The following is a 41,206-nucleotide window of genomic DNA, read 5'->3' on the forward strand; positions in this document are numbered from 1 at the left end:
ATGATGCGGTCGGAGAAGCATTCGACAAAGTCGCTAAAATTATCGGACTCCCCTATCCTGGCGGGCCCTCTATAGCTAAAGCAGCACTTAGCGGAGATCCCCATAAGTATTCGCTACCTAAGGCCAAGCTACAAAACACATACGACTTTAGCTTTTCAGGCCTTAAGACAGCCCTTCTAAGGTCCGTTCAGCATGAAACCGGTCATGATTACACGTTTCCTTCACATGCACTTCACATGCTCTTAGACGATGCCATGCGAGCAGATTTTGCTGCCAGCTTCCAGCAAATTGCCGTTGAGACGTTGGTTGATAAGACCGAACGGGCATTTAATGACCACTCCCCTGCCAGTGTTGTCATAGCAGGCGGTGTCGCCGCAAACCAGGAACTCCGCCGCCAACTGCAAGAACGATTACCGTTAAAAATTGAATACGCCCCCATGCAGGTTTGTACTGATAATGGCGCCATGATCGCAACACTCGCCTACTACTATTCACAGACTATGCCCGCGGCTGATCCCTTCGACTTAGAGGTAATACCAAGTCTTTCAATGTCTAAAACTGCCTGGGCAAATTAAATAGGCCGCCTCGTGTTTAGAGGCGACCTTAGTCAACGTAGTTAGAACCCTTAGCTCATATCCCACGCTTCGACGTATAGCATCTCGTCTTGGGTTATGTCATTAGTATTAACGAATTTACATTCCCCATGGATTTCTAGGGGTAAAATGGCACTCGCTAAAATCTCGTAAGAAACCGGATATCCACTTTTACACAGTGCCGAACCGTGCCCATCTCTTACTGCACGATCAAATTGTTGCGTTCCTCTGATACAGTGTTTACCCCAGGAGTTGCTCCATCTGGCAACGATTGTCGTCCTGTCTGCGCGGAAAACCGTGATTTCAAATCCCAACGCCATAATAGCTCTCAATTCTATTGTCGAAGTACTGGTAAACCTCTGTTTACAGTAGAAATACTTTACTATGTATTTTTGGTTTTTGCAAATCTTATCGCTTTAGCGCACGGACTACTTTTTTACCATAAGGTAATAGTGTGTTCCACATTACATACAGAGGTGAGAGCGGCTTATCATATGTCCCTACGAGCGTATCCTCGTGATCTGCAAAGCCACGTTTGAAATTGCTCACCCCGTCACTAACTAATCCGTTCATGTCATAACGCTCCACACCCCACTCTTTCATCTTGCATATCGCATGCCACTTGAGTGCATAGTTAGCGCGTAATTCCTGACCATCGTCATTCATGCCGCCATAAAGTTCAAAGGCCGTATGAGCACTGATAGCAAGCCACAAAAATGCGATAGGCCATCCGTTCCGATATGCCGCAAACACCGGCGAAGCGTCACCAAGATTTTCAAATACATCGTAATAATATTGGTCGTCATGAAGCGCAAAACCCGCACGCTCAGCTGTCAGTCGGTAAATCTGCATACACTTTTCAAGCTCTTCTCTATCTTTAACTTGGCGTAACTCAACACCTTCCTCGCCACCCGACTTACGAATATATTGTCGTGTTTTTTTATTCATCGGAGCCAACAATTCGTCCTCGGACATACTGAGGTCAAGAATTAATGTTTGTGGTATCAATATCGTGTTGCTACTTTTACGCCACCCTTTTAATAATGCGGGAAGTTCAGACCAATCCGGTTCAATCGTCAGCACCACTGCCCCGTATTGAGAACGGGCGTGATTTGTAAGTGCCCCTAGTACATCCCCTACTCCACTACCAGAGACAACAGGGCCCCTGGGTATGTAGGCAACAGAGTTAAATGGCCAAGGAAGTCTCCTTCGTAATACTTGCGCCGCCCCTACAATATGTTCGTCCATATCATAGGCAAACAATCGCTCAACTTTCCAGCCATGCGCAGCCTTTGTTTCTCCCCAACCCCAGAGCTGCAGTGGATGACCGTCATTTTCTAATACGAATTCATCCCACTCTTCTCTGTTTTCACACACTTTCAAAGAAATCATGCTTGTATTATACATGTTCTTTCGGTGTGGTATAATTGATGTTGAAAATAAGTTCGGGATGTGGCGCACTAACATAAATTTCACGTGAAATGTTGAAAGACAGATTATCTTTGCACGTGAAAATTGTTACGCTTGAGCACCCCTTAAACAAACCGGAGTTAGTAACCTTCATGAAATTGGCAAAGGCCTACAACCCACAAGAATTCGAACCGACGATTTATCAGATGTGGGAAAACTCGGGCTCATTCAAACCCGGTAACGGGGGAGAGCCCTACAGCATAGTCATGCCACCGGCAAATGCAAACGGTAATCTTCATATTGGTCATGCACTAACCATTGGTTTAGAGGATATTCTCGCCCGTTACTACCGCATGAAGGGCAGGGATGTCATATATGTGCCCGGGGAAGACCATGCAGGCCTGGAAACCTGGGTTGTTTATGAACGTGAACTCGAAAAAGAAGGCCGATCACGCCACGAATTTAGTCGCGAGGAAAACTTCACGAAAGTAAGCGAATTTGTTAATGCCCACAGAGGTAATACAGAACAGCAAGTGCGAGCACTCGGAGCGAGCGTATCATGGGACGATCTCACGTACACACTCGATGAAAAGGTAGTAAAACGCTCGTATAAAACCTTTAAAAAAATGTGGGACGAAGGCCTTATTTACAGGGGCGAACGCATCGTTAACTACAGCACGAAATACCAGACTGGTTATGCTGATATTGAGGTGAACCACAAAGTAGAGAAGGGGACGCTCTGGAAAATCGCATACCCTGTCATAGACCATGTTGCCGAAATTATCGTTGCAACCACAAGACCAGAAACCCTCCTGGGGGACACGGCGATTGCCGTACACCCAGACGACGAACGCTATAAGCACCTTGTAGGCTCACACGTTTTAGTACCGTTAACGCAGCGAGAGATTCCTGTCATTGCCGATGAACATGTCGATCCAAGTTTTGGTACCGGCGCAGTCAAAGTAACCCCTGCACACGATCCAAACGACTTCGAAATAGGGGAGCGTCACAAGTTACCGCGCATCCAGGTTATTGGCTATGACGGGAAGATGATAAATGTACCCGCACAATTCATGGGTCTCGACGTAGATAAAGCACGAAAAGAAGTACTTGAATCACTAAAAACCGAATCAATGCTAAGAGGTAAAGACGAAATTGAACACTCTGTTGGCTATGATTACAAGAGCGGCATACCGATTCAGCCACTCATAAAAGAGCAGTGGTTTATCAACATGAAACCTCTAGCCGAGCGAGCTCTTACTATTCTCCGTGCTGACGAAATCAAATTCTATCCCGCTAGCAAAAAAACAGCACTGATCAATTACCTAGAGAATATCCGCGACTGGAACCTTAGTCGGCAGATACCATGGGGCATTCCAATACCCGCATTTCAAAGCACTAAGAACAGTGAAGATTGGATATTCGACGAAAGAGTAGACCAAAAGACTATTGTTGTAGATGGTACAACATACAAAAGAGAAGAAGACACATTCGACACATGGTTTAGTAGCGGTCAATGGCCCTACGTCACAACAGATTTCCTGGAAGATGGTGAACTCGCAAGATTCTATCCATTAAATGTCATGGAAACTGGCTATGACATCCTGTATCCGTGGGTTGGACGCATGATAATGCTCGGTCTATACGCAACTGACCAAGTACCCTTCAAGGAAGTCTATCTACACGGGCTTGTACTAGACGAAAAGGGTCAAAAAATGAGCAAAAGTAAAGGAAATGTGGTCAACCCAATAGATCTCGTTGAAGAATATGGCTCAGATGCACTTCGGCTTGGTCTTACGGCTAGTCGTAGCGCCGGGCAAAACCAAGCTTTTGGTACCGATCGTGTCGTAACTGGTCGCAATTTCTGCAATAAGTTATGGAACGTTGCCCGATATATTGAAGGTACGTTACCTGACGATTTCAAACTTGAGGACGCAACACCTCAAAGTCCGACAGATCACTGGATCGTACGACAGCTAAACGAAGCAGCCTCAACAGTTTCAGAACAGATTGAAAATTATCGTTTTGCCGAGGCGCGCGAAACTATTTATCATGTTATCTGGAATGACGTTGCTGACTGGTATATAGAGGCGAGCAAAAAGCAGCCGAACCTTCAGCTGTTGGCATGGGTACTCGATACCGTTTTGCGTCTCGCTCATCCATTTGCGCCATTTGTAACTGAAACGATCTGGCAAACACTTGACTGGCACAATGAGTTGCTTATCGTAAGCACATGGCCAGAGCCTTTGGCCTACGACGACATTGCAGCCGGAGAGTTTGAACAGTTAAGGGCACTAGTTATCGAAACACGTTACGTCGTTAGTGAGTTACCTGCTGGCAAAAAATATACGATGCTCTACTACCAAGATAGTCTTATAGAAGATAACGGGGAACTCATTACTTGGCTAGCACGTTTGGGCGAAGTAGCACACACTGAACAACCAAAAGGATTACGCCTAGCGATCCCAGGTCGTGAAGCATGGCTGAAGATAGATGAAAACACTCTCTATGAGCATCAGACCCGACTCGAAGTACGCCTAAAAGAAACGCGAGAGTTGAAGTATATGCTACAGAATCGACTTGATAATCCAAAATATGTACATCAGGCACCTAAGCACCTCGTAGAGGAAACGCGCGAACAGTTGGCTGAAAAACTGGCGCTCATAGAACGTCTTGAACACGAGCTTGAAGTTCTAAAGTAGGCTTTTATACACTCGGCCAAAGTATGCCGTTTGAACCAAAGAATGAGTTACGGCTGGAGTGCTTAGAAATTATATATCGGCGGTGATCGTCACGAGCTTGAATTCGCGGGTTTCCACTAAATGGCTGTGTAATAGACGCCCTCTCAACGTGTGTGTGCGCACTGTCTCCTGAATCAAGTGCATGAAGGCCAATTCCTATAGTGATAGTACCAACTGGAACCGCTAATGCGACAGCTTCATCAAATTTGGTATCATGAACCAAAATTCCAAATGCAGTCACGATGGCGAGACTGATAATTATGCGTTGTAGTAGAGAAGTAATGAGCATGTTGGTGTTTAATGTTTACACCAGCATATTAGCATAAGTTGTATGACTTGTCAATTATGTGTCGAGCCTAGACGTGGTGATAGGGATGTCCAGCTATTATCTGCTGTGCACGGTAAAGTTGCTCGATAAGAATCAGACGAACCAGCTGATGTGGGAATACAAGAGGGGAGAGCGACCAGACATCATCTGCCCGTTGGTGCACTCGATCATCTACGCCATACGCGCCACCAATCACAATCGTAATCTGTCTACTTGCTGTAAATTTACTCTCGAGCATACGTGCGAACCTCGGTGAATCAAACTCATCTCCTCGTTCGTCTAGCAACATCACATATGCTTGGTCATCAAGACGTGAAAGTATACGCTCAGACTCGTCCTGACGCGCTGCAGAGTCGCTTAGTGCACTGTGTGGTAAAAGTACCCACTCTACGTCAAACGGCTTTTTCAGGCGATCCTGGTAGTGCTTAACGCCTCCTTCGATCCAAGACTCGTGTTTTTTACCGACAGCGATAATTTTAATTGCCATCTATATCGCAACTTTGGCTGCAATTGCCGCAAGTTCATCATGGTTCGGCTCGGCACTCATATCTGCCTGACCACGGTACTCGCTAACATTAGTAAATGGAATTAGCTGCACATGTGCATGTGGCACGTCTACACCGATAACTTGCACGCCAACATAGGGAACGTTCATCGCTTCGCGCAACCTTGTAGCAACCTTTTTTACAGTAGCCATCAATTGCTGATAGTCTCCGTCTTCGAGATCCCATAAAAACTCAACCTGTTTTTTCGGAACAACTAACGTATGACCCGCAACAAGAGGATGTATATCTAAAAACGCATAGGAATTGTCGTCTTCATACACCTTATGACTTGGTAGTTCGCCTTTGATAATTTTCGTAAAGATTGAATCTTGCATATTCTCATTATACCAACCTGGGTGTATGATGTGGTCAGCTTCGTTCACATATTCATAACCAGAACGGAAAAAATGCCTGAGCAACATGTCGATTACAGAGATTTGGCTCGAGAAAAGAAACTCGAGGTCTTAGATAGCCTAGCTCACATGGCCATAAATATCGTTGCACGACACCCGGACATACTCGAGAACTCACTGCTTCAAGCGATGGCACACAAGCACAACTATGGCTACGTTGCCTGCCTTGGACTGTTCCATGCAATCAAACAAGGTAAAATCATCCGGCGAGATGATGGCTATCATGCTCTGTTGAGAGTCGCACAGGAAGACATATAGTAAGCCAATCGTCTAATCTGTTAAAATATTTGGAGCAACTTGTTGCAATCCATCTAAGGAGAGGTGCAGGAGTGGTTGAACTGGCCGCTCTCGAAAAGCGGTATGGGGCAACTCATCGAGGGTTCGAATCCCTCTCTCTCCGCCATGAGAAAATGACTGGGCCTGGCGTCTAGTCTTTTTCTCATACTTGGGGTTTGAACCATCGGCGGTTCTCACAAATCTGTTAATCCATTGTCTGCTGCGAATTGTTCACCCTCAAGAATGCGCGTCTCTGCTTCTATTTCTTTAAAATAAGTATCTTTTACATCTTGGCTCAAATCTTCCATAATCATGCCTAATCCCGCTAGCCTATCATGCGCGTCGTTACAATCAGCCAAATACTCATTGTCATATGATTCTCGTTTATCATGATTCGCGATATGCTGTAATCGCGCCTCTGCAATTGCGACGTCCTTTATCGCGTGCATGTCCATGGCCGTACGCACAAGACCAAGGTAGTCTTTGTCTTCATACAGTCCAAGGGCTACATAGACAAGACCGTCTGCTATAGAAATGTCACTTTCGCCATTAGAAAAGAGTTCTTTGAGTTCATGTACCGTTGGAGTTGGCACCTCATGTTTTGACATGGAAATATTTTATCATACAAATATAATTTGTCAAGAGAGCTAACTTTAGCATTATTGCATCTTCAAAAGAAAAGACCCATCGAAATGAGTCTCTTTTTTTGGTACACCCGATACGGTATCGGCTAAAGCCTCCTCCGCTCGTTTGCTCAAGAAAATGCCACGCGCTTTCTTTCGCTTCACTCGCTACGCCGAACGTACTTTTGCTACGCAAAAGCTATGTTCAAATACGCAAGCAAATTAACCAAGTAAAAACGGCCATAGAAATGACCGTCTTTACTTGGTACACCCGATACGATTCGAACGTACGACCTTTGGCTCCGCAAGCCAACGCTCTATCCAGCTGAGCTACGGGTGCATACAGGCCTAAGGCCTATTGAACTTACCAAGTTTACCATAAATCTACAGAGGTGGCAAGGAGCAGTGTATTCCTTTTACAGTCGGAGCATGCGTACTATGCGATCTATCATGTCCAAGTGCAGCTCTTTCATAGGTAGGCGAGAACCAAGCATGTCTACAATTGCCTCACCAGATTCCTCGGGGAAATAAACTGTTATACCTGGTTGAAAACGTTGGGTTGGAATCAACATAACCGAAAATTCCTCGCCGTCACGTATAATTCCAAATGATTTGAAGTTGTCAAAATTATGCAGTGTACTGTCTATAGTTAGACCATCGTCGTCAATGGTATACGTCAGTTCATGCGGTGGGCGTCGTGAATAAACGACAATGACAAATGCAATAACGACAATCAGTACAGTAAACGACCATGCTTGGGTCCACACTGAAATCCCGCCCAAAATCACGATTACAGCGGCGAATAATGAAAACCATCCCGCACCTTTTTCATGATGAATATACTCCTGCGCAGTCCATGTAACGGGTTCGCTTGATGGCTCTTCTTCGTCATAATACTCATCATCATCTTCTGGGTCGGAATCTGGATTCGGCTGAGATTCGACAGTTGGTAGTGAGGGTGGAGCGCTTTGATTAACAGATGGCTCGTCTAGAGCAGCCTGCAAGGCAGCCGGGTCCACAATGGATGACTGCACGTTACCATCAACTTGCGGTAAAGATGTCGGTTGCCCAGGTTGATCCTGATCGGGTTGATAAAACCCCTGTTGATCGTTCGGTTGCATGGTTACAGTATAGCATGAGCAAGATAAATTTCACTGTCTCTGTGGCTATTGAGGCCTTCCGTAACTTTTGCCAAATGAAAAAGAGATGCAGCCGCATCTCTTTTTCATTTGGCGGAGGAGGGAAGATGTCGGCTCAAGCCCCCATGTTCACTTGTTCAAAAAAGTAACCCCGTTACTTCCTTCGCTTCGTTCACTACATCAAATTCCTACTTCACCCCACTTGTGGTATGTTCTGTGAGCTCCAACAACTCCCAAAGCCATTAACTATCTCTATACCAAATATTACATTCAATATACAGTACAATAATTGCATGGAAGCAATAAAAAGTCTCAATATAGCCATCAGATTTTTGCTAGAAATCTGCCTGTTGATTTCTGCTGGGTACATCGGCTACAAATTAACTAATATACCTTACGTAAAATATGGCTTAGCAATCTCTATTCCCATATTAGTAGCCTGCATTTGGGGAATATTCATTGCACCAAAAGCGAGTTATCTACTTAACGTGCCGTACAGGATCTTCGTCGAAATCGTTTTGTTTGGACTAACGTGCGTTCTTCTAGCACTATATGGAAAGATTGGACCTGCAATAGCCCTGGGGTTGGCTTTCAGCGTAAATGAAATGTTATTACTATACTGGAAACAATAAATGGAATTGCCTGAAAACGCTCCTGTACGGCGCAGACAAAGCATCGAGGTGTATGCCTCGGTGCATCTTGTGTGGTCCCTAATGTCAGAAATTGAACAGTGGCCCAAGTGGAATACCGACATAAAATCGGCGCGTCTACTAGGTAATCTGCGACCTGGAACAACGTTCAAATGGAAGGCAGGTCCTGGAACTATCACATCTACAATTGAAGCGGTAGAACCGGAAAAGATGATTGGTTGGTCTGGAAAACTTCCGGGTATTTTAGCCGTGCATATTTGGCGAATTGAAGGTAACAACAAGAAAGTTGTTGTTACGACCGAGGAATCATGGAGCGGAATCGTCCCAAAGTTATTCAGAAAATACAGCGAACAGACGCTTGAAAAAGCGATTAACGACGGGTTATTGCTACTGAAACACGCTGCAGAGAATCAATATCATAGTCATTCATAAATATTCGAAGCTAGAAGTGTGACCGCTCCTCATTACGTACACCCGTTGTCCTGTTTTATCGAATAAATCTCAGCGCAGGAATTATTAAAAGCCAGCTAAATTTTGCTATATCAGCATTAAATAGAGCAATCACTATCGAGATCAAAAATATAGCACCCATCGCTAAAGAACTGAATAGGCCGTTACGTATAGTCTGCTCTGCAATATTCGCACTAAGAAACTTCTTTTTTACGGCATATTGCCAACTCACAAAAGAAATCAATTCAATAACAACGAACGTTGACGCATACAATATCGTGGCCACTTTAGTGTCTGATTCACTCAATAGAGCTGTTGGGAACGGAATAAATGCGACAAAAAGCAATAAGACAAGATTCGACATCATAAAAACTCGGTCATATTGCACAAGAGCACGGTATTTTCTTACGTGTACCGACCAGATTGCACCAATGACAAGAAAGCTCAATACATAGGAAAAGAAACTGGGGATTATCGCTATAAGACCGCTCAGCACTGATGATTCAGAACTAAGGTCAACGTTTTCGGGTAAATGAATTTCAAGCGCAAGCAAGGTGATTGCGATTGCAAATACGGCATCACTGAAGAATACGAATCTATCCACCCCTATTCTTGTCTGTTCCTCTGCAGATAACGACATCGACATTAAGCAGCACTCCGGTACGTCAATTCTCGGTCTTTCATAACGGATTTATTAAATGCGCTCGTTCGTATAACGCTCAGAGCGACAACGACTTGAATCAAAACGAATAACCAAAATAGCGTTTTGTCACCGGACATAACGCCCGTATATGCAATCGATACGTCTGTAACAGCGTGAAATATAGCAACTAATAGAACGCTGCCTCGAGAATTATTAAACACCCACGACGTAAGTATAGATGTCGCAATAGCGGAAATAAGAAAGCCCACAAATGGTAGATTTGCCTGAAACGAGTCCGCAATCATAAACAATGGTATGTGCCAAAGGCCCCAGAGCAGCCCTAAAATCAAACTTGCGTTTAATGGAGTAAACTTTTTTTGCAACCGTGGTAACGCAAAACCACGCCAAGCCGTTTCTTCTGTAATAAGAAACAACCACCATTCAATTAAGAAAACAAGAAGGAGGCTCGAAGTGGTAATATCTGTGGCAAAATGTTTATTTTCACCGCCAAACAGATAATATATGAGCAAAGCGACAATAGAAATTATCGGAACCACCACCAAAGAAATGACATACCAAACTGGTTTTACTCTGAATCGCACAAGTCGTTTCAATAAATCAATGACAGCCACCTTTCCTCCACTTAATGCCGCGACGCCATATGTCGCTATTGTTAAGCCGAACCAAAAGGCAAGTGACTGTGGAATGTGCCATGTCAATAACTTGTTTTGTTGCGCTACACTCGTGCCCCACACAAGCCATGGAAGCAAATAAGCCATCCCGAAAAAAATAATAAGTGGGTGTTTTTTTATTATGTTCATTCTTGATTTCCCTTATGTTACAACATTAGTATACACAAGTTTAAAATATGGGCTCAAGGCGGCTTGCTGGAGTTTAATCTGTCCGATTCGCCAAACAGAAAAGAGATGCAGCCGCATCTCTTTTTCATTTGGCGGAGGAGGGGAGATTCGAACTCCCGCTACAGGTCTCCCCGTACTAACGATTTAGCAAACCGTCCCCTTCAGCCACTTGGGTACTCCTCCGTATTTGGCTTGAAATATTGCTCTCGCAATTCCTTGGGACTCGATAGATTATAGCATAGTGTAAGGGGTCGGACTAGCCCTTGTGTGTTCTACGTCTATTGACTTTATGCTTATTTATTGGTATAGTATTAATATGAAGACAAAGGTTTTCTTGGGAGTACCAATCATTGCTACTATTTTGGTGGCTAGCTTAGTATTTACCCAAGATACTCATGCAGTTAGCCTCAGTATATCTGCCGGCGCCAGTGCTGCAAAGGGTACGGATCAAGCAGCTAATTTATTCGGTCAGACAGGTATGTTTCGTACTATAACCAACGTACTGCTATATCTCATTGGTGCCATAAGCGTCATTATGCTTATCATAGGTGGACTACGATACGTTGTGTCTGGTGGAGACAGTACTGCCGTACAAAATGCGAAAAATACGATTCTTTACGCCATTGTCGGTATCGTCGTTGCAATTTTGGCATATGCTATCGTCAGTTTTGTTATTTCATCGTTCACAGGAGTAGGTGGCGGAGCTGGTGGTGGTGGAGTTGCGCCGACTAATACGTAATTATTTAAGTAATGTATGTAAACTTTTCCAGCATTTCGCTACACTGCGCCGAAAACTCATAGTTGCATCGGCTAAAGCCGCTGCCCGCAAGCTCTAATCAAGCCCGAACAGACAAGAAAATAGACCAGGCATTTGCCTGGTCTATTTTCTTGGCGGAGAGGGCGAGATTCGAACTCGCGGTACCTTTCGGCACGCCGGTTTTCAAGACCGGTACCATCAACCACTCGGTCACCTCTCCTTGTTAAAATGTGCTTCAGCAATAATAGCAGATTTACCCCTGTTAGTCGAGAGTTTGACGACTAATTGAGGCAACCCAAACCTTACCAGCACCAGCATCAAGTAAAGTCTGGGCTGCGTATTTCACGGTCGCCCCAGTTGTAATGACATCATCTATAAGTAGATATGTTGCATTTGGATCTAACTTTTTACGGCAGACAAATGCAGACTTTGCTTGTGACACACGCTCCCGCACTCCCATGCCGCGCTGTGTTGTATTTGTAGCACGACTCAGCGACAAATCGACAGACAGCTTTCGTAAGCCACTAAACTTTCGCGCTACTAATAGCATGTGGTCGTAACCCCTTTGGCGAATATGAGAACCAACTGTAGGTACGGGAACAATAATTGTATTTTTCGGTAATTCAGGCAAATGGGAATGAAGTAGGTCAGCGAGCGGGCCATGTGCTGCTCGCGTGTTACTAAACTTGAAGTCATTTATCAGACTTTCAAGATGATCACGACGGTCGGCGACACACCAGGCGCGCTCATATGGCACACGACATACTCCACATAAACCACTTGCTGGCGCCAGTTGCTTGCCACAGCCCACACACGCAGAGAAAGGTTCGCTTATGATGTCATATTTACAATTATCACATAGCATGGTGCCAATTATTCCGCATCCGGAACAGTGGTGGGGAGCGATAATTGATAGTAGTTGGTCAATCATTGTGATTTTTACGTTTTGACGGCTTGTCCGGTTGATTATATCACCGCTACTGGTTATACTGTAGGGGACAAGTTGTCAAGAGCCTAGAGAAAGTGGAGGATATTTATGGCCCGCAAACAAAATACCAATGACGATCTATTGATCGAAGACGAATTGGCCGCCGCATTCCTGAATGACGACGATCTTTCAAGTAACGCCGATGATGGCGGTGTCGTCATGCATGATGACGAACAGCTTGAAGACGATTTTCCAGGACAGTTGGCAGTCGATGTATACGAAACCGAGGATAAGCTGGTTGTTAAAGCCCGCACAGCCGGTGTAAACAAAGATGAGCTAGACGTCAGTATATCTGACGGCATCCTAACAGTCAGCGGTACGCTGAGCAGTGGTGATGACGCCGATGTTAATAACTGGCACATTCAAGAATGCTACTGGGGCGAGTTTAGTCGTACACTAGCACTTCCTGTTGCCGTTAAGGAAGATGAAGTAGAGGCCGTCTTAAAGGATGGTGTTCTAACCATTACATTTAGCAAGGTTAAGCAAGAACACGCTAAGAAAATTCAGGTTCTGTAAAACTACAGTCCAATCAAAAAACTCCGCGATAATCCGCGGAGTTTTTTGATTAGCAGCTTAATTACTGGCCGCTAGTGAAACTTGAGACAACAAAGTTGACTACAGCGTAGGCGAGAATAGCAACGACCACACCGACAATAGCATAAAGAATCGTATTTTTCGCATTCTGCACAGCCGTACTGTCGCCGCCAGATACAACGTAACGAATACCGCCGATAATAAGCATGATCACACTAATTGCGCCAATGAGGAACAATAGCACGTTGGTAATGGTACGGAATATACCACCCTGGCCACCTGTACCAAAGAGAGTAGACGCGTCACCCTGCTGGTCCTTGCCCTGTGCAGCTCCTGCGCCGTCACTTAGTCCTTGGTTGAATGATGCGTGCACGGGAACAGGTTGCGCGAACAGACCAAAGCCCAATACCAATGCCGGTACGACAAGCGCCGCCGACAGAAGTTGTTTGATTTTACTTTTCATGTATGAACCTTTCATTTTGATTACTTTACTACTTTTATACCAGATGACGGGAGTTTTGTTAAGTGCTAACCATTAACTTTTAAACGCACCGAGAACGAAGTTGACGATGGCGTACGCTAAGATAGCGACAACTAAACCAATAACCGCATACAGCACAACGTCCTTTGCTGATTTCACTGCTTGCGCGTCACCGTTACTCGTCGCGTAACGAATACCACCGATGATAATCATTATGACCGCAACAGCACCCAAGAGAAACAGGAGTACGTTCACGACTGTTTTAATTTTATCTTGAAGATCTTGCGTACCTGTCTGAGTACCGCCAACAGACGTAACTCCGCCTTGTATGCTATCAATTGGGCTTTGGGCTAAAACAGTTGAAGGCAACAGTGGTGCTGTAGCCAATCCAACTGTTGTCATAATGCCGAGAAGTAGTGTACGTAGTTTATTCATATGGTTTCTCCTATTAGTTTCCTTTCAGTCGTGCCAGTACGAAGTTGACAATTGCATACGCCATGATTGCAACGACGAGGCCTATAACAGCATACAACACGGTGTCTTTGGCAGATTTAATCTGTTGTGAATCACCATTACTTGTGGTGTATCTGATACCCCCTATGATAATCATGATCACAGCAACTATACCTAGCACGAATAAAATCATGTTGATAATGTTTGTCATAATAGAGGTGAAGCTGTCGCCAGTTGCGCCACAAATCTGACTCTGGCCAGCGCTAGAGGAGGCTCCGCCACCGGTAGTAGCACCACCAGCACCGCCACCAGGGCAATTCTGAAACACATTAATAGCCATAGCTGGCACTGGCATAAAACTAGTAAAAATAAGACTGAGACTAATGAGTAATGGTGATAGATATTTTTTCATACGTCCTCCTTTATTTTGCGACTTGCTGCAATATGAATTGTGTTATACCGGCCGCCATGATGACCACAATTAAACCAACGACAGCATAGGTGATAGTGTTCTTTGCTGCCTGGATCTGACTACTGTCACCGTTGGCACCTACATAGCGAACACCTCCGATGATAATAGCAAGTACCGCAACAATGCCTGCAATGAAATAAACGACGCCCAGTAAGTTACCAACCGTAGTACCTGTAATACTAGTAGGGGCACCCTGAAGGTTCAAATCTTCTTTTGAAATCTTAATTGTGTTGTTTGAAGTTGCCATTATTTGATACTCCCAGCAATAAATTGAACAATGGCAATCGCCATAATTGAAATAACCAGACCAATGATAGCATTTTGGATGGTTTTGCGAGCAGCAACAGTGCCGCTACTGTTGTCACCCTGTGTCATATATTTAAACCCTCCCCATATAATGAATATGAGTGATGCGTAACCAACGACGTAAAGTAACATATCTACAATGTTCATGGCGATAATCGTCAGCCATGTGCCAAACCTTTTACCAGTGTCGCCACTACCAACCTCATTGGGTGATTTTATACTTCCGTCACTTTTACATAGTCCATCGTACCAATGGGGGAAAATAGTGATACTTCCGCCACACGGATTAGAGCCGCCCGCAGAACTTGCGACGGTAGGCGCCGCATTAACGTATGACACCGGTAGTAGAGTAAATGCCGCAAGACTTATGAAAGTAATAGCAATTTTATATCTTATATTTCGTAACATGTCGCATCTATCCTATCACGCCACCAGGTACCAGCCAATTGATAATTGCAATGGTAAAACCATAAAGTAACAGACCAATGACAATATTTCGAATGATTGTTTTTGACTGATCTAGCTGGGATTGATTGTCGCGAGCAGACGCATAGAGAATTGCAGCATACGCCAAACCGCCAGTCGCCACCACTCCGATGAGTATAGTTAGTACGTTTGTCGCTATTTTTATCAAAGCACCAATTGTACCTATACCAGTTTTATCGCTACAGGAAATCAATTGAGTTTTAGTAGTACCACATGAACCTGCAGCGTATACAGGTGCAGCACTAACACCAAGCAGGACGGCAAAAAGCGCAATGGTGATTTTTATTTTTTTCATCATATCTTGGCGCTATTTTATCACGCCTCCGGGTACTAGCCAATTGATGATAGCAATCATAAATCCATACACAAATAAACCTATCACGATATCGCGAATCCGCTTCCGTGCGTTTGATACGGCTCCTTGGTCGTCTTGAGCCTGTGCGTACTGAATTGACTCCCACACTATACCGCCGACAGCCCCTATACCAACCAGTATCGAAAGTGCCTGCACGACATACTGAAGCACCGTACTAAGTACCTCTCCGCCCCTAGCATTTGTGTCGCAGTTTATAAGATTAGTCTTTGCTTGGCCACATCCGCCTTTAACCGTAGAGGTTGTCGTACCTGGACCGCCAGCATCATTAACACTTGAACCGTCTGGGCAATTACCGTTTGCATCCGCCGTGCTGCCATCCTTACACTTAGGAGGCGTGGGTGGCGGCGGCAATGTACACTTATTATTTACCCATGTACCTCCGGCAGCAGAGCATTCATTTGGCGACTTCGCCTTCGTTGCCATACATTGCTGCAGTGTATCGTTGGTAATTTTTGTTCCCGTACCACCATTCTGGTCATAACACTCATTAATCGAGTTATCGATGTTTGTCTCGCACTGCTTTATCTGATTAACATCACTAAGATTAGCGTTGTTACAGGCGCTCGCCACATAGCTATCTATGCGATCCTGTTTAGTCTTCGAGTTCGTATTGTAGTCTTGGCCCCCGACCGCTGCGTTACGCTGGTCAATGGCGTTGTCTATGCCACACCCAGACCCCAAGGTAACTAGCCACAAATCCGTTGGCCCTGAACCATCCGCACCAACATTACCGTTATTACACGTTGTTGCAAACGCTAAAACATCTTTGTCATTACACGCGGTAGTGTCTATTTCATTGGTATAACAAGATACAAGTGCGTTCGAACAGTTACCCTCTTCAGTACCTGGTACATAAGAAATGGAGCTAAGGCCACCTATCTGTGCCGTGTTTGCACACTGCCTAACCGCAGCAAGACAGTCACTAGCCTTTATGTATTGCGATACCGACTTGCAGTTACCGCTTACACATGTACCATCATCCTTTGAGCCAGAGCAAGACGCCTGCGCTGCGTCCTCATACACAAATGAAAAAGAAAATGATGCGGCGATTATACTGACAATTACGAGTAGTTTTTTCATGAACAATGTTATTCTCTTAATATTCATCCGTCACGCAGACTAAAATAGTTTATTCTTAAGATACATGTCTCTATAAAATTACACAAGCGAAATGAATTGAGATACCCTGATCATTTTGCACCTATTCAGACGGTGCTTTAATAGAGAGTGTGTCGGGATAGGTGATTATCATTGTTGTAGTTGCGGGCACGCGGTCTTTATTGTCACTAATATTTTGAAGCTTCGTTATCTTACCAGATGTCTTATTAATCCAAAACTTCACTTTCACAACACCAGATTGTTGATTGGCAGTCGCGTAGGATACGGTGCGACCAAGCAACTTATCTACCTGTAAACTGGCTGTCTTTAATCCGTTCTGATTCAGAATAATCGTATAAATATCTGTGTCGTTGCCTGAATTAACGCCATCAATTGTATAAACGTTATTTTCCTTCACGATGTCCAATAGGCTTTGAACTCCGTCACCAAAATTGCCAGCAAATACATATCTTGGTATCGTGCTAGCAGTAAATCTTAGACCAAATGGGTCATATGCCGACACGTCCGCTTTTTTGCTCAGATCGCTTAGATGTTTCCATACACCCGTTTGGACTAAGCCGTTTGGAGCCATAGTGCCAGACACATTGTCAATCTGAGAAAACTTCGCGTAAAAATCTCCTGAATCTAAAGCGATTAATGACCCCGCAACTCTACCTTTATTAAGCCCATACGCATCGCTATCTTTAGATACGGAGACACTGTAATTAACGTCCACCCTAGGCGCACTCTTCATGGAGAAGTCTGATGTCGTCGTCATGTCTATCTTCAATGATTCACTACTGGCGGTTCCGTCTGCAACGATTTTGATATATTTTTCGTTCGCAAACTGTCTAATTGCTTGATAAAACTCTCTCTCCGGGACGCCTTGTACCCATACAAATACCGCCGCGCCAAGACCACCAACCAATAGAATTATGAGTGTGACTGTAAATATAAGCTTCAACTTTTTATTAGATTTCGACCGCTGGCCCGTTGCGGGATCAAGGTGTAAGTAATCAGGAACTTGATAGGGCATACCGTTTTGATTTGAGTTTTGTTGATTTGGTTGCATTGATAAACTAATTATATCACTTACGCTTATCTCTTGTTTTCATTGACACCATAACCAGTATGGCAGATACTATAAGGGTATATGATGCAGCGCTTGTCGAACCAACTGTTTGGCGGATCGCGCACACTTCTTCGGCGTGGGGCGTTATTCATGTTTGCCGGTGTTATGGCACTAGTCGTGACAGTATCGCCACTTGCAACACGTCCAGCATCAGCTCTTAGTTTTAGTCTGACCGGCAACAGTTGCGCCATCGAAACTGTAGGGTGGGTTGTTTGCCCCACGATGCGCTCTATTGCGCGCCTAGCTGACTATGGTTTTTCCTATATAAATCAAAGTTCTCTCGCTATAAACTATAAAATTTTCGATAATTCGAGCAAAACCTTCAAGGCATGGGAAATCATGCGCAACATCGCCAACGGCATGTTTGTTGTAGTCTTTTTATACATTATATATGGCTACCTTATAGGTCGAACCGGCGGAAACTACACCATCAAGCGGCTACTACCACGCCTCGTAATCACAGCCATCGTCGTCAACACTTCGTATTTCCTAGGGGTTATTCTAGTTGATATATCAAATATTATCGGTGATTCCATATGGAGTATATTGAAAAATATTTACGGCAACGGCAGTCCTGTCATGCCAATTGGCGGAAGCGCCAATCCACTTAGTGATGGCAATTTGACCAAAATGGCCGCGGCTGCCATGGGCAACACAGGAATGGTATGGGTACTAATGCCTCTAATTGCTGCCGTCACTATTACTGTCGCTATCATCAGCGCCGCCATGGTGATACTTGTCATCATGCGCGAAGCACTTGTTGCCGCACTTATTTTTGCGTCACCGTTATTAATAGTCCTTTATATATTGCCCAATGTTGAGCGTTTTTCCGGACAAGCAATACGACTATTCCTACAGCTCTTGTTGCTGTACCCAATTATTGCGCTACTGTTAGGAACTGGTCAAATTGTCAGCCTGGCGGCCGGTAGCTGGAGTAATACATCTGCATTTTACGGCGGTGGAACTATGAGTATTGTGCCCGACCTTGTTGCTGCGGCAGCAGCCGTAGTACCCTTACTAGCCGTATGGTTCGTCTTTAAGAATATGTCGTCCATCATGAACGCTGCCGGTACACGATTAACTGCAAGCATTTCCGGTCGACGAGGGGGTGGTAAAGATGACGAAAAAGCTCGCGTTACCGGCAACGCGACGGCTGGTGCCGCCAACAATAAAAACACCGGCGGGTTACTAGGCCCTATGAATCGACGCCAGGCTTATAGCCGTAATCGACGCCATTCATCGCTTGGTAATAGTAGTCTTCCGGGTGTTATACGAAGTTCCGGCGGAGAAGGCGGAGCAGGCGGCCTTGGTGGTGTCGGCGGAGAAGGCGGAGCAGGCGGTCTTGGTGGTGGGGGCGGAGCAGGCGGTCTTGGTGGTGACGGTGGAATCACAGATGTAAGACCAGAGGTTGCAAGCGGAGCGGCGTTACAAAATACCCTTAATAACGTCATAAACCCAGGTGACACAACCGCGAAACTCGAAGGTCAACAAGAAGCTCGGGTTGAGGCGGATGTAAAATCCGGCGGCGTGGATGCTGGCGAGATAGCAAAGTCGCTGTCTACTTCTGAACTACAAACTCAAGAAAAAGAGAAGAAAAAGCAGGTTACCGCGAAAGACATATTCAATAGTCTCAACAAAGATCGTGGACATTCGTCAAAAGACAAAGACCGAAAGTTCGGTGCCGGACCCGCTCCTGCAGGCGGTGGCGGTGGCGAAGCTTCGTCTGTCGGTCAGCCGTCAGCACCAGTTGCTAGTTATCAAGCACCTCAGATCGCTCAGGGTAGTAATAATGTTGTGAGTGGCAGCTCCGCTCCGCAACAACCTGTCCAAGTAATTGCCGTGCCCGTGCAGGTCGATGCTTCAACGTTACTTGGCCAAAATCATCCACCCGACAATGTCAGTCAGCCTCCAATCAGTGGAACAGAGGAAAAAGCAAAAGCGCGAGCACAAAAATACCTTTTTGACACCGAAAAAGACCTTAGTGAAGCACGTAATGCCGATGACATCTTAAAGCACGCAAACGGCATACTAACTGAACAACCCCACACATCGAGTGCACCTGAAAATGGCGACAAGGAAGACGAGAGGTAATGGTTGATAAGCTTAGCCCTTCTGGACAAACAGCCCCGGAGCAGGATTACCAAAAAAAATTCAACCGAGCAAAAAAAGCCCCATCTGACACCTCGGATATAAAGGAGCAAGAAAAAAGCGGTGGCGATGCAAGCTGGAAAACCAAAGCCGATAGCAAAACAAACGAAGTATCAAAATCAGACAATTCAGGACGTAAAAAGGGTAGGTTTGGCTTCAAGGGCAGGCGAAGGGGAAAAATTCGGCAAGGTTCAGCATTTGTATTTGTTGTAGGGCTCATTCTTGCTGGGGTCTGGTATACATCAGTGTTGGCACCAAACATATTATTGGTAAACATTAAAGAAATGTATACCAACGACCTAGCCGACGCGACTACCGCGCTCGAGATTTACACACAAATCATGTATTTCTATAAGATCGGACCTTTGTCTGGTCAAGATTGCAACATGGGGCAGCCAATGAACACGCAGTCCATTAAATGTAAGCTGACGACTATGAGTCGAAGTCAAAAGGAATCATTCGAAAGACAAGGCTTTAGTTTTGGAATTCCAATTCCTGACACCGTAAAGACACTGATTCCCGGTTCTGACAAGTTTGATTTTTGCGCTCAAAAAGTATACGAAGACAATCGGGACGATGGAGACCCTCGCAATGACAAGCCCGAAAGTCGCTATAGGATATTCTGCATATTACCACCAAACTACAAACAAATCATAGACTCCGTCAAAGCTGCCGGCACTTCATCAATCATGAAGACTATTCAAGGTAACGGAGATGCTCAGGGTGGTGTAACTAGTGTTTTAAATCAACTCTTAAACCCACTTAAGGATGCTACAAAAAGTCCGCAGGCTCTGCTTAATGGAATTTTATCAGAAGCGCCAATCACCTCGGGCCCACAGTTATGGCTCTACTCACAACTCAGTACGACCGCGAAAGAACAGGTATATAGCGTATTCAACCCTAGATCAAGTTTCTTTACTGACGCACGATTCAAGCAGCGCATAAAGTCCAGATACAACATGACAAAAAGCGTCACAGTAACCGGCAACACCGAAGCGCAGGTCAACAGCTCATTTGACAGCTCTGTACAAAAAACCGACGGAGGCATAGATGGACTCACAGGACAGCCAAATCCCACAGACGGCGTCAGCCTAGCCTCGCTTAGTAGCCCACTCAACCTCACTCAGTTGAAGTCGCTTGCTAGCACCCTGACAGGTGGTCTAAATATTAACACGATAAAAAGTTTCGGAAGTAAGCTTCCCGCAATCGCCGATCTCGAAACCGCTGGAAATTTGCTTGCAACAAACACCTACACCTACACGGACCTTATGTGTAGTTGGTATACCATCGGTGAAATGACCAACAATGCGCTAACTCGCGCAAAAGCCACGACTGCGGCACGCTTCGCCCTGCAATATCTTAAGGCTGCCGATGCAATCAAAGCGGGTACTGCAGAAGAGGTGCCGACAAATGTCCTAGCCAGTAAATTGGCCGAGGGTACGCTGGGCGGCTATGGCGGTAGTAGTGCGACCGATTCGCTCATCTACCATTCGATTACCTATGGTGATTCAGTACCTAAATCTATCGGTGGTCTTGGTAAGCTGCTTGAAGACGCCGCAGCCATCGTCACCTATAATCTTTCGGCCTATGAAAACATCGGTACACTTGCTGCCTCGTGGGCGCAAATAATACCTAACGCAGCAGCACTTGGTGCAATAGCTGGTACGACTGGTGAGCTTTTGCCGCCACCTGCAAATGCAACGATGCCGGGTTCAACTCCGCTCGACAGCCAGTACTGCGAGTCGGGCGCAACAACTCAAAGTACAAGTCAAATAAAACCGGGTGATAGTAAAACCACAAAATGTATCGATGCCATCAATGCAATGGCTCCGATTGGGACACAAGGACTCGTTGCCGATGCAACCGTTACTGCTGGTCAAACGTGTCCGGAACCTCACTACGACCAACCAGACGATACCTTCGAAGGTGAATATCTCATGTTGCCCTCACAAAAAATTGTTCAGGCAACGCTAACACCTTACGTTGCTGGGTGGTTTGGTGTAAACACTATGCTCAGCGCCGCAATCACCCAACAACTTTACACATCACACATCAAAGGTATTGCCGCAAATTATGCGTTGTTTTCAGGTATGGGCGAACTACTGGGCGATATGGCTCAAAGTCGTGGCTTAATGCCAAGCAATACCATCGACATGGAGGCTTACTTGCATCTAGGCGAAGTACTAGGTGTCCAAAAAGACCAAGACGCAATCGCCCAATACAATGCAAAGAAAAACCCTTTTGATCCATACAATAAATTCTCGTTTGTAGGCTCAATCTTCAGCGGACTTTCACCATCCGTAGACAATAGAGCCCCATTATTTGCCACTATCAACAACATACTTTCTCTCGTAAGCAACGGTGCTCAACATCTAGGACAAATGTCTATGGCTAATGCATTTTATCACTCACAACCATCACTCATAACTGGTGACGGTAGTATGCCGGAACGAGAGGCGGCTTACTTACTGCGACTTTCATCGGCATTTTGTCCAATTGATCTTCAGTACCTTGCAATCGGCATCACACCCGACATTATGTGCAACGTCCGCTATAGTATGCCTCTCGAGGATATCGGTACCGCACTCAATCTATCTGGGGTTATTGACTATATGACCCAATCTCATTCAGATGCATATAACTCACAAACCCAAGAACTAACCAAGCGCATAGGCGAGGCCGACGTAGAAGGTAACAAAGCGTATTTAAGTGCGCAACTTGCCACCGTTGAAGCAGTCCAGAACAGGCCTTTCATCGACAAGAAAACAGGTAAGCCAACACCGGGTGGTGAATATGACAAATACTTACAATATTGCGTTAACCGACTCGACCCATGGGGGCGTAGCGCAATTGCAGAGACATATCGTGGACTGTCAGACAAAGAAAAAGAAAAGCGTCAATCAGCACTCTTTCAAAACGATGAGAACGCAGGCAGCAAAAACGCTGGTGATCCAAACGAAAGAATACCAAACGGCATACCAACTATGGCTGTTACGGCAACTCAAAGCGACCAGGGATGGTACACGGGCAGTAAATGTACACGGGCAGGTCAACTGACAGACCCTTCTATATCTCAGATGCTACAGTACTTCCGCGCTTATACCACGTTATGTTCGGTTGACGGCTCCATGTCGGGCATCGTCGACTGCACGGAGCCCGACCACGTAGAAGGGGACTATAGCGATCCGTTCTACCTAAACAACAATATATTGTATACATCCTGGTACTAGAGTATCTAGCCATATATAACTAGTTCGAGAAGGTCTGAGCTTGGTTCTTACAACTTAACTGCAAGAGCTATTTTCTTGAGAGCTGCTAAGGAGTTGACTTCACTCATATAAATATCGTCGTCTGGCTGCGCAACTACAAATCGATACACAGTAAGCCCGTCGATAACCATCAAATGATACTCCCGGCTGTTACCAATCGTTTGGGCGTGTCTGAAGTAAAGAGGAAGGCCATTTACCTTTCCTGCCTGCATAGTAGCTATGTAGATATGATCGTCATCAAGCGCCTTTTTATCCTTGTATATTCTTTTGTCTATATACAGACTCGACGCCACGCCGTCGATTCGAACAAACGGAAAGGTGAGTGTTTGACCAAGGTTGCCGTTGTAATTAAACACCTTGCTTACTTGAGGGTCTCCAACAGACCTTGCACTACTACCTAAAGCAGTGACCACTTGAGCCTTACTTGCAATCGACTTCACATTAAGACTAACTCCATCTTCGATACCTGCTCGAAATCCGTCAGCTCCCACGCCACGTTGCACTCCGGGGTTTGGGTCTTTTGGCATCATTGTGATTGATAAAACTGTTATTGCGACCGCGACTGCGCCTATGATACAGAAAATGGCCAATACAGCTATCTGTTTCTTTCGACCTATAATCACCTCTACCTCTTGTTCAAGAGGTTTTTTGTCATGAGGTTGAGTGTTTTTTGTCATTCTACTCTTATACTATCACAGGTATTACACTCTCGGTAAAGTACTTGTCCTTAAAGTGGTGCTATTGTATCCTTATGGTGTACGTATCATGAATAAAAAAACAGTACAGTTCATAACCCACAGTAAAAAATCTATGCGACGCGCCGTTCATCTACCAGCCGCAGTGCCCGCACTTATCCTTGTTGGGCTTTTTGTAGTTGGTGGAGTAGGTATGGTTCAGCAGGTCCATGCTGCCCAATCAATGTCTGACTACTGTAGTAAGTACTCGTCAAATGATGACAATAACGCTTGTAAAGACGGCGTAAAAGGTCTTGACTGTGGTGCTTATCAAATAATATTTGCTCAAGATCCAACTACCGCCAATAAAACCACAGGTATATGCAACCAAGCAGCCAAAGATCGTGCCTCTGGCATCGTCTCGAACTCACTATTAACGCCCACTCCCACACCTACACCCCCTGCAACTCCAAGCACGGCACCATCTACAAACCCGAATCCTACACCTACCGTTTCTGCAACAGCAACTCCAAGTGCCACGCCTACAGCTACACCTACCGCAACACCAAGCGCCACACCCACACCTACAGACGCGTCACCAGGAGCTAGCCCTGTTAATTTCCAAAATTTCCTCGAACAAGCAAAAAGCCTATCTCAGTATATCGACATCCTCCACAATAACGGACCCGATGCTAATGTTGACACCACAAAGGGAGTTAGTAATAGCCCATCGTCGTATGTAAACGGTGCCGGCAAGCAACAACCAATAAAGATTCTCCAACAAGGCACCGGCAACTCACCAATTATTCTGTTCTTTAACGGTGGTGGCTGGCACAACAACGACTTAGACGGCGAAAGGATTCAGAGTGCTGAAGACAATGGTGAAAACCCTTGGAATCGTGGGTATGCAATGCTCGATGTAACATATCGACTTGGTTCAAGTGGTATTTACTATATGTACGAAGACGTCATGCGCGCCATTCAACACGTTCACGACAACGCCGCCTTATATGGTGCAGACCCAAACAAAATGGTCATTTGGGGAGACAGTGCTGGCGGTAGCTTAGTTATGCGAGCAGCGGCTAGTGGTAAAACAGGAGCTAAAGCTGCAGTAGGCTGGTCCGCGCCGACTAATGCATTCACGGTATTGTTTAGATCATTTGGCTCTCTAGCCATCGGCATAGACCACTCAACATGCGCTCCGACCGATCTTGCAGGTTTAGCTAACTTCGCCGATCTACTTGGTGGCGGTAGCGGAGACGTAGCGCAATACGGTCAGGGCCTCAGTAGTAATGACTTTTCCGCAATCGGCTATAGTGGTGACGCTGTAAACGTTGCTGGCTTTAATCCACTTGCACTCCTCACAGAAGGATTTGTTGCAGGAAAAAACCTACTCGGCGCAGCAAAAAACTTCGAATCAATCACAAATCAAATAGGTAGCAAAGATTTCTCGGGTCTTGCGGGAAGCACACTAAATCTCGCTAGTAAAAAATTTGTTGAATGTATTGATAACTTTAATGTTATGTCGCCGGCATTGTTCGCTAGCCCAGACACGCCACCAAGCTTCTTGGCGGAGTTTGAAAATGACGGACTCATCGGTCCAGACCAAGCTTATGGCATGCGCGATAAATTACGGCAGCTAGGTATTAAATCGGAAGCCTGGGTGCTACCTGGTAGTGATGATTGTATGCAAAAGGCAATCGCACCACTGGGTCTTGGGTGCCACCTGGGATATTATTCGCCCTTCATTCGTCCTACGCTCGACTTCCTCGACAGTGTCATCAACACGGGGGACCTACCAGCTGGTGGTGGTACTAGTGCTACCGGAGGTGGTTCGACGAATTCAAACGGTTCAGGCAGCGACTCTGGTGGTGGATCGAGTGGGAATTCTAGCAATAGCGGGAGTGGGGGCGGCTCAAACAACTCTGGCTCCGGCGGCTCTAGTAGTAATCAAGATAGCGCTACGACAGTCGCTCAGCAAAAAGCAGACTGCGAAAGCGCTGGAAAGACTTGGGTAACCATCACGAAGAACATAGGCTATTGCCCTCGGCCAACTCTACAAGAAAAATCAAATGGCTATTACACTGCATCCTATGTTAAATCAGGTGACTCGGGACATTATAACTGTCCAAAAGGCGGCACCTTTACCCAAGACCCTCAAAAGGGCAACATCTGTAAACTCTGACGCAATTTTGTAATATACGTCTAAACCTCTTGCGCTTATTCGATTTTTAGTGTATAGTTAAGTTTGAAAAATATTGTTCATTTGTCGATTAGACGAAAGGATATCCACCACATGTCACGTCACAATCAAGAGCCTAAAAATAAAGATAAGAAATTAAACTGGAAAAAAGTCACTGCCGTTACCGCCATAGGTGGTGCCGCCGTGCTTGGAGTAGGTGCCTGCTCGACCGAAAACTCTAACTCTAATTCTAGTCCCGCTATTTCAAACTCTTCAGAAGCTCCGCACATGTATGGCGACACGAACGGTGATAGTACTTTTTCCCAGGATGAACTGCACGCCATGAGTCCAAGCGACGTTGCGAATATTGCGCCATCTCTGCTCGCAAATGCATACGCTTCAGATTTTGAAAAATATAGGCAAGATACACTTAATATACTTGTGGATAAAAACCTCCTGTACGGACAAGAAAAAGATATTCTGTCGGCTCCTAGTGGACCTAAAGTTAACTATACAGACCAACAAGTGATAAACGAGGTTACTCTTGACGTTGCGGATTCGAGTATGCAACCCGACCCCACAGATGGACAGCGAATGCTCGCTCTTCCATACAACAAAGATGCTGGTGGCTTCACTGATGCACAGAACTTTATTAAGCCGGGTGCAGGCGTTAATTTGAATGCCTACATACAAACCGACGACCCAATACCTAGGCCCCAGGGAGAGTTTAACGGCGTCGACTTATCCGACTATGCCCAGGCTCGTGTTATCCGTCAAAGGAAACTTCCCAACAACCCTCAAGATGCAATATTTGACGAAATCAGTCTCTATGGACTCATTAAAGACAAGAGCGGTCAAAACGAAGAATGGCAGCTAGTTCAACGATGGCTCGCTACTGACTCTGGTGTAAATCTTGCGGTTGATAAGCTAACTGCGCCAGGCAACTGGTAGTCCATACAGCCGCCAACCTCTGGCTTTCGCCTTGTGATGCGCTAGTGCTTAGTGTATCTTATAGACAGGCATGTTGGGCTTGTCTATAAGAAAACATACAAAGAAAATAGTCGTCGGTGCAATTATTGTCCTTGGGCTTTTTTCCGCATTTCCTACCATTAGCCCTCAATCAGCTTACGCGGCACCACCTGTCGCTCCAACTAGCCCGACCACTGGAACAGCAAACGGCGGTACCGGGTCCGGCACCTCAACCTCTCAAAACAGCGGAACTTCCGCCCCCACCACCTGCGCCATCGAAAAAATCGGATGGATTTTATGCCCCGTCATTGAATGGGGTGGCAAGATTGGCGACGGCGCCTTCAACATGTTGGCGAAATTCTTTTTGCAAACCGAACCCGAACTACTGTCGAGCGATAGTACGAACGGTACGAAAATTGCCTGGGAACTGGCACGCAACCTGGCAAACATCATGTTTATCATCGCGTTCCTGACGATCATCCTTTCACAGGTTACAGGCAGGGGAATCGACAACTACGGCATCAAACGCATGTTACCGCGACTGATCATCGCGGCCGTCGCGGTAAACGTATCGTATTACATATGCCAGCTGATGGTAGATTTGTCGAACATTGCCGGTTGGGAAATCGAGAGTTTCCTTGTGCAAACCGCTCATCAAGTGTCGTCTTATGTAGCCATGCCTATTCAAACAAGCATCGACAACCAAACGTCAAGCGGCAACTTGGGCACACTCGCAACAATCGCCATCGCCGTGATGGCGCTAGGTGTTGTTGTATATCTTTTACCGGCTCTGTTCTCGATCATCATGGTCATCGCTGTCACTTGTATGACCATCGTTGTTATACTCCTCCTCCGAAAGGCAATCATAGTTCTACTTGTCGTCGTTTCACCAATTGCGTTCGTGATGTATTTGCTGCCAAATACGGAAAAACTCTATAACAAATGGCTAAAGATGTTTGGCCAATTGTTGATGGTTTTTCCAATTGTGTCGCTCCTGTTTGGTGGCGGACAACTCGCTAGCGCAATCATCCTAGTGGCAGGATCTCATGGCAATACTCCGTGTACCTCAACGCAAACCGAAAATTGCAGTGTATACACCGACTCGAGTAAGCAATGTATACAACTACCGAGGATTGCAGATGCCAGCGGTACTATCGCCTCACAACAGGACACCGGTGCAAAGGTTGCGAATTGCGGTCCAAATAGTACGCCATTCCTTCTGGGGCTGGTTGCTTCTGGCATAGCCGTCGTGCCACTTCTAGCTGTATGGTCGGTGCTTAAAGGCGCCCTCTCGGCCGCCGGAGCAATTGGCGGCATGGTGCAAAATGTCAGCAAGCCTGCCATAGGCTGGGCATCAAAGCGCCGCAAAGAAGACATGGAAGCCCTCGGCGACAGGCGTACGCTTGCTGCTATGAATCACCCTATGGGCTTTTCAGACGTCGCCACCTTTGGAGCAAAGCGGCGAAAAGCGTTTAAAGATTACGCTCGTTCGAGCACGAAACAAGAGTTGGGATATGTTACTCAACAAGAAGCTGCATTAAAAGCGAAAGATAGTGATGCATACGCCCGTAAGCTTGCAGGCGGTAGTGCATTACCAGTTAGCATGGGTGGTGCAACTAGCGAAGGCGTTGAGCGAGCACTCCGACGAGCACAGTTTACTATCGATAAAGCTGAGATTGAAGAAGTTAATGCAACAGAGGCAACGATTGACAGGATTGGTGTAACTGGTGAGCAGCTTTCCGAATTAGCACAAGGTGAAAGTGTGAAGTTAGCCGACGGCAATACGCTGGACGCTAAAACTAATAAAAACATACAAAAAGCAGCGTTGCAGAAACTCGCCAAACAAAGTGACGTCGGAAATCTGGAAAAAGCCCTTGCGAAAATACCTGCAGGTGACAAAGATATGGGTAACTTCGCCGCGCGCGCTGTTGAACAAAACTGGTCTGGCATAAAATCAAAGGCAGCACACATAACAACTGGCGCAGTTACTGATAGCTTAAAAACTGGCAAAGCCGTCGATTTAGATGCTGGCATGAAAGAGGCCATGGGTGGCATGGATGCTAACCTTATGTCTACACAAAAGACCGGTACGCTCAATAGGCTTAATAAGGTACTGGCAGCTACAGCCGCAGTAAACCCACAAGACAAGAACGTAATGAACGCTAGGGCGGCTGCAAACGCCTTGCGTTCAAATGTACAAATCTATGACAAGGTCAATGAGGCAAGTAAAGACTTTGTAGATAAGATTGCCGGCCCTCGTACTCAGGCCACACCGACTCCCGTAGCGGGAACCCCTAATACTACTACTGGACCTTCAAACCCTACCAGCGGAACATCTGGACCTTCTACAGGTGGTCCCAACCCAACTCCTTAAATTCATATTTCGCATAAACACGAGTAGTTAACTGTAGTCATAGTTGTTGACTTTTTGTAAAGCTTATGCTTAAATTACTACATGAGTATTGAATCAAGTCCTTCTCATTCTACAGATCAAGCGTCGCCAACCGCTGCCGAAACGCTTGATGCCTATAAAGATGCCGGTCTTGATCCAAACGTCGACGCATATATAGACGAAAATAACGCTCGCGCTTATTCACAGGAGCGCGACACCTCCGAAGTAACTAACCCCGAACAAAACGTTAATTCAATAGAAGAAGTCGTCGACAAGCCAGCAAATACTCCCGAAGAAGTAGATGCAAGTAAAACACTACATAGTTCCAGTGAACTTAAAGAAGTGGCCCGCAAAGAAACAGAGGACCGTCTAGACCTTAGGGACAAGGCTATGAACACAAAAGATCGAGTCATGAAAAAGGCACTCATGTATGATCAACGAGATTCTGCACGTCAGTGGAAAGTGGTGCGCCTAGAGGCGAAACTCGAGAACTCAAGAGCACGTAACCCAAACTCAAACAGAACGCGACAACTCGAACGAAAATTAAACTGGCAACGCATGATGCTGGGAAATATCCGGAAGAAATCCGGAGCTATCGATTCACGTATGGACAACAGGGGTGACCGACGTAAAAATATTGAAAACGCAAAAGAAAACGCAAAAGCACTCCGTAAAAAACTACAGGAAGCCGCCAAGGAGACCGAAAAAGAAAGACGACGACGCTGGCAGGTTCGAAAAGAAGCTTTTACGTCGAAAAGTGAAACGCGCAAGAAGCAATTAAGAGCTGAGATGCGGTCGTGGGACAAAAACACGCTTGCTAAGTTTTACCAAGAAAAAGTTAATGAATCGGTGAAACGATATGAATCAGATGAAAATATTAACAATGCGATTGATAGACTTGAAGCTGCGGCCGCAAACAATAACCCAGTGAACTCGGAAATTAACGAAGAAATCAGCAATACTGTCGACAAACTCAAAAGTGCCGTTGATACTACCGAGCATAACCCCAATGTGGTAGAGTAAAAACCATGTCACTACTAAACAAACAATTTTTACAATCATTAGGCATAGAGCTTGACGATCAAACATTTGAAGCTTTCGACGAACACTTTGAAGCAACGCTACAGGAGCGAGTTGTTGACGCTATAGTCGACGGTTTGGATGAACAGCAACTTGAACAACTGTCTGCCGTACGTGAACAAGGTGGCGATGCTGTCGCTATGCAAACATGGCTACAGGCAAACGTGCCCGATTTGAGCCAAATCGTTCAAAGCGAGGTAGATATACTACTAGGTGATCTAGCCGAAAGCGGCGATCATATCTAGACATTAACCCCCTCCACACCTCGTAAAACCATAAGAAGTACGATATAATACCACCAGATATGGCGGTTTACAAAGTACCTCAGGACGTCGAGGCGGACGACAAACTGATCGGTCCGTTCAGTTTTCGCCAATTCATCTATTTGATAGTGGTGGCTATTTCGATAGCCGGCGCCTGGGGGCTTTCCCAAGTGTTTATACCTTTGGCGATTATACCTTTGCCGATAATAGTCTTTTTCGCGGCTCTTGCCTTACCGTTACGTAAAGATCAGCCCATGGAAGCCTATCTGTCTGCAGTGGTGTCTTTTTATTTCCTAAAATCGCGCAAACGATTCTGGATACCCGACGGTATCGACTCTTTCGTAACGATCATACCGCCAAAAGACGCTGATCGCATACTGACAAAAGGTTTCGACGATGTCGAGGCGACAAAACGACTCGGCTACCTGGCTGACCTGGTAGACACTCACGGCTGGGCTATACGTGGTGCCGGCGGCACACCTGATACGTCAATTAGCACCGACCTGTACTATGAGTCACAGCAAACTGTCGACATGATGGACGGCTCGACGCCACAAGCTCAGGCAATGGCGCAACACCTACAAAAAGAGGCGGCTGGTCATCGTCAGGATGCAATCGAGACTATGCAAACAGCTAAAAAAGCCGCCCCGGTAGCGACAACACAAGCTCCTGCTACCGTCACGGTGAAATCAAATACACCACCAGCCCCTCAAGCCACAGCTACAATCAAGACTACACCGAATGCTCCGGCTCAACCTGCGCAAGTCCCACCGCCAGAAAGCAATGACACACCACCGGTATCTAAACTTCCCCCTCTAGAGAAAATTCGTGCGGCTCGAATGTCTAATGCGGCTCAACAAAAGGCAGAAAAGGACTCCAAAGACGCACTCGCTCTCGTAAACGGACTAATCGAAGAGGCGGGCGAAAAAAAGAGTACCCCTGCTGTTAAACCAGTGCCCGAAAAACCCGCAAGCACTAGCGTTCCTACCCCCGATACTGCTACAATGGTGCTAACGCAAAAACAGGCAGGTGATTTGTCACAGCAAAAGGATGTTTCTGTCGAAACGCTCGCTAAAGAGGCAAACCGCGTCGCGAAGAAAAATGAAGCCGATAATAAGATTTTGAAAGACGGCGACGAAGTAACAATTTCGTTTCACTAGGTGGAGGTAAGAAGGATGGGACCAAACTCACAGCAACCAGCAGCCGCCCCTGTCCGTGGACAGGCTCCTGCTGGTATGCCTGGTCAGCCGGTACCACCTGGCGCACCGGGGCAGCCAGACCCAGCCCACACCCCGCCGCCACCAACCAACCCAAATACAACCCAAAACAGCTTGCTGTTTTCGGAACTACGAGACAACATGGTTATCATGAACGATGGCAGTTTTCGCGCAGTCATCGCCTGTAAATCTATAAATTTTGACTTGATGAGTAGTAAAGAACGTGAAGGTATTGAATATAGTTACCAAAACTTCTTGAACTCGCTATACTTTCCGGTACAAATCCTCATCCGTTCGCAGCGCGTCGACATTGGCCCATACATAGAGCGCCTGACTAACATCCGTCGCGACCAAGAAAACATGCTACTAAACGTACTTACTGACGACTACATTGACTTTATCGATACCCTTAGCCAAGAGGCGAACATTATGGATAAATCATTCTATGTTATCGTCCCTTATTGGCCACACGGCGACATCAACACGATCAAACGAGGTAGCAAAAGCTTGTTTAGTACGATTTTTGGCGGCACGCCACAGCAACGCTCAATCGTCGTTGACCATGCCCAATATGAAAAAGCGAAGGATGAAATAAAAAACCACTGTGATTCTGTAATGAGTGGTCTGTTTCAGCTTGGCATCAAATGTGTTCAACTTAATACCAGAGAGCTGGGCGAGCTTTATTATAATTTCTACAATCCAGACACGGCCGTTCGAGAACCACTTGGCGACTTCGGAAGTATTACCGCTATGTACGTACGCAAGGGTCAGGGCGAGGCGCCAAAACCTCACTTAATTCGCGAAGAAGATAGGGATGGACCGCAATAATGAGCGCTAAACGACCCGACGCCGTAGACATAGCCGCCCAACAACGTGCCCGCGAGCAGGCTGAAGTTGAACAAGCATTTCAAAAGGGAATTACGACTCTACGTGATTTAGTAGCACCGGCTTCTTTGGAAATACACGCCAGCTACTTCAGGCTAGGTACTAAATACGGACGTACCATCTATGTATATGCGTATCCTCGTCAGATCTACACTGGCTGGTTGTCGAGTATCATCAACATCGATGAAGTGCTTGATGTTAGTATGTACTTCTACCCGGTAGAGTCTGAGATTGTGCTCAAAAACCTGCGCAAAAAAGTGACTCAAATGCAGGCAACTATGGCTATCAACGAAGAAAAGGGCCGTACGCGCGACCCAGGACTCGAAGCCGCTCTTAACGACGCCGAGGAGCTGCGTGATGAAATCCAGGTTGGCTCGGAGCGATTTTTCCGTTACGGACTCTACATCACTATGTATGCCGACAGCCTCGACGAGCTAAACTTCATACAACATAAAATCGAAACCATCTTTGGTCAGCAACTCGTCTTTAGTAAGGTTGCTTCTAGTCAACAGGAGCAGGGAATCAACAGTACCGTGCCACAGATGACAGACCAGCTGCAGATTCGCCGCAACATGAACACCGGTGCAATTTCAACGTCATTCCCATTCACAAGTGCCGACCTGACACAAGAAAAGGGCATCCTGTACGGGATCAATATGCACAACAACGGTTTGATTATCTTTGACAGGTTTACCTTGGAAAACGCCAATATGGTTGTCTTTGCAAAGTCTGGTTCCGGTAAGTCATTCACCGTTAAGCTTGAGGCGATTCGCTCTATGATGATGGGCGCTGACGTTTTGATTATCGACCCTGAAAACGAATATCAGAAGCTTTCAGATGCCGTTGGCGGTAGTTATATACGCCTATCACTTAACTCTGACGTTCGTGTTAATCCGTTTGACCTGCCACGAGTTGTTGACACTGAAGAAGCTGATGACGCGTTGCGTGCCAACTTGGTAACACTCCACGGTCTACTGCGACTTATGCTCGGTGGTGCTTCACTACAAGCGAGTGGTCAAACAAATGTTTCCGCCATGACACCCGCCGAGGAAGCTGATTTGGATCAAGCGTTAATCGACACATACGCTCGAGCTGGCATTACTAGTGATCCGCTAACACACACTTCGCCGCCGCCAACAATGGTTGACCTGTATGACACGCTTGTTCACATGGAAGGCAGCGGCCCATCGCTTGCACAGCGTCTCCGTAAGTACACTACCGGTACATTCGCAGGTATTTTCAGTCAGCAGTCTAATATAGACATCAATAACCAGATGGTTGTGTTTAACATTCGTGACCTTGAGGATGAACTGCGACCAGTTGCTATGTATATCGTCCTAAGCCACATTTGGAATGTTACTCGAAGCCACTTAAAGAAACGTATGTTGATCGTGGATGAGGCATGGCAGCTTATGAAATACGAAGACAGTGCAAACTTTTTGTTCAGTCTCGCGAAACGTGCTCGAAAATACTACCTTGGCGTTACAACCATTAGTCAGGACGTCGAGGACTTCATGGCGAGTAAAATGGGTCGCGCCATCGTAGCCAACAGCTCTATGCAGCTACTTCTCAAACAGTCGCCAAGTGCGGTCGACGTGCTCGCTGACGTCTTTAAGCTCACCGACGAAGAGCGCAAGCGACTTAGTAACTTCCCAGTCGGTCAAGGACTTTTCTTTGCTGGTGCTAATCACGTCCATATTCAGGTTGTTGCTAGCCGTACCGAACATCAACTCGTTACAACAAGCCCAGTTCAGCTACTTCAGCAAGAGGAGCAAAAGCGCATGGAGACATTAGCGGCGCAACAACGAGAATCACAAGGGCAGCAAGCAGCTGATCAACAAGGATAAGTTAGGGGGTAGTAGTTTATGGCCCTGACAACAAAAGGTGGCATCCCAGATCAGGACAATGGCAACCACAACCCATCTGAATTTGACTCAAGTGATACTGCTCGTGGCTTAAGCCAACTCGAAAACCACCCAGACAATCCGTCAGATGACGACTCCGAACAAGGTATTCAAAACGCAGAAAATTTTGCCAATAGCGACAGTAGTAATGGCAACCCTTTTGATTCTTATTACAAAAAGAAGATGGGTGGCAATAAGAGCGGTCAACATATTGATACTCACGGTGACACCGTACAAGACAACCCTAACGCTGATACGCCAAACTTAAAGGAGAGGGAAGAAAATCCAGGATCTCTCTATAAGTCCGGTGAGGAATCGTCTGTTAATCCGAAATCGGGAGGACGTTGGAAATCAAAATTTTTATCGAACGCTAAGCGTTATGGTGCAAGCGGTGGTGCTGCCGGTTTAGTTATCGGTGGTTTTTTCGGAGTAAGCGTCATCATGGTGCCGGGGTCTCTGCTTGTAACCATCGAAAAGGCGATTACTAATGATAGTTCTGATTCAACGCGAACCAATATTTCGTTTCGTCGAGCCTATGTCTCTAAACTTTTTAATAAGGGAAATTCCAGCACGGGTTCAAAGATAGAAGACAAGCTGACTAGTATGAGTGAAGGCCAAAAAGCAAGATTCGAAAAAGAGGGCTTTAAGGTAGAACTGAATACAAAAGGCAAGATAAAATCCATGAAATTCCCTGATGGCACTTTAGTTAAAGATGGCGCTTCCTTTAATAGTCATGCCGAGAATACAGTCGAAGGTAGACGTGCAACCAGTAACGTACTCGACGTTAGGTCTGCATTTTTTGAGAATCAAAAGTTCAAGGATGTACTTAAAAACTTCAATATCGAGAAGGGGAAACGCCTTAAGCCATCTGAAGACGCTGACCCCGCGAAGCGTAAAAAAGCCATCGATGAATCGTTTGATGAAAATACAAAATTAAAGGCAGAGAATACGAGTGATCCAAAAGCTGTAGATAGTAGGGTTAAAGACCTAGAATCAAAAACAGTTGAAAGTAGCAGCCTTAAATCAAAAGTAACCGAAATTACCGACAAAGCAGGAAAAGCCGCTCTTGCCGCACTTCCGATATCAACCGTCTGTGCATCTTATAATGTCGCAAGATTGACGACCGCAACCATAAAGGCAGAATGGATTTATCAGCTTGTTAGTTTTGCCTATCCGTTCGTGCGGGCGGCAGCCCAGATAGAGGATCAGGGTGACATCGAACCGTCAGTCGTAGAAAATCTAGCTAATCGATTAACGTGGTATGACCCGAATAAAACCCTGCCAAGTCCAGATCCATCATTACCAGGATCAAAAGCGGGTGATCCAAATCCAAAATATAATTTAACCGCCATGGATTCGCAGGGATTACAAATGGCTATATATGGTGATTTTTCTGGCTTAACTCAATTTGCTAAAAATTACACCTCTTGGGGCTGGGAGGTTAGTGTTAATTCTATTGCCAATAAATACATCAATCTTGTGCGAAGTGTTGCTGGTAGTAAACAAAATGTAAAAGATATCTGTTTGGGCGCAAAACTCGTTAACGAAGCAGCTACCATACAGTGTGCCGCAGGACCAGTTGCAGCCGCTTTATGTGTAGCGGGCGTACTTGTACTACCAACGGTTGGTAAGATAGCCGCTGGAGCACTGGCGGCCGAACTCGCAAAACCAGCGCTGGCATTTCTTGCTAGAGTTGACCTTTCCTCTACTACTCAGGGTGTAGATGCTGGTAATGCTCTTGCAGCTGGCATCGGACTGCTATTATCCAACTCAACCCTAGGCTCTGGATTGCGCCCGGTTGGCGGCACTTCAAAGGCGCAAATGTTACAAAAAATAAAAGGATTCATCGCTGATACGAACGAAACAAACTATAAATACACAACCCAACTTGCTCTCGATGAAGCTAAAAGAAACCAGTTTGACGTATCAAACCAATATTCGTTTATGGGTCAAATAGCTTCTCAGTTAAACCCTTATCTAAATGGAGACGGAACTTTCTTTAGCAGGATTGCTAGTATGGTGCGTGTTATTGGTACGTCATTTAGTAAATTACCGACATCGGCTAACGCCTTATTTAGCCAACCTTCAAATATGACACTCGAAGATGGGATTAATGGGGACCCAGCATCTAATCGTATAAATAAATGCGCGGACCAAGATATGGAGACTATCGGTGCGGCATGCGATTGGTCTGGGAGGATAATTGGCTACACCACCAACAATGTCCTTCAGGGATTAAATCAAATTGCAAACAATAAAATCGCAGGCGGTTCGGATATACTCACAAAAAGTATTAATTTCATGATAAACGACAAGACGGAATACAGAGATCCAACCACTGGCGTCTCAAAGACAATAGACGGTGATATTAATCAAGATACTGGCGAAACGATTTCTCATTCAAATTTTGAAAATTACATAAAATACTGCGTTGAGCGTAAGAGTCCTAATAATGGAACTGTTCCAATTGGTTCGTCGGTAGAATCAATTGCCGAAGATGACGGTAATTGGTTTGACGGTGAACGATGTCTAGGTAAAGATAATAAGGATCAAACGATGCTCGACAGTTTTGCTACATACTACAACTGGTGTTACGTGCAGTACGCTACTGCCGAGCGGATGACTGATTGCGTGCATAATACACCAGAAGCAAACAATGCAGCTAATGTATCGAGCGATTGCGGTGACGGCTCAACCGGTAGTATTTACTCTTGTGCACTACAGTTCGACCCTTACGCGTATTCCTACGGAGCTGGTCACGATGAATATGGAAAAGTTTCCTGGTATCAAAATTTTAAAACGAATACTCCCTCACCAAACTCTAATCCGTTCGACTGCTCGAGTTTAGTTATGGCATCAGTTGTCGCAGCGTTCGGACACGACATACCGGGTATGTCGGCACCTAGCAGCTTTCATGACACCACGCATTGGCAAAAACTTCCCGATGGAAGCGCGCAGCAAGGCGATGTCATAGTCTGGAACGGTCACGTAGAAATAATTAAAAGCAAAGATGGCAACGGCTATACGACGTTTGGTGCACACACCCACCACGCGAATAATCAAGAGGCAGATATTAGTGGAGGGAGTTATGGTTTACATGGAGAAGGTCAAGGCGACGCCTATGACGGAGTTTATCGATACGTAGGTCCGGGAGCGAGTAAATCAGTATGAAAAAACGAATTATTATCGTCGCGGTTGTCTTGATTCTTGGCGCAATGGGAATATACTTCTTTATTTTGCATAATAAACAGTCAAGCGAAGAAAATACGCCGACAAAAACGACCGTGCCAATCGGCGAAACAGTAACTCCAAATAAAACACCCGACGGTACACCTACGAAAACTCCTGCTTCCATACCGCCGCCAACGACGCAACAATTATATGATGTGATCACGCAAAACGATGCCGTGCCTATAAAAGAAAATGGGCAGCCCGATTTTGGCATTACGAATGTTAAACAACCTCTGTCAGGCTGGTTTATCGTGACGATTCGCAAAAATGGTCTTGAACCAGCAAAAGTTATATTAAAACAAACGGGTAATTCCAGTAGCCCACTAACGGTCGTGGCAGGTCCCGGCACATCCTTCCCGCCGAGCGATGTGTCTCTTCCTGATGCGGTAAGGAGGGCGTTGTAATGAAAAGTAGTTCCCGCGCCAGCGACGTATTACAAAAGATGAAGATTTTGTTCCTGTTGTTTGTCTGTGCAATCAATGCCAATATGTCACCACTCGCACACGCCGTAAATGCAAATAGCAACCAAGAAGCGGCAGATCTTGAAAGGCGATACCGTGAAACGAATGACGTTTTATATTATGACCATAGTTGCTCCAGTTCGAGTTCTAGTTCTTCTAGTTCGGCAACGGCCGGACTTGGCGATGCCGGCGGTTGTGGAGTCAATGGCGGTAATGACCCGGCAAACGTGAATCAAGTATGGACATATCTGGTCGGGCAATTCGAGGCAAAGGGCTTTTCGGAACAAGATGCGCAAAATGCAGCTGCTGGTGTTATGGGTAACTGGATGCAAGAAAGCAGTCTTAATTCCTATGTTTCTGGTGGTCAGGGTTGCGGTAGTAGTGCAGCTTTTGGTATCGCCCAATGGTGCGGTGATCGTATTACTAAGGCGAAGGAATTCATTGCATCACAAGGAAAATCAGAGGATTGCCTTGGCGCTCAAATCCAATATGCATGGAGTGAGTTAGAGGGTGGATATTCTAGTGTTATCGATAACATGAAAGGTAAAAGTGCGAGTGAAGCCGCATTGATATTTGACCAACAGTTTGAAAAGTCGACCGATCAACAACATGGTAATAATAACCGTGAAAATAATGCTGCGAACATTTTTGCCGTACAAACAGGAGCAGCACCCGCAAGTACACTTGGTAGCAGTACGCCAGGCGCAGGATCTTCAAGTAGTTCCAGTTCGTCGTCGTCATGCGGTTCGGCAGCTACTGATAATGGCGAGTGTCAAAACCCTTTTCGAGATCTAAAGAATTCAGGTGTATCGAGACTCGACGGCGGTTATGATTACGGCGGGCCAAGCGGAGAGGGACCGATATATGCAGCTTGTCCTGCAAAAATCATATTAGTGCGCACTTCAGGTTCCGGTTGGCCAGGATTAGGAACTAGTAGCGGAGGGGCATACATCAAATATCAGATGACAGCAGGCAAGGCAAAAGATCTCTATATGTTCATATCAGAAGACTGTACACCAAAGGTCAAAGAAGGGGATACTGTCGACACCAGCACTCCTATTTGCTATTACAAAGACCAGGGCACACAACTTGAAACAGGCTGGGCCTCTGGTGGCGGGGGAACGGGATATGTTGAGTGGTCGGATTACAACTCGCATGGCGGCGGCAACTGGGCATCTAACTCGGGTGTTGATGTCGATCAATTTCTACAGTCTCTCGGATTGCCGCACGACAATGTCAACGCCGGACCAAGTACGACAGGCGTCCCGCCAGGATGGCCGAAGTGGACCACGGGAGGTAATATAAATGATTAAGGATATACAGTATGTCTCCGACTAAGCAACGAACGATACTTTTCTATACGGTCATGGGTATATTTGCAGTGGCAGCGATTTGGGCGTTATTTCTGTACTTTACATCGGCAACGCTTACGATCACGACAAACAGCGCTTCAAATACAATCCTTGTCCACGAAAACAGCCCGACAAAACGCAATATCGAATTAAATCAAAACAAAAACCAGGCAAGCGTACAGGTAGAAGCCGGGAATTATACTGTGACGATTCAAAATAAAGCCACCTCCACAAGTCAGATCGTAAATCTGAAAATGGGCGAGCGTAAGTCGATAATACTCAACCTTGAAACCGCAGAGCTGGGGGTAACTACACCTTCGGTCGTCACCAGCCTGGGCGCTGGAAATATCACCGCCGCAAGTGATCACCTGACTTTTATCGACAAAAACAATCCTAATAGACCGCTATACACCGTGAATATAGCAAATCGCACCTCATTACTTGATGGCGGACACAATTACACTTCCGTGAAGTGGGCGGATCCATCATTCGGTATTGGTCTCGTGACTTTTGGTTCGGTGAAATACGGTCTCGTAAAAATAAGCGGGCAAACAATCACCAACATTACGTTACCGTTCACCGCGACAAAAGCAATTACCTATGCAATATCGCCGAACCGTACTTGGTATATCTCCGACGGTAGTATCGTTTATAAAGCAAATGGCGACGGATCATTTACGAAAATATATACGACAAATGATACCGTTAGGGTTGAATCTGCTTCAAACAATGCCGTTCTACTTACGCATCTTGCAAAAAATTCCATTCGTGTCGACAGCTTAATATCGCTTCATAGCGATGGGACGAAATATCAAATCGAAGGTGAGTTATATGAGTCAGTGTGGTCGCCGCTTGGTGACAAACTTGTTATCAGTAGTGATGACGATACTGGTATATACGACAGTACTCTACATAGTCTATCTCCACTACCACGTGGTAATGTCATTTCTCCTGTTTGGCTTGATGATACGACACTGTTTTATGTCATCGGTAGCGACGTCTGGCGCTACGACACAACGAGTAAAAAGGCGAGTATTGTGACGTCAGTCGATAGTTCGGTTGGTTCATTCTCTTCAATAACACCCGATAACAGTGGAAATTACCTCTATATATCCGTATACCGTTCAGGTTTTACACAGCCGACCTTTGGACTCGATCGAATCAGTTTAAAGGGTAAACCTCTATTAAACACCACGACAGCAGGTCGCTTGAATATTATATTTCCTCATGTCGACAGTATATGTACCATCAACTTTATGAATTTCACTTCAATTAGCGTACTTATTAGCCAAACAGCTACCAATCAAAGTTGTTATGCGACAGCAAAAAATGCAATCACTGACTCTCGGATTCTCGATGCTTCAGTAATCTCAAAACTCAATTATCAACGTATTCAATAATAGATAGTATCATAAGTCCAATACT

At 45.7% G+C, this 41,206-nt stretch carries 39 protein-coding genes and 4 tRNA genes (1 of these 43 cut by a window edge); 22 read left to right on the forward strand and 21 right to left on the reverse strand.

The genetic code is table 11. The annotated features are described in order from the left end of the window. Positions 1-575, forward strand: the final stretch of a protein-coding gene (gene tsaD / locus H6797_05750; GenBank protein USN96537.1) for a tRNA (adenosine(37)-N6)-threonylcarbamoyltransferase complex transferase subunit TsaD. Its footprint begins 586 nt before the window's first position; the window shows 575 of its 1,161 coding nt (coding positions 587-1,161); the start codon falls outside the window, past its left edge; its stop codon occupies positions 573-575. 426 nt (positions 576-1,001) lie between these two features. Here the strand turns inward: tsaD and H6797_05755 are convergent, their stop codons facing one another. Next, a complete protein-coding gene (locus tag H6797_05755; protein USN96538.1) occupies positions 1,002-1,985 on the reverse strand; it encodes a peptidoglycan bridge formation glycyltransferase FemA/FemB family protein in 984 nt (327 codons plus the stop codon). 170 nt (positions 1,986-2,155) lie between these two features. Here H6797_05755 and H6797_05760 point away from each other — a divergent pair, with 170 nt between their 5' ends. Then, positions 2,156-4,705: a valine--tRNA ligase gene (locus H6797_05760; protein USN96539.1), complete on the forward strand. Its 2,550-nt coding sequence runs from the start codon at positions 2,156-2,158 to the stop codon at positions 4,703-4,705. A gap of 4 nt (positions 4,706-4,709) precedes the next feature. On the opposite strand, the gene H6797_05765 is transcribed toward H6797_05760, so the two are convergent. The 3 genes from H6797_05765 to H6797_05775 form a co-directional block, all read right to left on the reverse strand. Next, the gene (locus H6797_05765) at positions 4,710-5,033 is read right to left on the reverse strand and encodes a hypothetical protein (protein USN96540.1); all 324 of its coding nucleotides are present in this window, start codon (positions 5,031-5,033) and stop codon (positions 4,710-4,712) included. Between the two features lie 67 nt (positions 5,034-5,100). Further along, positions 5,101-5,559, reverse strand: coding sequence for a 23S rRNA (pseudouridine(1915)-N(3))-methyltransferase RlmH (gene rlmH / locus H6797_05770; GenBank protein USN96541.1), 459 nt, complete (start codon positions 5,557-5,559; stop codon positions 5,101-5,103). After that, positions 5,560-5,952 carry an HIT domain-containing protein gene (locus H6797_05775; protein ID USN96542.1) on the reverse strand — a complete coding sequence of 131 codons (393 nt, stop codon included), beginning with the start codon at positions 5,950-5,952 and terminating at the stop codon, positions 5,560-5,562. Positions 5,953-6,024: 72 nt separating this feature from the next. Here H6797_05775 and H6797_05780 point away from each other — a divergent pair, with 72 nt between their 5' ends. Together H6797_05780 and H6797_05785 are read left to right on the forward strand one after the other, a co-directional pair. After that, positions 6,025-6,288, forward strand: a complete 264-nt coding sequence (locus tag H6797_05780; GenBank protein ID USN96543.1) for a hypothetical protein — start codon at positions 6,025-6,027, stop codon at positions 6,286-6,288. Between the two features lie 57 nt (positions 6,289-6,345). Continuing rightward, positions 6,346-6,433: transfer RNA gene (locus tag H6797_05785), tRNA-Ser, on the forward strand. A 67-nt stretch (positions 6,434-6,500) separates the two neighbouring features. Here the strand turns inward: H6797_05785 and H6797_05790 are convergent. The 3 genes from H6797_05790 to H6797_05800 all read right to left on the reverse strand — a co-directional run bounded on the left by H6797_05790 (position 6,501) and on the right by H6797_05800 (position 8,050). Next, on the reverse strand, positions 6,501-6,914 hold the full coding sequence (locus tag H6797_05790; protein ID USN96544.1) for a hypothetical protein: 414 nt from the start codon (positions 6,912-6,914) through the stop codon (positions 6,501-6,503). 278 nt (positions 6,915-7,192) lie between these two features. Then, positions 7,193-7,269 (reverse strand) — tRNA-Arg (locus H6797_05795). 76 nt (positions 7,270-7,345) lie between these two features. After that, positions 7,346-8,050 (reverse strand): hypothetical protein, encoded by a 705-nt coding sequence (locus H6797_05800; GenBank protein ID USN96545.1) that lies wholly within the window; start codon positions 8,048-8,050, stop codon positions 7,346-7,348. Between the two features lie 311 nt (positions 8,051-8,361). Between H6797_05800 and H6797_05805 the strand changes: the two genes are divergently transcribed. Further along, positions 8,362-8,700 (forward strand): YrdB family protein, encoded by a 339-nt coding sequence (locus tag H6797_05805; protein ID USN96546.1) that lies wholly within the window; start codon positions 8,362-8,364, stop codon positions 8,698-8,700. Beyond that, positions 8,701-9,150 carry an SRPBCC family protein gene (locus tag H6797_05810; GenBank protein USN96547.1) on the forward strand — a complete coding sequence of 150 codons (450 nt, stop codon included), beginning with the start codon at positions 8,701-8,703 and terminating at the stop codon, positions 9,148-9,150. A 55-nt stretch (positions 9,151-9,205) separates the two neighbouring features. Here H6797_05810 and H6797_05815 read toward each other — a convergent pair whose 3' ends face one another. The 3 genes from H6797_05815 to H6797_05825 all read right to left on the reverse strand — a co-directional run bounded on the left by H6797_05815 (position 9,206) and on the right by H6797_05825 (position 10,854). After that, on the reverse strand, positions 9,206-9,814 hold the full coding sequence (locus H6797_05815; GenBank protein ID USN96548.1) for a DUF1211 domain-containing protein: 609 nt from the start codon (positions 9,812-9,814) through the stop codon (positions 9,206-9,208). Beyond that, positions 9,814-10,590, reverse strand: coding sequence for a CPBP family intramembrane metalloprotease (locus tag H6797_05820; GenBank protein USN96549.1), 777 nt, complete (start codon positions 10,588-10,590; stop codon positions 9,814-9,816). The genes H6797_05815 and H6797_05820 overlap by 1 nt, the downstream gene beginning before the upstream one ends. Positions 10,591-10,761: 171 nt before the next feature. Further along, a tRNA-Ser gene (locus H6797_05825) sits at positions 10,762-10,854 on the reverse strand. 133 nt (positions 10,855-10,987) lie between these two features. Here H6797_05825 and H6797_05830 point away from each other — a divergent pair. Further along, entirely contained in the window at positions 10,988-11,410 is a 423-nt protein-coding gene (locus tag H6797_05830; protein ID USN96550.1) for a hypothetical protein, read from the forward strand. A 150-nt stretch (positions 11,411-11,560) separates the two neighbouring features. Here the strand turns inward: H6797_05830 and H6797_05835 are convergent. Together H6797_05835 and H6797_05840 are read right to left on the reverse strand one after the other, a co-directional pair. Further along, positions 11,561-11,648 (reverse strand) — tRNA-Ser (locus tag H6797_05835). 42 nt (positions 11,649-11,690) lie between these two features. Then, positions 11,691-12,359, reverse strand: a complete 669-nt coding sequence (locus tag H6797_05840) for a ComF family protein (GenBank protein ID USN96551.1) — start codon at positions 12,357-12,359, stop codon at positions 11,691-11,693. Positions 12,360-12,464: 105 nt separating this feature from the next. Here H6797_05840 and H6797_05845 point away from each other — a divergent pair, with 105 nt between their 5' ends. Next, positions 12,465-12,932, forward strand: coding sequence for an Hsp20/alpha crystallin family protein (locus tag H6797_05845; protein USN96552.1), 468 nt, complete (start codon positions 12,465-12,467; stop codon positions 12,930-12,932). A gap of 61 nt (positions 12,933-12,993) precedes the next feature. Here H6797_05845 and H6797_05850 read toward each other — a convergent pair whose 3' ends face one another. The 8 genes from H6797_05850 to H6797_05885 all read right to left on the reverse strand — a co-directional run bounded on the left by H6797_05850 (position 12,994) and on the right by H6797_05885 (position 17,694). Further along, positions 12,994-13,413: a hypothetical protein gene (locus H6797_05850; GenBank protein ID USN96553.1), complete on the reverse strand. Its 420-nt coding sequence runs from the start codon at positions 13,411-13,413 to the stop codon at positions 12,994-12,996. Between the two features lie 72 nt (positions 13,414-13,485). Continuing rightward, on the reverse strand, positions 13,486-13,866 hold the full coding sequence (locus H6797_05855) for a hypothetical protein (protein USN96554.1): 381 nt from the start codon (positions 13,864-13,866) through the stop codon (positions 13,486-13,488). Positions 13,867-13,879: 13 nt separating this feature from the next. After that, entirely contained in the window at positions 13,880-14,296 is a 417-nt protein-coding gene (locus tag H6797_05860; GenBank protein USN96555.1) for a hypothetical protein, read from the reverse strand. A gap of 10 nt (positions 14,297-14,306) precedes the next feature. Next, entirely contained in the window at positions 14,307-14,603 is a 297-nt protein-coding gene (locus H6797_05865; protein USN96556.1) for a hypothetical protein, read from the reverse strand. Continuing rightward, positions 14,603-15,070: a hypothetical protein gene (locus tag H6797_05870; protein USN96557.1), complete on the reverse strand. Its 468-nt coding sequence runs from the start codon at positions 15,068-15,070 to the stop codon at positions 14,603-14,605. Before H6797_05870 ends, H6797_05865 begins: the two co-directional genes overlap by 1 nt. 7 nt (positions 15,071-15,077) lie before the next feature. Then, positions 15,078-15,446 carry a hypothetical protein gene (locus tag H6797_05875; protein ID USN96558.1) on the reverse strand — a complete coding sequence of 123 codons (369 nt, stop codon included), beginning with the start codon at positions 15,444-15,446 and terminating at the stop codon, positions 15,078-15,080. Positions 15,447-15,455: 9 nt separating this feature from the next. Continuing rightward, positions 15,456-16,604, reverse strand: coding sequence for a hypothetical protein (locus H6797_05880; protein ID USN96559.1), 1,149 nt, complete (start codon positions 16,602-16,604; stop codon positions 15,456-15,458). Positions 16,605-16,725: 121 nt separating this feature from the next. After that, positions 16,726-17,694, reverse strand: coding sequence for a hypothetical protein (locus H6797_05885; GenBank protein USN96560.1), 969 nt, complete (start codon positions 17,692-17,694; stop codon positions 16,726-16,728). Positions 17,695-17,775: 81 nt separating this feature from the next. On the opposite strand from H6797_05885, the gene H6797_05890 reads away from it, so the two are divergent. Together H6797_05890 and H6797_05895 are read left to right on the forward strand one after the other, a co-directional pair. Next, positions 17,776-19,845 carry a hypothetical protein gene (locus H6797_05890; protein USN97117.1) on the forward strand — a complete coding sequence of 690 codons (2,070 nt, stop codon included), beginning with the start codon at positions 17,776-17,778 and terminating at the stop codon, positions 19,843-19,845. Continuing rightward, positions 19,845-23,132, forward strand: coding sequence for a hypothetical protein (locus tag H6797_05895; protein USN96561.1), 3,288 nt, complete (start codon positions 19,845-19,847; stop codon positions 23,130-23,132). The genes H6797_05890 and H6797_05895 overlap by 1 nt, the downstream gene beginning before the upstream one ends. A gap of 47 nt (positions 23,133-23,179) precedes the next feature. On the opposite strand, the gene H6797_05900 is transcribed toward H6797_05895, so the two are convergent. Next, positions 23,180-23,848, reverse strand: coding sequence for a hypothetical protein (locus H6797_05900; protein USN96562.1), 669 nt, complete (start codon positions 23,846-23,848; stop codon positions 23,180-23,182). A gap of 88 nt (positions 23,849-23,936) precedes the next feature. On the opposite strand from H6797_05900, the gene H6797_05905 reads away from it, so the two are divergent. From H6797_05905 to H6797_05960, 12 genes are all read left to right on the forward strand, one after another. Beyond that, on the forward strand, positions 23,937-26,030 hold the full coding sequence (locus H6797_05905) for an alpha/beta hydrolase (GenBank protein ID USN96563.1): 2,094 nt from the start codon (positions 23,937-23,939) through the stop codon (positions 26,028-26,030). Between the two features lie 111 nt (positions 26,031-26,141). Beyond that, on the forward strand, positions 26,142-26,978 hold the full coding sequence (locus tag H6797_05910; GenBank protein ID USN96564.1) for a hypothetical protein: 837 nt from the start codon (positions 26,142-26,144) through the stop codon (positions 26,976-26,978). Between the two features lie 70 nt (positions 26,979-27,048). Continuing rightward, complete coding sequence (locus H6797_05915; GenBank protein USN96565.1) at positions 27,049-29,370, forward strand: hypothetical protein; 2,322 nt, start codon at positions 27,049-27,051, stop codon at positions 29,368-29,370. A gap of 81 nt (positions 29,371-29,451) precedes the next feature. Then, entirely contained in the window at positions 29,452-30,411 is a 960-nt protein-coding gene (locus H6797_05920; protein ID USN96566.1) for a hypothetical protein, read from the forward strand. 5 nt (positions 30,412-30,416) lie between these two features. Then, positions 30,417-30,713, forward strand: a complete 297-nt coding sequence (locus tag H6797_05925) for a hypothetical protein (GenBank protein ID USN96567.1) — start codon at positions 30,417-30,419, stop codon at positions 30,711-30,713. 59 nt (positions 30,714-30,772) lie between these two features. Continuing rightward, on the forward strand, positions 30,773-31,891 hold the full coding sequence (locus H6797_05930) for a PrgI family protein (protein ID USN96568.1): 1,119 nt from the start codon (positions 30,773-30,775) through the stop codon (positions 31,889-31,891). Positions 31,892-32,308: 417 nt separating this feature from the next. Then, positions 32,309-32,776: a hypothetical protein gene (locus H6797_05935; protein ID USN97115.1), complete on the forward strand. Its 468-nt coding sequence runs from the start codon at positions 32,309-32,311 to the stop codon at positions 32,774-32,776. After that, the gene (locus H6797_05940) at positions 32,776-34,680 is read left to right on the forward strand and encodes a DUF87 domain-containing protein (GenBank protein ID USN96569.1); all 1,905 of its coding nucleotides are present in this window, start codon (positions 32,776-32,778) and stop codon (positions 34,678-34,680) included. Before H6797_05935 ends, H6797_05940 begins: the two co-directional genes overlap by 1 nt. 18 nt (positions 34,681-34,698) lie before the next feature. Beyond that, on the forward strand, positions 34,699-37,908 hold the full coding sequence (locus H6797_05945) for a hypothetical protein (protein USN96570.1): 3,210 nt from the start codon (positions 34,699-34,701) through the stop codon (positions 37,906-37,908). Beyond that, the gene (locus tag H6797_05950; GenBank protein USN96571.1) at positions 37,905-38,372 is read left to right on the forward strand and encodes a hypothetical protein; all 468 of its coding nucleotides are present in this window, start codon (positions 37,905-37,907) and stop codon (positions 38,370-38,372) included. The genes H6797_05945 and H6797_05950 overlap by 4 nt, the downstream gene beginning before the upstream one ends. Then, entirely contained in the window at positions 38,372-39,742 is a 1,371-nt protein-coding gene (locus H6797_05955; GenBank protein ID USN96572.1) for a hypothetical protein, read from the forward strand. Before H6797_05950 ends, H6797_05955 begins: the two co-directional genes overlap by 1 nt. Positions 39,743-39,753: 11 nt before the next feature. Beyond that, the gene (locus H6797_05960) at positions 39,754-41,181 is read left to right on the forward strand and encodes a hypothetical protein (protein ID USN96573.1); all 1,428 of its coding nucleotides are present in this window, start codon (positions 39,754-39,756) and stop codon (positions 41,179-41,181) included. Positions 41,182-41,206: the final 25 nt, after the last annotated feature.

The sequence above is a fragment of the Candidatus Nomurabacteria bacterium genome (assembly GCA_023898645.1).
Taxonomy (GTDB): domain Bacteria; phylum Patescibacteriota; class Saccharimonadia; order Saccharimonadales; family Saccharimonadaceae; genus UBA2112.

Bases quoted from the DNA above. Each gene is read 5' to 3' on its own strand.
- H6797_05840 (USN96551.1), bottom strand. From the start codon at position 12,359: ATGATTGACCAACTACTATCAATTATCGCTCCCCACCACTGTTCCGGA.
- H6797_05895 (USN96561.1), top strand. From the start codon at position 19,845: ATGGTTGATAAGCTTAGCCCTTCTGGACAAACAGCCCCGGAGCAGGAT.
- rlmH (USN96541.1), bottom strand. From the start codon at position 5,559: ATGGCAATTAAAATTATCGCTGTCGGTAAAAAACACGAGTCTTGGATC.
- H6797_05960 (USN96573.1), top strand. From the start codon at position 39,754: ATGTCTCCGACTAAGCAACGAACGATACTTTTCTATACGGTCATGGGT.
- H6797_05800 (USN96545.1), bottom strand. From the start codon at position 8,050: ATGCAACCGAACGATCAACAGGGGTTTTATCAACCCGATCAGGATCAA.
- H6797_05925 (USN96567.1), top strand. From the start codon at position 30,417: ATGTCACTACTAAACAAACAATTTTTACAATCATTAGGCATAGAGCTT.
- H6797_05950 (USN96571.1), top strand. From the start codon at position 37,905: ATGAAAAAACGAATTATTATCGTCGCGGTTGTCTTGATTCTTGGCGCA.
- H6797_05930 (USN96568.1), top strand. From the start codon at position 30,773: ATGGCGGTTTACAAAGTACCTCAGGACGTCGAGGCGGACGACAAACTG.
- H6797_05940 (USN96569.1), top strand. From the start codon at position 32,776: ATGAGCGCTAAACGACCCGACGCCGTAGACATAGCCGCCCAACAACGT.
- H6797_05760 (USN96539.1), top strand. From the start codon at position 2,156: ATGAAATTGGCAAAGGCCTACAACCCACAAGAATTCGAACCGACGATT.
- H6797_05820 (USN96549.1), bottom strand. From the start codon at position 10,590: ATGGCTTATTTGCTTCCATGGCTTGTGTGGGGCACGAGTGTAGCGCAA.
- H6797_05810 (USN96547.1), top strand. From the start codon at position 8,701: ATGGAATTGCCTGAAAACGCTCCTGTACGGCGCAGACAAAGCATCGAG.
- H6797_05910 (USN96564.1), top strand. From the start codon at position 26,142: ATGTCACGTCACAATCAAGAGCCTAAAAATAAAGATAAGAAATTAAAC.
- H6797_05765 (USN96540.1), bottom strand. From the start codon at position 5,033: ATGCTCATTACTTCTCTACTACAACGCATAATTATCAGTCTCGCCATC.
- H6797_05845 (USN96552.1), top strand. From the start codon at position 12,465: ATGGCCCGCAAACAAAATACCAATGACGATCTATTGATCGAAGACGAA.
- H6797_05880 (USN96559.1), bottom strand. From the start codon at position 16,604: ATGAAAAAACTACTCGTAATTGTCAGTATAATCGCCGCATCATTTTCT.
- H6797_05815 (USN96548.1), bottom strand. From the start codon at position 9,814: ATGTCGATGTCGTTATCTGCAGAGGAACAGACAAGAATAGGGGTGGAT.
- H6797_05890 (USN97117.1), top strand. From the start codon at position 17,776: ATGATGCAGCGCTTGTCGAACCAACTGTTTGGCGGATCGCGCACACTT.
- H6797_05855 (USN96554.1), bottom strand. From the start codon at position 13,866: ATGAATAAACTACGTACACTACTTCTCGGCATTATGACAACAGTTGGA.
- H6797_05805 (USN96546.1), top strand. From the start codon at position 8,362: ATGGAAGCAATAAAAAGTCTCAATATAGCCATCAGATTTTTGCTAGAA.
- H6797_05900 (USN96562.1), bottom strand. From the start codon at position 23,848: ATGACAAAAAACACTCAACCTCATGACAAAAAACCTCTTGAACAAGAG.
- H6797_05915 (USN96565.1), top strand. From the start codon at position 27,049: ATGTTGGGCTTGTCTATAAGAAAACATACAAAGAAAATAGTCGTCGGT.
- H6797_05865 (USN96556.1), bottom strand. From the start codon at position 14,603: ATGGCAACTTCAAACAACACAATTAAGATTTCAAAAGAAGATTTGAAC.
- H6797_05905 (USN96563.1), top strand. From the start codon at position 23,937: ATGAATAAAAAAACAGTACAGTTCATAACCCACAGTAAAAAATCTATG.
- H6797_05875 (USN96558.1), bottom strand. From the start codon at position 15,446: ATGATGAAAAAAATAAAAATCACCATTGCGCTTTTTGCCGTCCTGCTT.
- H6797_05830 (USN96550.1), top strand. From the start codon at position 10,988: ATGAAGACAAAGGTTTTCTTGGGAGTACCAATCATTGCTACTATTTTG.
- H6797_05850 (USN96553.1), bottom strand. From the start codon at position 13,413: ATGAAAAGTAAAATCAAACAACTTCTGTCGGCGGCGCTTGTCGTACCG.
- H6797_05780 (USN96543.1), top strand. From the start codon at position 6,025: ATGCCTGAGCAACATGTCGATTACAGAGATTTGGCTCGAGAAAAGAAA.
- H6797_05920 (USN96566.1), top strand. From the start codon at position 29,452: ATGAGTATTGAATCAAGTCCTTCTCATTCTACAGATCAAGCGTCGCCA.
- H6797_05945 (USN96570.1), top strand. From the start codon at position 34,699: ATGGCCCTGACAACAAAAGGTGGCATCCCAGATCAGGACAATGGCAAC.
- H6797_05755 (USN96538.1), bottom strand. From the start codon at position 1,985: ATGATTTCTTTGAAAGTGTGTGAAAACAGAGAAGAGTGGGATGAATTC.
- H6797_05955 (USN96572.1), top strand. From the start codon at position 38,372: ATGAAAAGTAGTTCCCGCGCCAGCGACGTATTACAAAAGATGAAGATT.
- H6797_05870 (USN96557.1), bottom strand. From the start codon at position 15,070: ATGTTACGAAATATAAGATATAAAATTGCTATTACTTTCATAAGTCTT.
- H6797_05775 (USN96542.1), bottom strand. From the start codon at position 5,952: ATGCAAGATTCAATCTTTACGAAAATTATCAAAGGCGAACTACCAAGT.
- H6797_05860 (USN96555.1), bottom strand. From the start codon at position 14,296: ATGAAAAAATATCTATCACCATTACTCATTAGTCTCAGTCTTATTTTT.
- H6797_05885 (USN96560.1), bottom strand. From the start codon at position 17,694: ATGCAACCAAATCAACAAAACTCAAATCAAAACGGTATGCCCTATCAA.
- H6797_05935 (USN97115.1), top strand. From the start codon at position 32,309: ATGCTACTAAACGTACTTACTGACGACTACATTGACTTTATCGATACC.
- H6797_05790 (USN96544.1), bottom strand. From the start codon at position 6,914: ATGTCAAAACATGAGGTGCCAACTCCAACGGTACATGAACTCAAAGAA.